The following is a 57,671-nucleotide window of genomic DNA, read 5'->3' on the forward strand; positions in this document are numbered from 1 at the left end:
CGGGCTACCGGGGGCGGGGGTGAGCCCCCGCCCCCGTGCCCGTCAATGGCCCCGCGCGATCCACTCCTCCACGTGCGGCGCCTCGTCGCCGACGGTCGTCGCGTCGCCGTGCCCCGTACGGACCACCGTCTGCGCCGGAAGGCTCAGCAGCCGGTCCCGGATGGAGTCGATGATCGTCGGGAAGTGGGAGAAGGAGCGCCCGGTCGCGCCGGGCCCACCGGCGAACAGCGTGTCGCCGGTGAAGACCGTCCCGAGCTCCGGCGCGTAGAAGCAGACCGCGCCCGGTGCATGCCCGGGCGTGTGCAGCACCGTGAGTTCGGTGCCCGCCACCGACACGACCTGGCCATCCGCCAGTTCGCCGTCCGGCGACCGCTCCGGGTGGGTTTGCTTCCACAGCGGCAGGTCGTCACCGTGGAGCAGGATCGGCGCGCCGGTCCGGTCGGCGAGCGCCGGGGCGGCGTCGATGTGGTCGTTGTGTGCATGGGTGCACACGATCGCCCGGAGGGTACGACCGCCGAGCGCGGCGGCGATCGCCTCGGCGTCGTGCGCGGCGTCGATGACGATCGCCTCGCGGTCGTCACCGATGATCCAAACGTTGTTGTCGACGTCCCACGTGCCGCCGTCCAGGCTGAACGTCCCGCTGGTGACCAGGTGTTCAATACGCACGTCGGCCATCACAGCACCACGACCGAGCGCAGCACCTCGCCGTGGTGCATCCGCTTGAAGGCCTTCTCGACCTCGTCCAGCGCGATGGTCTCGCTGACGAACGCATCCAGGTCCAGCCGACCCTGCAGGTAAAGGTCGATCAGCATGGGAAAGTCGCGACTGGGCAGGCAGTCCCCGTACCAGCTGGACTTGAGTGCGCCGCCGCGCCCGAAGACGTCGAGGAGCGGCAGCTCCAGCGTCATGTCGGGCGTCGGGACACCGACCAGCACCACCGTGCCGGCCAGGTCGCGGGCATAGAACGCCTGCCGGTACGTCTCCGGGCGGCCGACCGCCTCGATGACCACGTCCGCACCGAATCCGCCGGTCAGCCTGCGGATCACCTCGACCGGGTCCGTCTCCTGGGAATTGACGGTGTGGGTGGCTCCCAGCTTCCTCGCGGTTTCGAGCTTCCGCTGGTCGATGTCCACCGCGATGATCTTCGCGGCGCCGGCCAGCCGCGACCCGGCGATCGCAGCGTCGCCGACCCCGCCACAGCCTATGACGGCAACGCTGTCGCCACGCCCGACGCCCCCGGTGTTGATCGCGGCGCCGATGCCCGCCATCACCCCGCAGCCCAGCAGTCCGGCCACCGCCGCCGACGCGGCGGGATCTACCTTCGTGCACTGCCCGGCCGCCACCAGGGTCTTCTCGGCGAAGGCGCCGATGCCGAGAGCCGGGGACAGCTCGGTGCCGTCGAGGAGGGTCATCTTCTGCTTCGCGTTGTGGGTGTTGAAGCAGTACCAGGGGCGGCCACGCAGACAGGCCCTGCACTGGCCGCACACCGCACGCCAGTTGAGGATCACGAAGTCGCCCGGCACCACGTCCGTCACGCCCTCGCCGACCGCTTCCACGATGCCCGCGGCCTCGTGGCCGAGCAGGAAGGGGAAGTCGTCGCTGATGCCGCCGTCGCGATAGTGCAGATCCGTGTGGCAGACCCCGCAGGCCTCGACCTTCACCAGCGCCTCGCCCGGGCCGGGGTCGGGCACGTTGATCGTTTCCAGAGTGACGGGAGCACCCTTCTCCCTCGCGACAACAGCACGGACCTGGTGAGCCATGGCCACTCCTCGACTGATCTGAACCCGGAGAGATGAGTTGCTCATTACGGCACGCATCGCATGTACCGCAACATCAGCATCGTAGAGGCCCGAACGTCAGTCAAGAATCCTGCGCGTCAGACCCGGCCCGATTGTTTGGGCGACTGCATCCTCGCGGAACGACGGTCGCTGCCGCCCGCCACGAGGACCCGGCCTTCGCGAGCGAGGTCGCGCCGAAGGCCCAGCGCCCGGTGCGCAGTGGCCCGGCCGGGGACCATCCGCGGGTGGCCGGGTCGAAGCGGAGCGCGCTCGGGAAGCCCGCGTCCAGCGTTGCCGGGTCCGCTCCGCCGAGGACGAGGACCTCGCCCGAGGGCAATGGCAGCGCCCTGGGATAGCAGCGGGTCCACGGCAGCGGCGGCTCGTCACGCCAGGTTCCGGTCTTCGGGTCGTAGCATTCCACGCCGGTCGGGCCGTACGGGTCGAAGCGGGCGTCGTGGGAGCCCGAACGTCCGCCGCCCACGGCGAGAACGGTGCCGTCGGGCAGCGGGACGGCCTGGTGGCCGAACCGGGCGTCGCGCAGCGCTCCGGTCGCGCTCCAGGTACCGGTCTTCGGGTCATAGGTCTCGCAGAGGGCGAGCGCGGTCTGCACGGTGCGCCCCGTGTCCGCCACGCCGCCGACCGCGAGGAGGTGTCCGTCCGGCAGCGGCGCCGCGATGTGGTGCCAGCGGGCATCGGCCATGTCCCCGGCGGGTGACCACGTCCGGGTTTCGGGGTCGAAGAGCTCGGCGGTGGTCAGGGTGCCGGTGGTCCGGGCGTCGTGGGGGCGGTTGCCGCCCGCTACGAGCACCCGGCCATCCGCCAGCAGGGTCGCCGAATGCCCGTACCGGGCACCGGACATGGGATCGACCTCCGTCCAGGTCCCGGCCCCCGGGTCGTAGAGCTCGGTGCTCGCGAGGGTGTGCGGTGGGAAGGCCTGTGGGCCGGTGCTGCCGCCCGCGGCCAGGACCGGGCCGTCCTGGAGCACCGTCAGCGAGTGCATGCGGCGCGCCTCGCGCAGGGCGCCCGTCCCGGTCCACGTGCCCCGGGCCGGGTCGTGGAGCGCGGCGGCGGAGAGGGCGACGAGCAGGCTTCCGGCGCCGCCCGCGGCCAGGGCCCGTCCGTGGTGGAGAAACTCCCGGATTGTCGGCTCCCTGCCTGCTTTACGCAGGTCAAGGGCAGTGCTCGGAGCCTACAACGGTTCGCTTCTCCGGTCAGCTCCCCCAGGCCTTCCCTGGTCGATCGACAGGATCCGCCGTTCATTCGGCCCAGATGTCCATCAGCTGATTCGCCGCACGGAAATTGTCGGGTGAATCCACGTTGCACACGACGGTGACCGCGGTGTCGCGGTCCGGGCTCACCTTGAAGGTGCTGTGGAACCCCTCCCAGTCGCCGCGGTGCACCAGGCTCTTGTCGGGGAGAAGGAGGATTCCGGCCCCGTACCGGCCTTCCTCGATGCCGCGCGGGCGCAGGACGTCGCCCACACTCACCGCTCCCCCGGTGACTCCGGTGAGCAAGGGTGTTCCGCCTATGCGACCGGTGCGGTAATTGTCGGCCCAGCGCACGAACTCTCCGGGGGTGGTCTGGACCGAGCCGTCTCCGTACTGCTTCCAGGGGGAGGAATTGGGACTGAAGGAGCCGTCCTTCTCGTCGTACGACTTCGCCTTGCCGGGAACGTCCACCGCCGGGGACAACGTCATGCGCAGGTGCAGTGGGGCGAAGAATTCCTGTTGGAGGAAGGTCGGGAACGGCTTGCCGGTGACCCTCTCGACGACGTGCGCCAGGAGGACGTAGTTGGAGTTGGAGTAGGAGAAGCGCTCGCCCGGCGGTTCTTCCGGCTGCGAGGCGAGGATGGCCGCGATCGCTTCCTTCTGGCCGGCCGGATCCGTCACCTCGATTCCCTTGGCCTCCAGCAGATCCTGGTAGTCGGTGATGCCGCTGGTGTGACGCATCAGGTCGCCCAGCGTGACGTCCCGGGTCCAGGCGGGCGGGTCGTCGAGGTATGCGGACAGGGGGTCGTCCAGCGCGAGCTGGTGCCGTCCGGCCAGTAGAAGGACGGCGTCCGCGGTGAATTGCTTGGAGTTGGATGCCATGTCGAAGACCGTCTTCGGGGTGATGGTGCGCCCGGTCGTCAGATCGGCCTTCCCTCTCCCCGCCTCCCAGACGACGCTTCCCCGTTCGCCGACGGCTGCCGCGCAGCCGGGGCCGTCAGGAGAAGGCACCAACTCCTGGAGCACCTCTGCGCTGCGCCTCTCGCGGTCGTCGCCGGTCGCGGACGCCTGCGGGTGCGCGGCACCGGACAGCACCACCACGGCGATCATGGCGCCCCCGGCGGCGCACAAGGACACCGTCCGATTCACGGACACCACCTTCGGTCGGGGTGTCGAAGAAGGATGCGGTGACGGCTTGGGCGACCGCCGTACGCGTGGCCGTGGCATCGGCCCTCCGGTCACTTCGGGGTGATCGTGAACGGTTTCCACCCGAGGCCCGCCACGCATGTGGTGTCGGGCGCGGTGGGACGGGTGAGGAAGGACGCCAGCACCTTCTGGGCGCAGGGCGACTGCGGGACCACCCAGTGCCCGATGCCGGGGACCTGCACGGTGGTCGAACCGGGCAGCGTACGGGCGGTCTTCTGCGCCCAACTCGCCCCGGTCTTCATGTCGCCCGTGCCGTTGATGAAGAGGGTCGGCACGGAGCTGACCGGCGCCACCCGCACCGTGTCGGTGCGGTCCGGGACGTTCCAGACGCGGCACACCTGGTCCTGGAAGGCCAGTTGAGGTGCCTGGGCCAGGACCTGGTCCGGCCAGGCGGGGAACGCCCGGCGGCCCGCGTTCAGCACGTCGGACGCCGAGTGGTCCGGCACCCACTCGCTGCACACCACCGAGTTCGTCAGACCGTGGGCGCTCTGGCCGACGACCGGGACCGAGCCGGCGGCGCGGGCCCGGGCGAAGCGCTCCGGACGGCCGCGGGCGAGTTCGTCGATCGCCGCCGGGACCTCGGCGAACGGGATCGCCTTGGCCACCAGCAGGTTCACCAGCGCGCCGCCGTCGAGGACGACCTTCACCGGGTCTCCGCCCTGCGGCGGCGCGACGTTCAGCGTCAGGGGATGGGCCTCCAGCTTGCGCACCTGCTCGTTCAGGGTGCGCTCGAGGTCCGGGTAGCGGCTCTTGCAAGCCGCCTCCGCCGCGCAGGCCTTGTAGAGGTTTTCGAGGCCCTCCCGGGCGCCGGCCCAGGCGAAGGGCAGGGAGACGTCCTGCGCAGGGGCGATGGAGTCGAACGCCACCGCGCGGATCCCCTGGGGGTGCAGGCGCAGGTAGGTCAGGGCCAGGTTGCTGCCGTAGGAGTGGCCGTAGACGTTCCACTGTTTGATGCCGAGCGCGGTGCGCAGGTCGGCGAAGTCGGCGGCGTTCTCGGTGCTGTTGTAGGCACTGAGGTCGGTTCCGTCGGCCGTCAGGCGGGCCCGGCACTGCTTCACCGCGTCGAGCATGAGCTTTTCCGTCCGCGGCGCGTAGGAGGGGAGGCCGACGGACGTGGCGTAGAAGCGGTCCAGCTCCGGGCAGGCGAGGTTCGGCCGGTCGTAGAGGTTGCCGCGCTGGGCCATGACGATCAGGTCGCGGTCCCGGTTCAGGCCGGAGGAGACGAGGAACGGGATGTCGTCGAAGGTCTCGCCTCCGGGGCCGCCCGACATGAACACCACGGGGTCCTGGGCGGGCTTCGCCGAGGCGGCCGGGATGACCGCGACGGCCAGCCGGATGGTCCGCCCGCCGGGACGGGCACGGTTCTCGGGGACCTCCAGGAATCCGCACCGGGCGGTGGCCAGCGCCTCGATCGGTTCAGGCGTCGTGGGGCAAGGACCCGGCACGAAACGTGACGCGACCCCGGCGGGGCCGGTGACGGTCCCGGAATCGGCGTTCCGCGGGGCGGCGCCCGCCGAGGTCGGGCCGAATGCCGCCAGGAGGGCCAGACCGGCCCCGGCGACTGCCATCCCATCGCGGTACCTGTGCTCTGCCATGTGATCCCGTTCCTCTGCCGATCGACGGCCGGCCACCGGGCGACGCAGCGGCGGTATGGGCGGAACGCACGTATTTCGACGTTACCGGCTGGTCCGGACGCGTGCACACGGGCGGCCGCCGGCCACGCGCACCGCGCCCTTCTCCCCCAGGAGCGGTCTCACCTCGAGCACCTGCCGGCCGGGAACGAGCACCGCACCGGGGTGGGGACCGCCGCCCGCCCCCTGCGACGTCGCGACGTCGCGTGAGGTCCGCCCCGCTGCCGACAGCCCGCAGAGGTTGGAGGATGGAGTATGAGCAAAATCCGGGAGCACTCCGGCGCCGGCTGCTCGGTTCGGCCATGAGCTCCTCCGCTCGCGCTCGGTCTCCTCGTTCAGGGCACCGCCCAGAGCGCCAGGAGCACGCCCCACCCCCCGAGGGAGGGGCGGCCCGGCGGCCGCAGCGCCTTTCCTCCCTCCTGAGCGCGCGCAGCGTGGCCGGCGAGGTGTTCCTCCTCCAGCTGGCCGTCGTGGTCCTGCTCGTCGCCGCCGCGGTCGTGGCGCTCGTGGTGCAGGCCCGGAGCTCCGCGATGCTGGACGCGCGGCACCGTACCCTCGCCGCCGCCGGAACGTTCGCGGAGTCTCCGGGGATCGTCGCCGCCGTACGCAGCCCCCACCCCAGCGCGGTGCTCCAGCCGAGCGCCCAGGCGGCCGCGAAGATCGCCGGGGTCGACGGCATCAACGTGTACACGCTCGACGGGGTCACCCTCGCCCACAGCGACCTGCGGCAGATCGGCAAGCGCGTCGTCGGCCCCTTCTCCAAGGCGGCGGCCGGCACGTCCTTCACCGAGACGTTCGCCGGGTCCCTGGGGCAGTCCGTGGTCTCGGTGGTCCCCGTCAAGGACGACGACGGCAAGGTCATCGCCGTCGTCTCCTCCCCCGTCACGGTCCAGAACGTCCAGAGCATGGTGAACGGGCAGCTGCCGGTCGTCCTCGGCACCGCGGCCGGGGTGCTCGCCCTGTCCGCGGGCGGGACGGCCCTGGTGAGCCGTCGGCTGCTGCGCCGGACCCACGGCCTGGGTCCGGCCGAGATGACGAGCATGTACGAGCACCACGACGCGGTGCTGCACGCCGTACGGGAAGGCGTGCTGATCATCGGTGGCGGCGGGCGACTGCTGCTGGCCAATGACGAGGCGCGGCGGCTGCTGGACCTGCCGGCGGACGCGGAAGGGCGGCCGGTCACGGACCTGGGTCTGGAGGAGGGGATCGCCGATCCGATCGCCTCGGGCCGTTCCGCGACCGACGAGCTGCACATGGCGGCCGATCGGCTGCTGGCGGTGAACATCCGGCCCACCGCCCCCTACGGGAAGGCCGGGACCGTCGTCACGCTGCGCGACACCACGGAGCTGCGGGCACTCGCCGGCCGGGCCGAGGTGGCCCGCGAGCGGCTGAAGCTGCTGTACGACGCGGGGGTGCAGGTCGGCACGACGCTGAACGTGGAGCGCACCGCGGAGGAACTGGCGGAGGTGGCGGTCCCGCGGTTCGCCGACGTGGTCACGGTCGACCTGCTCGACCCGGTGCTGCGCGGCGAGGAGCCGCCCGAGGTGGTCACCGAGATGCGCCGCACCGCCGTCGTCGGCCTGCGGGACGACCATCCGCTCTCACCCGTCGGCGAGGTGATCCGGTTCGGGCCCACCGGCCCGATGGCCGCCGGGCTGGCCGGCGGGCGCGCGGTCCTGGAGGCGGACCTGCGCGCCTCCCACCGCTGGCGGGCCCAGCACCAGGCCAACGCCGCGCAGATCCTCGATCGCGGCATCCATTCCCTGATCGTCGTGCCCCTGCGGGCCCGGGGCGTGGTGCTGGGCATGGTCGGCTACTGGCGGGGGCAGGACTCCCCGCCGTTCGACGGGGAGGACGTCTCCTTCGTCGAGGAGCTGACCGCCCGTGCGGCGCTGTCCGTGGACAACGCCCGCCGGTACACCCGCGAGCACGACATGGCCGTGACCCTGCAGCGCAGCCTGCTGCCCCGGGGCGTACCGGAGCAGTCCGCCGTCGAGGTCGCGCACCGCTATCTGGCCGCCCAGGCCGGGGTGGGCGGTGACTGGTTCGATGTCATCCCGCTGCCGGGCACCCGGGTGGCCCTGGTGGTCGGCGATGTCGTCGGTCACGGTCTCTACGCGGCCGCCACCATGGGCCGCCTGCGGACCGCCGTGTACAACTTCTCCACCCTCGACCTGCCCCCGGACGAACTCTTGAGCCACCTGGACGAGCTGGTCACCCACATCGACACCGACGAGCAGGAGTGGCAGGGGATCACCGGGGCCACCTGCCTGTGCGCCATCTACGATCCGGTCTCGGGGCAGGTGACCGCGGCCAGCGCCGGGCATCCGGGCCCCGCTCTCGTCGGCCCCGACGGAAGCGTGTCCTTCCCCGAGATGCCGGTCTCCCCGCCGCTGGGCCTGGGTGCGGGTCTGCCCATGGAGACCATGGCGCTCACCCTGCCCGAGGGCTCCCGGCTGGCGCTCTTCACCGACGGGCTGATCGAGAGCCGCGACCGTGATCCGGACGCCGGCCTGGCAGCGCTGCGGGCCGCCCTGTCCGGGCCCGCCCGCACCCCGGACGAGACCTGTACGGCGGTGATCGAGGCGATGCTGCCCTCCAGGCCCAGCGACGACGTCGCGCTGCTGGTGGCCCGCACCCGCCTGCTGGATCCGGAGCGGATCGCCGAATGGGACGTGGAGCCCGATCCGGCGGCCGTGTCCCCGGTGCGCAACGCCTGCGCGCGCCGACTGGCGGAGTGGGGTCTGGAGGACATCTCGTTCACCACGGAGCTCATCCTCAGCGAGCTGTTGACCAACGCCATCCGCTACGGCACCGAGCCCATCCGGGTGCGACTGCTGTACGACCGCTGCCTGGTCTGCGAGGTCTCCGACGGGTCCAGCACCTCCCCGCACCTGCGCCGGGCCGCGGACACCGACGAGGGCGGCCGCGGTCTGTTCCTCGTGGCGCAGTTCGCCGAGCGCTGGGGCACCCGCTACACCGCCCGCGGCAAGATCATCTGGAGCGAGCAGGGGCTGCACGCGGGGGACGCTCCGGCCTCGATGGATCTCGGGGAGGCGCTCCTGGCCGGGTGGGACGACGAGGGGCTCTGAGACCGCGCCGCTACGGCAGCCGCAGGGAAGACGGCGGACACCACGGTCGGGGACTGCGCCGCCGAGGCTGCCGAACGTACGCTGGCCTCGATCGGTACGCGTTCCCCCGTTATGGAGCCTTTGTGCCCACACCCCGTCTCCGGACAGTCTTCGTCGCCGCCCTCCTGGCCCTCGCAGGCGCGCCCCTCGGCGCCTGCGGCGACAAGCCTGTCGCCGAGCCCAGTGCCCCCGCGGTGGCCACCTCCGCGGCGGACGCCGGCGGTATGGCGGCACTGACCGCGGCGGCGAAGAAGGAGGGCGCGCTCAACACGATCGCCCTCCCGAGCGACTGGGCCAACTACGGCGCGCTGATCGACGGCTTCGAGAAGAAGTACGGGATCAAGGTCGCTGTGGAGAACCCGGACGGCACCAGCCAGGACGAGATCAACGCCCTGAAGGAGCACAGACGCGACGGCCGCGCCCCCGACGCGATCGACGTGGGGGACTCGTTCGCCCAGTCGGCGGCCCGGCAGGGCCTGCTCGCTCCGTACGAGGTCGCGGCGTTCGACCGGATCCCCGAGGACCAGAAGGACAGGCGCGCCCGCTGGGCCAACAACTACGGCGGCTACATCTCGATCGGCTGTGACGCCAAACGGGTGAAGACCTGCCCCTCGACCTTCGCGGATCTGCGCAAGCCCGAGTACAAGGGCCAGGTCTCGCTCAACGGCGATCCCACCAAGTCCGGCTCCGCCTTCGCCGGCGTGTACGCGGCGGCCCTGGCGAACGGGGGGTCCTTCGACAACATCCAGCCCGGAATCGACTTCTTCGCCGAGCTCAGCAAGAACGGCAATTTCATCCCGATCGAGTCCTCACCGGAGACGATCGCGAAGGGCCGGACCCCGATCAGCATCGACTGGGACTTCCTCAATCTCGAATACGCCGACCAATTCCGGAAGCAGGGCGCGGACGTGGACTGGCGGACCGCGATCCCCTTCGACGGCAGCTTCGCCGAGTACTACGCGAGCGGGGTGAACAGGGACGCCCCGCACCCTGCGGCGGCCCGCCTGTGGCAGGAGTACCTCTTCAGCCCGGAGGGCCAGAACCTGCGGCTCGCCGCCTACGCGCGCCCCGTCCTCATGGAGGCCATGGCGCAGGACGGCACCCTCGACAAGGCCGCCGCGGAGAATCTGCCGACGGTCGAGGGCACACCGACCTTCCCGACGGAGGGGCAACGGGAGAAGGCCCGCGAGACGGTCAACCGCAACTGGACCAAGGACGTCACCGGCTGACCCCCGGCCGGGGCGGTCGAGGGCGGCGAGGAGCGGGGCAAGGGCCGGGCGGCGGGGGGCGCGCTGTCAGGTACGCTCCCCCGCCGCCCGGGTTCTCAGGAGGCTCGGACGCGGGTCGCGTCGGCCTGTTCGCCGCCCCACACGAGGGCGACGGGGGTGGCGGTCGGCTCCTCGGGGGTGGCGAGCCATCCCAGAAGTGCGCCGTCGCGGGTGACGAGGACGGCGGCGGAGCCCGCGGGCAGGTCCAGCGTCCAGCCACCGCCGGTGCCGGTACCGGTGACCCGGTCGGCGGCGTCGGTGGGGTTGAAGGCGCCGATGACGCGGACGCCGCCCCGGCCGGACCGGCTCAGTACGCGGGCCCTGCCGTGCGCCGCGGTCGGGCGCGGGCCGGCCGGAGCCGGGAGCGCGGCGGCGAACGCGGCGAGGAAGGCGGCGACCGTGCCGGCCGCGGGCTCGCCGGCCGGGAGCGTCAGCTCGCCGGGCCCGTCGCCGTCGGGGTGTCCGGCCCGCAGCACGGCGACGGGTACGGGGGTGCCGTCGGCGGGGGGCGGGGGGGGCTCACCGAGCCAGCCGAGCCCGATCAGCCGTCCGGAGTCGGCCAGTTGGCCGTGCACGGATTCGGCGAGTTCCGCGAGGACGGTGCGGCCGGTGCGCTGCCAGGCGCCGACCTCGGGCAGGGCCCGGTCGACGAGGACCACCGCGTCACGGTCCAGGACGGAGCCGGACAGCAGGTCGCCGTGGCGTTCGAGGAACGTGGACAGCAGCCGCAGGCCCTGGGCGTTGGCCTGGTGGGCGCCGCCCTCGGCGAGCGGTGCGCCGGGGGTGTAGGGCGGTGCGTGCAGGGCGGGATCCACCCCTTCGGCGCGCAGTCCGTCGGAGTCCATGTCCACCAGCGGGCCCCAGTTCTCCGTGGCGCAGGCGGTGTAGACGCTGACGGTGGTGGAGCCCAGAAGGAGGGCCAGCAGGGCGTTGAAGACGGGGGTCGCCGGCCGGGCGAAGGACTCGTCGGTCCAGGTGAACCCCCAGTTCGCCTCGACCACGTCGGTGCCGCCGAGGAGGATCCCGGCCAGGTGGGAGCCGAAGGCGGCGGTCTCCCTGGCCGGGTTGCCGATCCATTCGGTGTGGCCGACGAAGTACCCGGAGCCCTGGACGGCGCGCTGCCGGGCGGCCCAGGCGTCGAGGGCGGCGCGCGGTGCGGTGACCTCGGTGAGGGGGACGTTGACGAGCCGGGCCGGGCCTTCGGGGAACAGCGCGGAGATCCGGTCCCAGAGGCCGACGACGGCGTGCCCGGACCAGCGGGCCCACTGCTGCCGCGTGGCGCCGGTCCACCGGGTGACGTCCTCGGTGGCGAGGGCGGCCTCGTCGGTCAGGCCGTGCCGGGTGAGCCAGCGGGCGAAGGCCCTGCGGGCGGGCGGCGAGGCGTCCTGGGCGTCCACGGGGAGGTGGGCGTCGCCGCAGGTGCCCTCGTTGCCGAGTTGGAGGGCGACGACGGGGCCGCCGGGGGCGGCGGCCGGTGCGACGACCTCGTCGGCGACGGCCTTCAGCCAGGCCTCGGTCTCGGCCTGGACGGCCGGGTCGAGCAGGCTGGGCAGCGGCTTGCCCTGGGAGGTGAGGACGGTGCCGTCCAGCCCCTGGTAGGGGGTGTGCCCGGGGCCGCAGAGACGGTCGGGCAGCCCGCCGAGCTGGACCTCGGCGTGGATGAAGGGGCCGGGCTTGAGGAGGACGCCCAGCCCGGCGGCGGCGGCCAGTTCCAGCAGTCCGACGATGTCGCGCTGCGGGTCGGTCTTCCCGGTGAAGTCGAAGGCGCGGTCACCCTGCGTCCCGAGGAGCGGGTCGCCGGTCTCGTGGAAGCGCCACGGGAGGTAGCAGGAGACGACGTCCACGCCGAGGGCACGCAGGTCGCGCAGGTCGCCGGCCCAGTTGGTGGGGGCGGCCCGGTAGTACGGGTACTCGCCGACGACGACGGGCCGGGTGGTGCCGGGGACGAGCGCTTCGGCGAGCGAGGTGCGCGGGGCGGGGCTCATGCGACGGCCTCGTCGTGCGGGGGTACCAGGACGACCTTCAGGGCGGTGTATTCGGCGCCGGGTACGGCCGCGAGGGCCTTGAACGCCTCTTCGTGGTCGGCGAGGGCGAAGCGGTGGGTGACCACGCGCTCCAGCGGCAGCTGCCGGGCCAGTTCGACGGCCTTGGGGAAGATCATGCTGTTGTAGTCGCCGGCACCGATGATCTGCAGGCCGCGCTGGAGCAGGGTCAGCGGCCGGACGGTGGCGGAGGCGTTGCTGTTGAAGCCCATGACGACGACGCGGCCGCGTACGGCGGCGTAGCCGATGCTCTGCTCCAGGAGGTTGCCGACGGAGTCGACGACGAGGTCGCCGCGTCCGGTGAGGGCGGGGTCGTCGGGGGTGTGGACGGTGACGCGGCCGCCGAACTCGGGGGCGTCGAATATCTCCTGGCCGAGCCGGCCGCGTACCGGGTCGGGTTCGACGAGGAGAACGGTGGCGCCGTAGCGCTGGGCGGCCATGGCGGTGACCACGCCCATGGGGCCGCCACCGACGACGACGGCGGTCTCGCCGGCGGCCAGGCGGCCGGCCTCGATGTTGTTGAGCGCGCAGGCGAGGGGTTCGACGACGACGGCGCGGTCGAAGTCCATGTCGTCGGGGATCGCGTGGCAGAACAGCTCGGGGAGGCGGATGAACTCGGCGAAGGAGCCGTCGTAGTCCAGGCCGACCTCGGTCCCGGCCTTGCGGACGCAGAAGTTCCAGTGGCCTTCGAGGCAGGTGGGGCAGGTGCCGCAGTACAGGGTGGGGTTGACGATGACCCGGTCGCCGACGGCGAAGCGGGTGACGCCCGGGCCCGTGGAGTCGACGACGCCGACGGCCTCGTGGCCCATGACGACACCGATCTCGGCCGGGAACTTGCCGACGAGGACGCTGCGGTCGGTCCCGCAGATGCCGCTCTGGGTGACGCGGATGACGAGGTCGTCCGCGGCCTGCGGCTCCGGCTTGGGGTGGTCGACGAGGGTGAGCGTGCGGTCGGCGGTGAGCGTCAGGGCCTTCATGATTCCTCCCTCACGGGCACGGCGGCGGCGCGGCCCAGGTCCCAGCGGATGGTGTCGAGCAGCTGCTTGTGGAGTTCGGGGGTGGCGGCGGCGATGCAGGACTTCTGGTTCATCGGGCCGAGGTCCACCAGGGAGGTGCTGCCGAGGTCGTCGCCGTAGGCGTCGGTGATGACGACGTCGGCCTGCCGGGCGAGGTAGACGACGGCGGCGATGTCGTAGGGGAAGAGGTGCAGGATCGAGCCGCGGCCGACCCGCAGGAACGCCTCTTCGGTGTCCGGGTGGTCGCGCAGCACGCGGTTGCCGATGTCGACGTAGGCGTCGAGCTGGCCGGTGATGATGCGGGAGATGGAGAAGGTGCTGCTGTTGAAGACGAAGATGCCGCCGGTGTTGGCCGAGCTGTCGACGAGGTGGCCGTACGCCTCGGCCATCAGGTCCATCGGGTGGCCGTTGAACTCGATCGACCAGAACATGTGGGTCGGGTCGGTGTTCCGGCTCAGGCGTGGGACCGGGGTGGCGAAGCCGCCGCTGTCGAGGCCGTCGGTGTCGTCGCCGTAGAGCCAGGCGCCGCTCTTGATCTCGACCAGGCAGGCGGCGTCGACGTCGGCGAGGGTGGGTGTGCCGTCGCCGTAGGGGGCGGCGGCGATGGACACCATGCCCATTTCGAGACCGGCCGAGGTGGGGCGGGTGCCGTCGATGGGGTCGACGACGAGGAGGATCTGCGGCTCGGGGGCGAGCTCCACGTAGGAGCCGTCCTCGGTGTAAAGGGCCGCGGGGACGTGGGCGTGGGCGCGCAGATAGTCCAGTACGGCCTTCTCGGCCACCTCGTCGACGTCGAACTGGGCGTCGCCGCCGGGCGAGTCGCCGTGGACGCTGCGCGCGCGGCCGGTGGCCTCGTAGGCGAGGAGTTCGGCGCGGACGTGCTGTCCGAGGGAGGTGAGCAGTCGCTTCATCGGGTTGCCCGCGGTCATCGGGCCAGCTCCGTGAGGAAGAGGTTCTCCAGGTTGTCGCAGATCTCCTCGGCCTGGTCCATGGTGAGGATCAGCGGCGGGCGGATCTTGAGGACGTTGCCGTAGCCGTAGCGCGAGGTGCGCAGGATCAGGCCGTGGTCCATGGCCCTGGTGGCCAGGTGGTTGGTGAGTTTCACGGCGGGCTTGCCGTCGGCTTCGGCGATCTCGAAGCCGATCATCAGTCCGACGCCGCGGACGTCGACGATCTGCGGGTAGCGGCGCTTCATGTCGTTCAGGCGTTCCATGATGTAGCCGCCCGTGCGGGTGACGTTCGCCAGGAACTCGGGCTGCCGCACGATGTCGAGGGTGGCGTTGGCCGCGGCGGCGGCCAGCAGGTTGGCGCCGTAGGTGAAGGAGTGGTGGTTCGCGGGGAGGCCGGCGAGCCGCTCGTTGGTGATGATGGCGGCGACCTGCGCGCCCGATCCGCCGAGGCCCTTGGCGGTGGTGATGGCGTCGGGTTCGACGTCGAAGTACTGGGCCGCGAACATGTGGCCGGTACGGCCGATGCCCGTCTGGATCTCGTCGAATATGAGGGCGATGTTCTGCTCGTCGCAGAAGGCGCGTAATTTCTGCATGTAGCCGTCCGGCGGGACCATGTTGCCGCCGTTTCCGGAGATCGGCTCGATGAGAACGGCGGCGACCCGGCCGGAACTCGCGTAGTCGACGAAGTCCTCCAGCCGGTCCACGCACATCATTCCGCAGGAGCCCTCCTTCTGCCCGTAGAAGCAGCGGAAGCAGTACGGGTCGGGGACCTGGAGGCTCCCGGGAAAGAGGTTGGGGAACGGCTCGCGGCGGAATGCGTTGCCGGACATCGACGTCATCATCATCGTCTGTCCCACATGGCTGCGGAACAGTGTGATGACCTCGGACTTGCCGGTGGCCATCTGGGCCATCTTGATGGCGCCCTCGTTGGCGGCGGAGCCGCCCGAGACCTTGGGGTGCACCTTCGTCAGATTGTCCGGGGAGACCTCGACCAGCCGCCGGACCAGGCCGTTGACCGGGTCGCTCTGGTAGGACGAGGTGATGTGGACCACCTTGTCGAGCTGGTCCTTCATGGCGGCGACGACGGCCGGGTGGGAGTATCCCAGGCTCAGGTTGAAGGTCGCCGACGCGCAGTCGAGGTAGCTCCTGCCGTCCTCGTCGTAGAGGTAGACACCCTCACCCCGCGCCATCTTGTGGTCGCTGACGGGGTAATAGATGTGCTCGGTAACGTCCTTGGTTTCCATCGGTCCCTCTCACACGGGTCGTTCGAAACGTCAGAATCTGGACGGAGGAAAGACAACTCACACCCAAGGGAAAAGAAGTGGGAAACGGCGACTTGATGCCCGTGGGGGGGGCGGCCCGGATATTTCACCCGTTTCGGACAGGGATCTCACGGAAGCGCCTTCTCTTTCATGTGATCACATTCCAACTCGGCCTGACAAGTGGCGATTTGGAGATGTAGATCTCTTTCACTCCCCTTGCGATCCGCTTCGGGCGCCGCGGCGCCGGCGCGGTCGCGGGAAGGCGCCGCGCGTGGGGGCGCACAGGGCGGGGAGCCGCCCCGGGGATGTCACCTCGACGCCGTCCGAAGCGTGTCCCGCAGCCGTTCGGGCGAGGTGAACACATGCCCCTGGAGGCCGAGTCGCAGCGCCGCGTACACGTTCTCGGCCCGGTCGTCGACGAAGAGGATCTCCTCGGGCGGCAGTCCGAGCTCGCGGACGCACCACTCGTAGGCGGCGGGTTCGGGCTTGGCGCTGCCGATCCGACAGGAGAGGCCGCGGACCGCGAACCGCTCCAGCCACGGCTGGGTGGCCTCGTAGCGGGCGGCCAGGTCCTCGGGGATGTTGGAGAGCAGGCCGAGCACGACGCCCTGGTCCGCGAGGAGGCCGAGCAGGTCCACGGCCTCTTGGTCGATCTCGCTCCAGCTCGCGAGGTCGGCGGCGATCAGCTCCTCGGTCAGCCGCCGGTCGAGCGGGCTGCCGAGCCGCGCGAACACCGCCTGCCAGTAGCCGGGGCCGGTGACCTCGCCGCGGTCGTAGGGGGGCCGCTCGGACCAGTACGCCACCCAGAAGCGGTCGGGGTCGCCGCCGGCCGTGCGTTCCAGGAGGCTCATGGACTCGGGTGACTGGACACGCGCGATGACACCGAACATGTCGAAGAGGACGGCTTTCATCCTTCGGCTCCTCACATTCTGCGGGTTCAGAGAGGGGTGACGGCGTCGGTACGCTCGGAGTCGCGCGGACCGGACACGCCACCGGGGTCGGGGGCGTTGCGGCGCAGCCACAGGCTCAGCACGCCGCAGACGACGGCGAGCAGGAACAGCAGCAGCGGCACCGTCTTCACGTCCATCGTGTCGATGACGGCGCCCAGCAGGGGCGGGAACGCCACGCCTCCGATCATCGAGGCGGCGATCACGTAGGCACCGGCGGCCCCCACGCCGGGCACGGCGCGGTTGAGCCAGGGCAGGCAGGTCGGGAAGATCGGCGCGATCATCAGGCCGACGCCGAAGTACGCGTACGGGGCGAGGGCCGGGACCGTGGCCAGGAGGAGGAAGCCGGCCATGCCGACGCAGCAGACGAGGAGGATCGACGGCGCGGACCAGCGCAGGCTGATCGGCGCGGCGACGAACCGGCCGACGGTCATGGCGGCCCAGTAGGCGGAGGTGGCGGTCGCGGCGGTGGCGGCGCCGTATCCGACGGCTTCGAGGTGGGTGGGTTCCCAGCCGCCGACGCCGGTCTCGATGGCGACGTGCAGGACGTAGACGCCGATGAACACCGCGATGATCGGAAGCACCCGGGCGCCGCCGGCCGGTGCGCCTTCCGCCGGGGCGGGGGCGGGCTCCCGGGCGACGACCCCGCCGAGGGTGACGAGGATCAGCAGGCTGATCACGCCCGTGCCGAGGAAGATCTCCGGGTAGCTGTCCGCCCCGAGCCAGCCGATCAGGGCGGGGCCGGCGATCGCGCCGATGCCGAAGTGCCCGTTCAGCAGGTTGAGCATGGCGGTGCTGCGGTGGCCGAAGCCGACGGCGAAGAGCTGGTTGAGGCCGTAGTCGATGCCGCCGAAGCCCAGGCCGATGACGAAGGTACCGGCGAGGGCGAGGGCCCAGCTCGGGGAGAAGGCGAAGGCGGCCGCGCCGGCGGCCATCAGCACGTAGGAGCCGCCGAGCAGCACCCGGTTGTTCAGGCGGCCCCGCAGGAGGTGGTAGATCAGCACGCCGAGGAGGGCGCCGATGAAGTGGGCGCTGAGGCTGAGCCCGGCCACGGCCGGACTGATGCCGAACTCGTCGCGCAGGGCCGGGATCGCCGGGCCGTAGAGCGCCTGGAGGGCGCCGATCACGACGAACGCCAGGCAGGAGGCGCCGATCGCGACGGTGGTGAGGAGGGGCTTCCCCCCTTCCGGCAGTTCGGCCTCATGGGTGGCGGTCATGGTTCTCCTCATCGATCACGGCCGAATGAACACGATCAACGTTCACAGCGGCAGGAAGTTCCCACCGTTCCACACAAGCTACACATCGCAGATGTTCGTTTCAACACATGCAATGTTCGAAACGCACATCTCAGCCATCCGTCGCCTCCATCTGTGCTAAAAGCAGACACATGAACGTGATGGAGAGGCACAAGTTCGTCGTGGAGCTGCTCATGCGGCAGAACCGCGCGACGGTGGCCGAGCTGGCCCAGGCCACCGGGGCGTCCGAGATGACCGTCCGCCGGGACCTGGAGGTACTGGAGTCCCGGGGAGCCCTGCGCCGCGTGCGCGGCGGCGCGGTGAGCAGCCTGCCCGGCGGCGTCGAGCCTCCCTACGCGATCCGGGCCATGTCCGAATCGCAGGCCAAGGAGCGGCTCGCGCGCGCCGTGGTCGAACTGCTCACCGACGGCGAGACCGTGGCGCTGGACACGGGTACCACCGCCGTGGCCGTAGCCAAGGCCATGGCGCACCGCCAACTCACCGTCGCCCCCCTCTCACTGCACGCGGCCTTCACCCTGTCCGCGCACCCCGGCATCCAACTGGTGATGCCGGGCGGGCAGGTGCGCCCCGAGGAGCTGTCCTTCTACGGCTCCACACCCGTACAGACCTTCAAGGACCTGTGCTTCGACACGTTCGTCCTGGGGTGTTGCGGGGTCGATCCCGTCCAGGGCGCCACCGCCTACAACCTCGACGACGTCCAGGTGAAGCGGGCGGCGGTCGCCTCGGCGCAGCGCGTGATCCTCGTCGCGACCGCCGACAAGATCGGCCGGGCGGCGCTGGGCCGCATCTGCGCCATGGAGGAGATCGCCCTCGTGGTCACGGACGCCCCCGCGGACTCCCCCGTGATCGAGGTGCTGCGCGACCAGGGGGTCGAGGTGGTCCATCCGGCGGACGACTGAGCCCGGCAACCGGCCCGGGCGGCCCCGGCGCGCGGGGCCGGCCGGTCGTCTGGGATCCATGCGTGGGCACCTTTCCTGCGCGGAGCGCATCCCCGATCGGCGCGCCCCGATCAGCATCGAGGGGCTGACGACCACCCGCCAATGGGCCGCGACCGTCGTCTTACCGCCTGTCAGGAAGACGACAGCAAGGACTTGCTGCAATTTCCAGGTGGGCCCCTACGCGTTCCGGCCATCCCGTCGGGGTGCGCCGTCCGGCGCCGTCCGACCGCCCGGTTCGCCCCGTCCGGCGAATTCCGCACCGGATCAAGGATCTTGCACGGCCCTCCCCTCAAGTCCCGCCCACAAGAAGCATGTCTGATACACGTTCCTGGGGCGGCGGGGCCGCCTCGGAGTCTCCTAGCATCGCGATCGCGACGGATGCGAACGAGAGGGCAGCGAAATGAAACCAGGCGCGCCGAAACGCCCGCAGGACCGTGCTCGACCCCGCGAGCTCACGTCCGAGGAGATGGCCCTCTACCGAGAGTTCGCAGAACACGGGCCCCTCCAGGGCAGCCGGGTGCGCGCCCGGGCGGAACCGGGCGCCATGGCCCGTACCCTCGACGCCCTCGTCTCCAGCGGCCTGGTCCGACAGATCGGCCCCGACTGCTTTGCAGCCACCAACCCCACCGACGTGTCCGCGCGCTTGCTCAAGCGGTGGGAGGAACGCGTCCAGGGCGCCCAGCTCGACCTGCTGCGCATGCGGGGGCAGCTCGCGGAGCTGGCCATCGTGCACGCCGCGCGCCAACGGACCCTGGAGGGGCCGCCGCTGGAGCGGATCGAGTCGGCGGCCGAACTGCGGCGCGTCCTCGACCGGCAGTCCGCCGCGTGCACGCAGGAGGTGCTCTGCGCACAGCCGGGCGGCCCCCTGCCCGAGGACGAGCTGCGCCGTGCCCGCCTCCGGCACCGGGACCTGCTCGCCCGTGGAGTCCCCGTGCGCACGCTGTACCAGCACTCGGCCCGCTTCGACCCGCCGACCGTGCGGTACGAGACGGAACTGGCGGCTCTCGGTGCCGAGGCGAGGACGGTGTCCGGCGGCCTGGCCCGGTGCCTGGTCTTCGACCGCTCCCTGCTCGCCCTCCCGCTCCCGGAAACGGCGGGCGGGGCCCTGCTCGTCCGTAGCCCCGACCTGGTCGCCTTCGTCGCCGAGATGTTCGACCTGCTGTGGGCGACGGGCGAGCCCATCGGCAAACCGCGCGAGAAGGCCTTCATCCAGGACGTCGCCGACCAGGCGAAACGATCCATCCTGCAGCACCTGATGCAGGGCGACGACGACCGCGCCACGGCCCGCGCCCTCGGCATCTCGGTGCGCACCTGCCAGCGCCATGTCTCCGCCATCATGCGTCAGCTCGGCGCGACGAGCCGCTTCCAGCTCGGCTACCTGGCCCACCGGCACGGGCTGCTCGCACCCGACGGCCCGGAGAGCGCCGATGCCGGCGCCCACACCCGCGAGCATGCCCGCGCCGACGCCTCGACATCGATGTCAGGATCCGTGCCCGCACCACCGGCCCCACCCGGCTTGTCGGGGTGCGCCGTGGACCGGAGCACCTGGATCCACCTGTCACGGGATCGCGGTACCGAGGATTTCTCCGAGCGGATCGGGCGTCGTCAAGAGGCGTATTAGTGGGACTTTCGGGACCGTCCGGCTGTCGCGGACAGTGACCTCACGTCGTCGTTGATCGACCGATCCGACTGAGGAGACTGACCACCGCATGGCCACTCACGACCGCGGGCCGCTGCCCCTGACCCCGCCGCAGAACGGCGTCTGGTTCGCACAGCAGCTCGACCCCACCCGTCTCGACTACACCATCGCCGAGTACCTGGAGATCCGCGGGGCGGTGGATCCTGAGCTGCTCGCCGAGGCGGTGCGCACGACGGTGGCCGGAACCGAGACGCTGTGCGTCCGCTTCGCCGAGGTGGACGCGGTGGTGCACCAGATACCCGCCGGTCCGCCTCCGCTGCGGATGGAGACGGTCGACGTCAGCGACCACCCGGACCCGGACGCCGAGTCCGAGCGGCTGATGCGCGCCGAGCTGGCCCGGCCGACGGACCTGGCGTCCGGGGACGTGTGCCGGCACCTCCTGGTGCGGACCGGGCATGCGACGTACCGCTGGATGCAGGGCTACCACCACCTCGTCGCGGACGGGGTCACCGGCTCGATCCTCGCGCGGCGGACCGCGCAGGTGTACTCGGCGCTGGTCGCGGGCGAGCCCGTACCGGTCGCCGACAGCGCGCCGTGGCAGCGGATCGTGGCCGAGCAGGAGGAGTACGCGGGCTCCGAACGATGCGCGGCCGACCGGGAGTTCTGGCGGGCCCGACTGGACGGCGCCCCCGAGCCCGTCTCCTTCACCGGCAGCGTCCCGGCGCCCGCCTCGGGTACGACGGTGCGGGTGAGCGGCGACCTCGACCCCGCCGACGCCCGTACCCTGCGCGAGGCCGCGCGCCGGCACGGCACGCGCTGGTCGGCGCTGGTGATGGCGGCGGCAGCCGCCCATCTGCACCGCGCGGGCGGCACCGAGGACGTGGTCCTGGGTCTGCCGGTCACCGGCCGCACCACCCCGGACGCCCGCCGGACCCCCGGCATGTTCTCCAAGGTGCTGCCGCTGCGGCTCACGGTCACCACGGACACCACGGTCGGCGAACTGCTGCGGAGCACCTCGGTCGGCATCAAGGAGGCCCTGCGCCACCAGCGGTACCGGATCGAGGAGTTCACCGGTACCGGACCCCGGCTGTGGGACGCCGCCGTCAACCTCATGTCCTTCGACTACGAGTTGTCCTTCGCCGGGGCTCCCGCCTCCGCGCACAACCTCTCGGTCGGCCCCGTCGAGCACGTCTCCCTCAACGTCTACGACCGGGGCGGCGACAGCCCGCTGACCGTGCAGGCCGAGGGTGACGCCGCCGACCTCGGTCGGGCCGAACTCGACGCGCTGCGGGTGCGGTTCACCCGCTTCCTGGTCGCGCTCGCCTCGGCCGAGGACGAGGCCCCGGTCGGTTCGCTGCCCTTCCTGACCGCCGAGGACGAGGAGCGGCTCGCCGCCTTCGCCGAGGGCGGCGTCGACGCCGTGCCCGGGGACGCCCCGCTGCACACGCTCTTCGAGCGGGCGGCGGCACGCACCCCCGGGAAGGCCGCCGTGATCTGCGCCGGCCAGGAGGTCACCTACGGGGAACTCGACGCCTGGGCCGAGGACATCGCGGACCGGCTGCGGCCGGCCGTGACACCGGGCACGCCGGTCGGTGTGTGCGTGGAGCGCTCGCCGTCGATGGTCGCGGCCCTGCTCGGCGTCCTGAAGGCGGGCGGCTGCTACGTACCGCTCGACCCCGGCCTGCCGCCCGAGCGCATCGCGTACATCGTGCGCGACGCGGGGCTGCGCACGGTCGTCGCCGGGCCGGGCGGCCGTGACCGGCTGCCGCACGACCTCCCGTCCGTGGTCGACGCGGGCGCGCCGACCGACGCGATCCATGACGTCCGGACGTCCGTACCGGTGCCGGCGGCGTCCGCCGCGTACCTGCTGTACACCTCGGGCAGTACGGGTGAGCCGAAGGGCGTCGTCGTCCCGCACGCGGCGGCCGTCGACTTCGTCCGCGGCCACCTCGCGCTGTGCGGCGCGGGCGACGGCATCGGGACCGGAGGGTCCGGCGGCTCCGGCGGCTCCGGCGGGTCCGGGCGCACGGAGCGGTTCCTCGGGTTCGCCTCGCTGTCCTTCGACGTGTCGGTCCTGGACGTGTTCGGCTCCCTGCTGAGCGGTTCCACCCTGGTCCTCGCCACCGACGCCGAGCGGGTCGACGTCGACCGGCTCCAAGCCCTGCTCGCCGAGCAGGCGGTCACGGTCGCCGACCTGCCGCCGGCGCTCCTGCCGCTGCTGGACCCGGCCGGACTGCCCGCGCTGCGGTTCCTGTCCACGGGCGGCGAGGCCCCGTCGGGGGACGCCGTCGACCGCTGGGCGACGGACGGCCGCGAGGTCTGGAACGCGTACGGGCCCACCGAGGCGGCCGTGTCCGTGACCATGCACCGGGTGGTTCCGCCCTCGCACGGCCGGATCCCGCCGATCGGGCGCCCGATGGTCAACCACCGGGCGTACGTGGTCGACCGGGGGCTGCGGCTGCTGCCGCCGGGAGCGACCGGTGAGCTGTGCGTGGCCGGTGCGGGTCTCGCCCAGGGGTACGCGGGGCGCGCGGCCATGACGGCCGACCGCTTCGTGCCGGACCCCTTCTCCGGGGTGCCCGGCGCCCGGATGTACCGGACGGGTGACCTCGTGCGCTGGTCGGCGCGGGGCGAACTGGAGTTCCTCGGCCGGGTGGACCGCCAGGTCAAGATCAACGGGCACCGGATCGAACTGGGCGAGATCGAGGCGGTGCTCGGCCGGCAGCCCTCGGTGGGGCAGGCCGCGGTCGTGGTGCACGCCCCCGCGGGCGGATCCCGCCGGCTCGTCGCCTTCGTGGCGCCGCCCGGCGACGGCGGCCCGGCGCCCGAACCGGAACTACTGGCTACGGAGTTGGGCCGGGTCCTGCCGGGCTACATGGTGCCCCGCACCTTCGTGGCGGTGGACCGGCTGCCCCTCACCCCGGGCGGCAAGGTCGACCGTGCGCGGCTCCACGTACCCGAGACCGCGACCCGTCCGCAGCACCCCGAGCGGGCGTACGGCGCCACCGAGCAGGCCCTGGCGGAGCTGTTCTCCGAGGCCCTCGGTGTCCCGGCGACCCCGGACGACAACTTCTTCGAGCTCGGCGGCGACAGCATCGCCGCCCTCAGCCTGACCAGCCGGGCGCGGGCGCGGGGCTTTTCCTTCACCCTGCGTGAGGTGTTCGCCCACAAGACCGCGGCCGCCCTCGCCACGGCCGTCGGCGAGCCCGGCCACGTGGCCTCCCCGGCCGCCGGTCCGGCCGTCCCGGAGTGCGGTCCGCTCCCGGCGACGCCGGTCATGCGCTGGCTGTTGGACGGGCCGGGCCCCATCGGCCGGTTCAGCCAGTCCATGGTGCTGACCCTGCCCGAGGGCACGGACGACGCGACGCTCGTACGGGTCCTGCAGTCGGTCGTGGACCGGCACGGGGCGCTGCGGCTCGGCGTGACCGCCGGCCCGGAGGGTCGGCCGTGCACGGTCGGCGAGCCCGGTTCGGTCGACGTGTCCCGGCTGTACCGCAACGTCGACGTGGCCGGATCGGACGGGCCCGCCCGTGCCGCGATCATGGCGGAGGCGGCCCGGGAGGCGGCCGGTCGACTGGACCCCGCGGCCTCGGCGATGCTGCGGGCGGTCCGCTTCGACACCGGTGGGGCGGCGCCGGACCGGCTGCTGCTGTGCGTGCACCACCTGGCCGTGGACGGGGTGTCCTGGCGGATCCTGACGGCCGACCTGGCCGCGGCCTGGGAGGCCGCCGTCGCCGGGCGTCCGCTGCCGGCCGCGGACGGGGAGGTCTCGTTCCGCGCGTGGGCCCACCACCTCGAACTCCAGGCGCGTTCCCCGGAGGTGCAGGCCGAGCTCCCCTTCTGGCGCTCGACGCTGGAGACCCCCGCGGACGTCCCGGACGCGCGGGAGCCGTGGCAGCGGATCCCCGACCCCGTGCGGGACACCGCCGGCACCACGCGCACGCTGACGCTCGGCCTGCCCGCCGAGGTCGCCGGCCCGCTGCTGGCCGGGGTGCCCGGCGCGCTGCGCACCGGCCCGGCCGAGGTGCTGCTCGCGGGGCTGGTCCTCGCGGCGCACCGGCTGCGCTCCCCCGGCACCGTCCCGGGGTCGCTGCTGGTCGACCTGGAGGGCCACGGCCGCGTCGACCGCACCGGCCGTCACGACCTGGCGCGCACCGTGGGCTGGTTCACCACCCAGTACCCGGTCCGGTTCGACCTGGACGGCCTCGACCTGGACGCGGCGGCCCGGGGCGGCGACGCCCTCGCCGAGCTGGTCGGGCGGATCCACACGACGGTCGCCTCCGTACCCGACCACGGCACGGGCTTCGGCCTGCTGAGCCGGCTCGATCCGCGGACCGCCGCGGAACTGTCCGGGCTCCCGCGCCCCCGGATCCTGTTCAACTACCTGGGCAGGTTCGCCGGCGGCGCCGAAACGCCGTGGAACCCCGCCCCCGAGGCGGGCGGGCTGCGGGCCGACGTGGATCCGGCGATGCCCGTCGAACACGCCCTGCAGATCGACGCCATGGCCGTGGACGGCGCCGACGGCCCCGCCTTCACCGCGGTCGTCACCCATCCCGCGGCCCTGCTGACCGACGCCGAGGCGGACGCCCTGGTGGCGGCCTGGGGCGAGGCGCTGCGCCTGCTGGCCGCCTGGACGGGCACCCCCCGACCGCGCCGCCTCACCCCCCGTGACCTGCCGCTGGTCCGGCTGACGCAGCCGGAGACGGACGCCCTGGCCGCCCGCCACGCCGGGCTCTGCGACGTGCTGCCGCTCTCGCCGCTCCAGGAGGGGCTCTTCTTCCACTCCGCCTTCGACACGGGCGCGATGGACGCCTACACCGGTCAGATCGTCCTCACCCTGGACGGCCGCCTGGACGAGGACACCCTGCGGATGTCCTGCGACCGGCTGCTGCGCCGCCACACCGCGCTGCGCTCCGGCTTCACCGACCAGGGTCTGGACCGGCCGGTGCAGATCGTCGTCGAGTCCGTCGCGGCGCCGTGGGAGGCCGTGGACCTCGGCGGGCTCGGGTCCGCGGAGCGCCTGCGGGAGTGGGAGCGGCTGCTCGCGGCCGACCGGGCCCGCCGCTTCGACCTGGAGCGGCCGCCGCTGGTGCGCTTCACCCTGGTCCGGTTCGGCGCGGGCGAGCACCGGCTGGTCATGACCAACCACCACATCGTCTGGGACGGCTGGTCCTCGGCGGTGCTGCTGCGCGAACTGCTGACCGGATACGCCGAGCACGCCGCACACGCCGGGTCCGGCGGTCCGGGCGAGCCCGGCCCGGTCGCGGAAGGGGTCCCGTACCGCTCGCACCTGGACTGGATGGCCCGCCAGGACGACGGCGCCGCCGAGGCCGCGTGGAGCGCTGCGCTGGCCGGGCTGGAGGAGCCGACCCTGCTGGGCGCGGCCGACCCGAACCGGATCGACGCGCTGCCCGAGCGGGCCCCGGTGGAGCTGTCGGCGGAGCTGACGGCTCGGCTCACCGCGCGGGCCCGTACCGCGGGCGTGACCCTCAACAGCGTGGTCCAGGGCGTCTGGGCGGTCCTGCTGGGTCGGGTGACCGGGCGGGACGACGTGGTGTTCGGCGGGACCGTCTCCGGGCGGACCGCTGACGTCGCGGGCATCGAGGACATGGTCGGACTGCTGATCAACACCCTGCCCGTGCGGTTCCGGATCCGGGAGGACGAGCCGCTGCTGGCCGCGCTCGCCCGGTTCCAGGACGAGCAGGCGGAGCTGATGGACCACCAGCACGTCGGGCTCGCCGGCATCCAGCGGGCGGCCGGGTTGGGCGCCCTCTTCGACACCACGGTCGTCGTCGAGAACTATCCGCTCGACCTGGAGTCGATGCGGGACCTGGCCGGCGGACCGCGGCTGACCGGGGTGGAGGGCTCGGACGCCACCCACTACACCGTCAACCTCATCGTGCTGCCCGGGGAGCGGCTGCGGCTGCACCTCGACCACCGTACGGACGTCCTCGACACGCGGACGGCGCGCAGCCTGGGCGAGGCGCTGGAGCGGCTGCTGACGGCCGTCGCCGACGCCCCCGACACCCCGGTCGGGGAGGTGGACCTGCTGTCCGCGGAGCAGCACCGGCTGATCCGGGAGTGGAACGCCACCGCCGTACCCGTCCCCGACACCACGCTGGTGGAGCTGTTCGAGCGGCAGGTGGCCCGGACGCCGGGCGCCCCGGCGACCGTCTTCCGGGGCGAGTGCCTCTCGTACGCCGAACTCGACGCCCGTGCCGAGCGGCTGGCCGGGGCCCTGCGCGCCCGGGGCGCCGGTCCGGAGGAGATCGTCGCGGTCGCCCTGCACCGCTCCACCGAGATGGTGGTCTCGCTGCTGGCCGTGCTGAAGTCGGGGGCGGCCTACCTTCCGGTGGACCCCTCGCTGCCGGCGGACCGGATCGCGTACCTGCTGTCCGACGCCGGGCCGGTCCTGCTGCTCGCGGACGACGAGGTGGCGGCGGCGCTGCCCGCCGCGGCGGACCTGCCCCGGCTGGATCCGGGGGCCGTCCACGACGGGGACACCGCCACGGTGGGGCAGGCACCGCTGCCCGCGCACCCCGCGTACGTGATCTACACGTCCGGTTCGACGGGGCGGCCCAAGGCCGTGGTCGTGGAGCACTCGGCCATCGTCAACCGGCTGCTGTGGATGCAGGACCGGTACCGGCTGGGCGCGGACGACCGGGTGCTCCAGAAGACCCCGTTCGGCTTCGACGTGTCGGTGTGGGAGTTCTTCTGGCCGCTGATCACCGGCGCGGCCCTGGTGGTCGCCGAGCCCGGCGGGCACAAGGATCCCGCCTACCTCACCCGGGTGATCCAGGAGGAGGCGGTGACCACCGTCCACTTCGTCCCGTCCATGCTGGCGGCGTTCGTGGAGGACCCCGGGGCGGGCCGCTGCCGGTCGCTGCGGCGGGTCGTGTGCAGTGGCGAGGCCCTGCCCGAGGAGCTGAAGAACCGGTTCCTCGATGTGCTCGACGTGCCCCTGCACAATCTGTACGGGCCCACGGAGGCGGCCGTCGACGTCACGCACTGGGACTGCCGCCGCGAGGACACCGGCCCCGTGCCGATCGGCCGGCCCATCTGGAACACCGCGCTGTACGTGCTCGACCCGCGGGGCCGGCCCGTCCCGGTGGGGGTCGCGGGCGAGCTGTTCCTGGCGGGCGCGGGCCTGGCCCGCGGGTACCTGCGGCGCCCGGCGCTGACCGCGGAACGCTTCCCGTCGGCCCCGTTCGGCCCGCCGGGCTCGCGCATGTACCGCACCGGTGACCTGGCCCGCCATCGGGCCGACGGCTCGGTGGAGTACCTGGGCCGCACCGACGACCAGGTCAAGATCCACGGCTTCCGGATCGAACTCGGCGAGATCGAGACGGCGCTGGGCCGCCTCGACGGCGTCGGCCGGGCCGCGGTCGTCGTCCGCGAGGACGTCCCTGGCGAGCGCAGGCTCGTCGGGTACGTCGTCCCGGAGGCCGGGACGGACCCGGCCCCGGACACCGAGCCGATGCGCGCCGAACTGGCCCGCTCCCTGCCGGAGTACATGGTGCCGGTGCTGGTCGTCGTGGACGGGCTGCCCGTCACGCCGAACGGCAAGCTCGACCGCAGGGCGCTCCCGGCGCCCGCCGCGGCGGCCGCCGCCACCGCGTACGAACCGCCGGCCGGGGAGACCGAGGAACTGGTCGCCATGGTGTGGGCCTCCGTACTGGACGCACCGCGGATCGGCCGCCACGACGACTTCTTCGCCCTCGGGGGGCACTCGCTGAGCGCCACCCGGGTGGCGGCCCGGCTGCGCCAGTCCCTCGGCCTGGACCTGCCCCTGCACACCCTCTTCGAACAGCGGACCGTCGCCGCGCTCGCCATCGCCGTCGAGACGGTGCTGCTGGCCGAACTGGAGGCCGAACCGGCCCCGTTCACCGCCACCGACGACACCGTTCCTTCACTCGTACTTCAGGGAGAGACCTCGTGACCACCCAGGAGAGCCTGCCGGCCGCCGGCACGGACAGCCGCCTGGCCGCCGCCCGCGAACTGCTGCGCCGCCGTGTGCGCGCCGCGCTGGACGACACGGCGGCCGGTCCGGCCACCGTGACGGCACCGGTCCCCGCTCCGGCCGCCGACGGGCCGGACACCGAGCCCGTCGCCTCGTTCGCTCAGGAGCGGATGTGGCTGGTGGACCGGATGACGGACGGCACCCCCGGCTACGCGATCCCCGAGGTCGTGCGGCTGCGCGGCCCCGTCCACCCGGAGCCGCTGCGCCGCGCCCTGACCGCCGTCGTGGCCCGTCACGCACCGCTGCGCACCGTCTTCGAGGAGCGCGACGGCGCCCCGCACCCGGTGGTCCTGCCCGCCCCGGCGGCCGTTCCGCTGCCGCTGCTGGACCTGGGCGGCGCCCCCCTCGCCGAACTGGAGGAGCGGGCCCACGCCCTGGCCCGGGAGGAGGTCCGCAGACCCTTCGACCTCGCGTCCGGCCCGCTGCTGCGCGCCCTGCTGATCCGCCTCGGCGCCGAGGACCACCTGCTGGTGCTGGTGGTCCACCACATCGCCACCGACGGCTGGTCCATGGGCCTGCTCTGGCAGGAACTGTCCGAGGGCTACGCGGCCCTGCTCGCACGGCGGCCCCTCCCCCGGGCCCCGCTCCCCCTGGACTACCAGGCGTACGCCCGTACCCAGCGCGACCGGTTCGCGAGCGGCGCGATGAACGGCCCGCTGCGCTGGTGGGAGGAGCGCCTCGCGGGGCTGGAACCCCTCGAACTGCCCGCGGACCGACCCCGGCCCACCCGTCGCAGCGGCGACGGCGCGAGCCTGGAGTTCACCCTCGACACACAGCTCACCACGCGGCTGCGCCGGATCGCCGAGGGCGCGGGCGCCACCCTCTTCATGACGCTCCTGGCCGGCTTCCAGGCCGCCCTGGCCCGCTACGCCGGCACCACGGACATCGCCGTCGGCACCCCGGTCGCCGGACGCGACCGGGTGGAACTGGAGCCCCTCATCGGGTTCTTCGTCAACACGGTGGTGCTGCGCGCCGACCTGTCCGGCGAGGTCGGGTTCCGTGAGCTGCTCGGCCGGGTCCGCCGGGCGACGGTGGACGCCTACGACCACCAGGAGGTGCCCTTCGACCGGCTGGTGGAGCACCTGAATCCCGAGCGGGTCGGCGACCGCAACCCCCTCGTGCAGGTGATGTTCGCGTCGGCCCAGGACGAGACGGCGGGGCTGCGGCTGCCGGGCCTGGACGCGCGGGCCGTGCGGACCGACTTCGGCGGCTCGCTCTTCGACCTGAGCGTCTTCGTTTCCGAGGGCGCCGAGACCTGCTCCGGCTCGCTCGTCTTCGACACCGACCTGTTCGACCGGGCCACGGCCGAACTCGTCCTCGGCCACTACCTGGAGCTGCTGGCCTCCGCCGCCGAGGAGCCCGACCGTCCCGTGGCCGAGCTGCTGCCCTGCGCCCCGACCGCGGCCCGGCTCGCGGCCGAGGGCCACGGCACGGTCCGCCCGGACCTGGCCCCGGCCTCCCTGGTGGAGCTGTTCGCCGAGCAGGTCCGGCGCACCCCCGGCGCCGAGGCCGTGGTCTGCGGCGGCGACCGCCTCAGCTTCGCCGAACTCGACTCCCGCTCCGACCTGCTGGCGGCCCGGCTGACCGCCGCCGGGGTGGAGCGCGAGTCCCCGGTCGCCCTGCTGATGGAGCGCTCGGTCCACCTCCCCGTGGCGATCCTGGCCGTCCTGAAGGCCGGCGGTCTCTACGTCCCGCTCGGCGAGGGGTTCCCGGTCGCCCGGCTGCACTGGATGCTGGAGCGGACCGGCGCCCGCCTGCTGCTCGCCGATCCGGCGACGGCCGGCCACGAGGCGGCCCGTACCTCGCCGGTGCCGGTGCTCGACGTGACGGCCCCGGCGGACGGGGCTCCGGCCGCCGCGGCGGTCGCGTACCCGCCGTGCTCGCCGGACCAGTTGGCGTACGTGATGTACACCTCCGGTTCCACGGGAGAGCCGAAGGGCATCGGCGTCACCCACGCCAATGTCGCGGCGCTCGCCCGTGACACCGCCTTCGGCGCCGCGCACCGGCGGGTGCTGGCCCACTCCCCGCTGTCGTTCGACGCCTCGACGTACGAGCTGTGGGCGCCGCTGCTGTCCGGCGGGCTGGTGGTCATGGCGCCGCCCGGCCGGGTGGACACCGCCGCCCTGGCCCGGCTGGTGGAGGAGCACCGGATCACCTCGATGTTCCTCACGGCCGCCCTGTTCAACCTGGTGGTCGAGGAGTGCGTGGAGCTGCTGACGCGGGTGCGGGAGGTATGGACGGGCGGCGAGGCCGCCTCCCCGCACTCCTTCGCCCGGGCCCTGGAGCAGGCCCCGGACACCGTGCTGGTCAACGTCTACGGGCCCACCGAGACCACCACCTTCGCCACGCGACACCGGCTGGACCCCCGCGCCGGCGCCGTCGTGGACGGCCGGGTCCCCATCGGCACCGCCCTGGACGACACCCGCCTCTACGTGCTGGACGAGCGCGGCCGCCCGGTGCCGCAGGGCGCCGTCGGCGAACTGTGCGTCGGTGGTACCGGCGTGGCCCGCGGCTACCTGGGCCGGCCCGGCCTCACCGCGCGGCAGTTCACCCCCGACCCCTACGGAGCGCCGGGCGCCCGGATGTACCGGACGGGCGACCTGGCCCGGCGGCGCCCCGACGGCACCGTCGACTACCTGGGCCGCGGCGACCAGCAGGTCAAGATCCGCGGCCACCGGATCGAGCCGGGCGAGATCGAGGCCGAGCTGGCCCGCAGTCCGCGGGTCGGGCACGCCGCGGTGGTGGTCCGCGAGGACACCCCCGGTGAGCAGCGTCTGGTCGCCTACGTGGTGCCCTCGGAGGGCCGGGTGGCGGAGCCGGCCGAGCTGCAACGGGCGCTCGCCGCACGGTTGCCCGCGTACATGCTGCCCTCGGCGATCGTCCCGCTCGTGGCGCTGCCGGTGACGCCGAACGGCAAGCTGGACCGGCGCGCGCTGCCCGCGCCCCCCGAGGAGGGGGTGCTCCGGGCCGAGTTCGCGGCGCCGGCGACCGCGACCGAGGAGCTCGCCGCGGCCGTGTGGGGCGAGGTGCTGAGCACCGGACGGATCGGCCGCCACGACGACTTCTTCGCCCTCGGCGGCCACTCCCTGCGAGCCACCCGCGTCGTGTCGCGGCTCGGCGCCCGCCTGGGTACGGGCGTGCCGCTGCGGCTGCTGTTCGAGCACCCGACGCTGGAACGGTTCGCGTCGGCGCTGGACGCCCTGCGCGGCGACGGCCCCGGCACCACCGCGCCGGCGACCCCCGTCACCGCGATCGGCGCCCGGCCGGCCGGGGAGCCCGCGCCGCTGTCGTTCGCGCAGCAGCGGCTGTGGTTCCTGGACCAGCTCCAGCCCGGCCGGCCCGACTACAACATCCCCGTCGCGGCCCGGCTGCGGGGCGCGCTGGACGCGGACGCGTTGGCCGCCGCGCTGTGCGCGGTGGTGACCCGGCACGAGGTGCTGCGCTCGCGGATCGCCGAGGGTCCGGGAGGCCCCGTACAGGTCGTGGAGGCGCCGGAGGTCTTCGTACCCGTCCGCACCGACCTGGGGGACCTGCCGCGCGAGGAGGCCCGTTCGCGGGCGCTGGGCCTGGCCCACGCGGATGCCGCCGCCCCCTTCGACCTGGGCTCGGCGCCCCTGTTGCGGGCGCGCGTGGTGCGGGTCGCCGACGACGAACACCTCCTCGTCCTGGTCCTGCACCACACCGTCGGCGACGGCTGGTCGATGCCGGTGCTGTGGCGGGAGCTGTCCGCGTCCTACGCGGCCCTGCGCCGCGGCGAGCGTCCCGTGCTGCCGGAACTGCCCGTCCAGTACGGGGACTTCGCGTACTGGCAGCAGCGCCGGCTGGCGGACGGCGAGGCCGACGCGGGCATCGCCCACTGGCGGGCGGCCCTCGGCGGACTCCCGGCCCTGGAGCTGCCCACCGACCGGCCGCGGCCGCAGGTGCGTTCCGGCGCGGGCGACGCCTTCGTCTTCGAGGTCCCGGCCGAGCTCGCCGAGCGGCTCGGCGCGCTGGCCCGGGAGCGCGGCGCCACCCTGTTCATGGTGTTGCTGGCCGGTTTCCAGGCGCTGCTGGCCCGGTACACGGGCCAGGCCGACATCGCGGTGGGCTCGCCCATCGCGGGCCGCGACCGCACCGAACTGGAGCCGCTCGTCGGCTTCTTCGTCAACACCCTCGTGCTGCGCACCGACCTGTCCGGCGACCCGGCCTTCGGCGAGCTGCTGGGCCGGGTGCGCCGGACCGCGCTGGCCGCGTACGAGCACCAGGACGTGCCCTTCGACCGGCTGGTGGAGGAGCTGCGGCCGGAGCGCGACCTCAGCCGCAACCCGCTCTTCGACGTGCTGTTCCAGCTCCATCCCGAGCAGCTCGACGCCCTGCCGCTGGACGGGGTGGAGGTCGAGAGCCTCGACACCTCCAACGGGACGGCCAAGTTCGACCTCAGTCTCGCGATGACCGAGCACCCCGGCGGTCTGACCGGCACCGTCCAGTACGCGACGGACCTCTTCGACCGGGCCACCGTCGAGCGGTTCGGCGCGCATTACCTGCGGCTGCTGGCCGGGGCCGTCGAGACCCCCGAGGCGCCGCTGTCCCGGCTGGACGTCCTGTCCCCGCAGGAGCACGCCGCCCTGCTCGGGGAGGATCCGGGCCCGCGGACGGACGGGCCGGCGGCCCGGACCCTGCCCTCCCTGGTGGCGGAACAGGCCCGGCTGCGGCCGGACGCCCCGGCCGTGACCTGCGAGGACCGCACCATCAGTTACGGCGAGCTCGACGCGGCCGCCAACCGGCTGGCCCATCGTCTGCGCGAGCTCGGCACCGGCCCCGAGACCCGGGTGGCCGTGCTGGCCGGCCGCGACCCGCGCATGCTCGTGTGCGTCCTCGCGGTGCTGAAGGCCGGCGGCGCCTACGTGCCGCTCGACGCGGGACACCCGGCCGAGCGGGTCCGTACGGTCCTCGCCGACAGCGGCGCCCACCTGGTGCTGACCGCGGGCCTGCCCGCCGGACCGGCCGCGGACCTGACCGGCGACGTACCGGTCCTGGACCTGGACGCCGAACAGCACCTGGTCGACGCGCTGCCCGCGACGGAACCGGACGCGCCCGCCGCCCCCGCGCACCTCGCCTATCTGCTGTACACCTCCGGCTCCACCGGCCGGCCCAAGGGCGTGGCCGTCACGCACGCGGCGATCACCGGCTACCTGGCGGCGCTGACCGCCACCTTCGGGCTCGGCCCCGAGGACGCGGTGCTCGCCCGTACCGCGCTGACCTTCGACCCGTCGGTACGTGACCTGTTCGCCCCGCTGACCACCGGCGGGCGGATCGTGCTGGCCTCGCAGGACGAGGCCGGGGACCCGGACGCGCTGGCCCGACTGCTGCACGGCGAGGGTGTGACGGCGCTGCTGTCGATCGTCCCGTCGATGCTGGAGCCGCTGGTCGCCGCCGTCGGCGAACCCGCGGCGGCGCTGCGGCTGGTCATGACCACCGGTGAGGCGCTGACGCCCGGACTGGCCCGCGCGGCGCACACCCTGGGCGTGCCCGGCAGGCTGCGGCTGGTCAACCAGTACGGTCCGACGGAGTGCACCAACACCACCACGTACCACGTGGTGACGGACGCCGACATCGAGGCGGGCCGCATCCCCATCGGGCGGCCGCTGCCCGGCGCCCGGGTCCTCGTGCTCGGCGAGCACCTCGAACCGCTGCCCCGGGGCGCGATCGGAGAGCTGTTCATCGCCGGACGCGGGGTGGCCCGCGGCTACCTCGGCGACCCGGCCCGCACCGCCGAGGCCTACCCGCCGGACCCGTACGGGCCGCCCGGCGCGCGCATGTACCGCACCGGTGACCTGGCGCGGCTGCGGGCCGACGGGGTGCTGGAGTTCCACGGCCGTCGCGACAACCAGGTCAAGGTCCGGGGCCACCGGATCGAACTCGGCGAGGTCGAGGCCGCGTTGCTGCGTCACCCGGACGTGGCCCGGGCGGTGGCCGCCGCGCACGGCGAGGGCGCCGACCGGCTGCTCGCCGGGTACGTGGTGTGGCGGGACGGCGGCGGTGATCCGGCCGCCGTGCTGGACTTCGTCCGCGCGTCCCTGCCGGCCGCGATGGTGCCGTCCGCGCTGGTGGTGCTGGACGCGCTGCCGCTGACCCCGAACGGGAAGACCGACCGCAGGGCGCTGCCCGCGCCGGAGCCCGGCTCGGGCGGCGGGCAGCGGGCGCACGTCGCCCCGCGCACCCCGCTGGAGCGGACGGTCGTCGAGGTCTGGGAGGAGGTGCTCCGCGAGGGCCCGATCGGGGTCCGTGACCACTTCTTCGAGCGCGGCGGGCACTCCCTGCGCGCCACCCGGGTCATCTCCCGGCTGCGCGCCCTGCTGGACCGGGACATCCCGATGCAGCTGATCTTCCGCCACCCGGTGGCCGAGGACCTGGCCCGGGCGCTGGCCTCCCCCGTCGCGGCGGACGCGACGGGAGCGGCGATCCCCGCGCTGCCCGAGGGGCCCGGCCCGCTGTCCTTCGGGCAGCAGCGGCTGTGGCTGCTGGACCGGCTCCAGCCGGGCCGACCCGACTACAACATGCCCGGTGCCGTACGGCTGACCGGCGAGCTCGACACCGCCGCCGCCCTGGGGGCGCTGACGGACGTCGTCGCCCGGCACGCGGTGCTGCGCTCCCGGATCGAGGAGACCGGGGAAGGCGGCGCCGAGGGGGCCTTCGGGGCCCGCGTCGTGCCCGGTCCGGCCTCGATGTTCGCCCCCGACCTCACCGACCTGTCGGAGCTGGGCGCGGCGGCCGAGGAACGGGCGCGGGAGCTGGCGGGGCACGACGCCGCGCTGCCCTTCGACCTGACGGCCGCGGGCCCGCTGCGGGCCCGGCTGGTGCGGATCGCGGCGCGGGAGCACCTGCTGGTGATCGTCGCCCACCACATCGCCTTCGACGGCTGGTCGGTGGGGGTGTTCTGGCGGGAGTTCTTCGCCGCCTACCGGGCCCGCACCGTCGCAGGCGCCGAACCGCTGCCGGAACTCGCCGTCTCCTACCGGGACTTCGCCTCCTGGCAGCGCGACCGCCTCGGCGACGACGCCCTGGCGGACACGCTGGGCTACTGGCGCGGGCGGCTCGGCGGGCTCGCCCCGCTGGACCTGCCCACCGACCGGCCCCGGCCGGCCGCCCCGGCCGGGCGCGGCGAGCAGTTCCCCTTCGTCCTGCCCGAACCGCTGCTGCGGGGGCTGCGCGCCCTCGGGCGGCGGCACGACGCCACCCTGTTCATGGTGTTGCTGGCGGGCTTCCAGGCCCTGCTGGCCCGCTGGTCGGGCGGTGAGGACGTGGCGGTGGGCTCCCCCATCGCCGGCCGCGACCGCACCGAACTGGAGCCTCTCATCGGCTTCTTCGTCAACAACCTGGTGCTGCGCACCGACCTGTCCGGCGACCCGGCCTTCGGCGAACTGCTGGACCGGGCCAGGGAGACGGCCTTGGGGGCGTACGCCCACCAGGAGGTGCCGTTCGAGCGTCTGGTGGAGGAGGTGCGGCCGGAGCGCGACCTGAGCCGCAACCCGTTGTTCCAGGTGATGCTGGTGCTCGACGAGGAGGCCGCCGCGCCGCCCGCGCCGGCCGGCCTGGACGTCGAGCCGCTCTCGCTGGCCAGCGGTGCCTCGAAGTTCGACCTGTCCCTGTACTTCGTCGAGGAGGAAGGCGTGCTGCGCGGCGAGGCCGTGTTCGCCACCGACCTCTTCGACCGGGCGACCGTCGAGCGCATGACCTCGGCGCTGACCGAGCTGCTCTCGGCCGCGGTGGCCGACCCCACCACCCCGCTGGGCGCCCTGCCCCTGATGGGTCCGGCCGAGGAACGCCGGATCCTGGGTGAGGGCATCGGCTCCGCCGAGCCGGCCGCCGACCGGCCGCTGCCCGTGCTCGTCGGCGAGCAGGCCTGCCGTACGCCGGAGGCCGTCGCGGTGGACGACGGCGAACGGAGCCTGACGTACGCCGGGTTGTGGGAGGTCTCGGGCCGGCTGGCCCGGGAGCTGGCCCGCCTCGGTGTCGGCCCGGAGGCCGCGGTGGCGGTCTGTGCGGAGCGCTCCGTGCTGCTGCCCGCGGCGCTGCTGGGCGTGCTGCGCTCCGGCGGCATGTACGTGCCCGTGGACCCCGGCTATCCGGCCGACCGGATCGGCTACATGCTCGCGGACAGCGGCGCCCGGGTGCTGGTGGTGTCGGGGCTGTCCGACGCCGCGCAGACCCCGGACGGGGTCGCCGTGGTGGATCTCGACGCCCTGGCCGGGGAGGACGGGAGCGCGCCGGCCGACCTCGGGTCCGTGTCACCGGATCCGGAGGCGGAGCCGGAGCAGTCGGCGTACGCCCTGTACACGTCGGGCTCGACGGGACGCCCGAAGGGGGTGACCGTCCCGCATCGGGCGCTGGCCAACTTCACCCGGGACATGGTGCGCAGGCTGGAGCTGACGGCCGGGGACACGGTCGCGGCCGTCACCACGGCCTCCTTCGACATCGCCGTGCTGGAGCTGCTGGTCCCGCTGGTGTGCGGGGCGACCGTACGGGTCGTGGACCGCGAGACCGCCCGGGACGGCACCCTGCTCGCCAAGGAGCTGGACGCGGCGCCGGTCACGGTCGTCCAGGCCACCCCGGCCACCTGGCACCAGCTGATGGAGTCGGGCTGGCAGGCGCCGCACGTACGGGCGCTGTGCGGCGGCGAGGCGCTGCCGTCGGCCCTGGCCGAGCGGATGCGCACGGCGCTGGGCACCGTCTGGAACGTGTACGGGCCGACGGAGACCACCGTCTGGTCCACGGCGCACCGGCTGTCCGGTCCCGTCGGCGAGCGGCCGGTGCCGATCGGCACGGCGCTCGCCAACACCCGGCTGCACGTGCTGGACGCGACCCTGCGCCCGGTGCCGGTGGGCGTGTTCGGCGAGCTCTACATCGGCGGTGCCGGGGTGGCCCGCGGCTACCACGGCCGGCCGGGGCTCACGGCGGACCGGTTCGTGCCCGATCCGTACGCGGCGGGCGGCCGGCTGTACCGCACCGGTGACCTCGTACGCCGGCTCGCGGACGGCACCTTGGAGTACCGGGGCCGGGCGGACGGCCAGGTGAAGGTGCGCGGCCACCGCATGGAGCTCGGCGAGATCGAGTCCGCGCTGGCCCGCCACCCGCGGGTGCTGGCGGCGGCGGTGGCCGTCCACGGCACGGGGGTGGACGCCGTCCTGGCCGGTTACGTGACCTGGCGGGACGAGGCGGGCGACGTGCGGGAACTCGGCGAGTTCCTGCGCCAGGACCTCCCCGAGTACATGGTCCCGGCCGTCCTCACCGCGCTGGACCGGCTGCCTCTCACCCCGAACGGCAAGCTCGACCGCAAGGCGCTGCCCGCGCCTTCGGTGGACGCGGTACGCGGCGACGGCGCGGGGCGGATCGCCCCGCGCGACACGACCGAGCTGCGGATGGCGCGGCTGTGGGAGCAGACGCTGGGGACGGCCCCGATCGGCGTGCGCGACGACTTCTTCGCGCTCGGCGGCCACTCGCTCAAGGCGTTCGCCCTGATGGCGGCCGTGCGCCGGGAGTTCGGGGTGGAGCTGCCGCTTAACCTGGTGTTCCGTCGGCGCACGGTGGAGCTTTTGTGCGAGGCGCTGCCGGACGCGGGGGCGGCCGCGGCCAACCTGCTGGTCCCGCTGGCCGACGGGGACCCGTCCCGGCCGCCGCTGGTCCTCGTCCACCCGCGGGGCGGCGACGTCGTCTGCTACCGGGACCTGGTGCGGGACCTGTCCGCCCGCCCCGGGGGCGACCGGCGGATCCTCGGCCTGGAGTCGGTGGGCTACAACACCGGTGAGACGCCGCTGGAGCGGGTGCCCGAGATGGCCGAGCGCTACCTGGCCGCCCTGCGCGAGGAGCAGCCGCACGGCCCGTACCTGCTGGCCGGCTGGTCGTTCGGCGGGACGGTGGCCTACGAGATGGCCGCCCGGCTGGAGGCCGCCGGCGAGGAGGTCGCCTTCCTCGGCCTGATCGACGCGGCCGCGCCGGGGACGACCCCCGGGAGCCGGTCCGCCACGGCGGCCGGGCCGGGCGATCCGGACCTGCTGCGGTACGGCATCGCCGCCGGGATCGACGCCGGCTCGGCGCGCGAACTGGACGAGGAGGAACTGCTCGACGTCCTGGTGCGCCGGGGCCGCGAGGAGGGCACCCTCCCCCGTACCTCCCCCACGGAGGCCCTGCGCAGACTGCTGCGGGTCGCCGAGGCGAACGGAGCGGCCTCCGCCGCCTACCGCACCGACGCCGTCGTCACCGTCGGCCTGCACCTCTTCACGGTCGACGAACGGCACCCGGAGCTCGCGACCCCGCTGGTGGACCCGGCGGCCTGGCGGCCGCGCACCGCGGGCGCCGTCCTGCGGGCCGCGGTCCCGGGCAACCACCACGACCTGGTGGACCCCCCGCACTGCGCCGCCCTGGCGGAGCTGCTGGCCGCCGCCCTGCCCTCCTGACCCGCTCCACCCCACACCCCCTTCCGCATCCCTGATCCATCGAGGAGAACACCGTGAACGACGCGTCCCCGCAGCAGTACCTGGTCGTGGCCAACGACGAGGAGCAGTACTCCCTCTGGGAGGCCGGCCGGCCCGTCCCGCTCGGCTGGCACGACCAGGACGTACGCGGAACCAAGGAGGAGTGCCTCGCGCACATCGAGCGGGTGTGGACGGACATGCGCCCGCTCAGCCTCCGCGTGAGCATGGCCGGCTGACCCGACGATCCCCGGGCACCACGCCGCCCGGCAGACCCCACCGTGGGCTGCCGGGTGGCGCGGCGGTGCCGGAAGGAACCCCGTATGACCAGCTCGTACCCCGGCGGCGCCGCGTCATCGCGCCGCCGCAGCCCGCTGGCCGCCCTGGTGGCGGCCTCCGGGATCTCCTCGCTCGGCATGGCGGCGACCCTGGTCGCCGTGCCCTGGTTCGTCCTGCACAGCACCGGCAGCGGCACCCGGACGGGGCTCGTCGCCACCGCGGAGGTGTTGGGCCTGCTGTGTTCCGCCGTGCTCGCGGGTCCGGTGGTCGACCGACTGCCCGTACGAGCGACCGGCATCGGCGCGGACCTGCTGACGGCCGCGGCGATCAGCCTGATCCCGCTCCTGCACGCCTGGGGCGCCCTGCCGCTGCCCGTCCTGATCGTCCTGGTCTTCCTGGTGGGGGCCGCCCGCGGGCCGTCCGACACCTCCAAGCAGCTGCTCCTGCCCGGCGCGATGGAACGCGCGGGCGTCACGGCGGAGCGGGCCACCGGAGCGGTCGAGGGAGCCCGCCGGATCGGCATGATGGCGGGCGCGCCGCTGGCCGGTCTGCTCATCTCGACCGTCGGCCCCGTGCGCACCCTGTACGCGGACATGGCGGCGATGGCGTTGTGCGCCCTCCTCGTGGCGACCCTGGTGCCGGCGGCGGCCCGCCCGCGCCCGTCCGACAGCGGACAGCCGCGTGGTTCCTACGCCCGGGAACTGCGCTTCGGGCTCGGCCAGTTGCGTAGGGATCGACTCCTGGGCGCGATGGTGGGAGTCCTGATGCTGACCAACGCCTTGGACGGGGCACTGAACGGGGTGCTCTACCCGGCGTACGGCACCCAGGTGCTGCGCAGCAGCGCCCTGTTCGGGGCGATGGTGACCGCCATGGGGGCCGGCGCGCTGCTCGGGGCGGCCCTGTTCGGCTGGGCGGGGCACCGGATGCCGCGGCGCGCGGTGTTCGTCGGGGCCTTCGTCCTGGTCGGGGCGGTGCGGTGTGCCGCACTGGCCGCCGAGCCCCGGGTGCCGGTGCTGTTGGCGGTACTGGCCCTGTCCGGCATCGGGTCGGGGATCGTCGGCCCGCTGATGATGTCGGTCGCCTACGAGCGGGTGCCCGAGGCGGTACGGGGGCGGGTGTTCGGCCTGCTGGTCGCCGCCGCGCTGGCGGCGACGCCGCTGGGCATGCTGGGTGCGGGGCTGGCCCTGGACGCCGCGGGGCTGGTGCCGGCGCTGCTGGGTACGGGGGCGCTGTACCTCGCGGTCACCCTGCCCCCGCTGGTCTTCCCGGTGTGGCGGGAGTTGGACACCCGGGGCCAAGCGGAGCACGTGGAGCCGCCGGCCCGGCGGGAGCAGGGCTCTCCGGCCGCCGTAGGCGCGGGAATCGTGACCGAATAGGCAGGATTTATGGAATTTTGCGGCCCCTCACCATCGCGCCAGGCAGCTTGATGAGCAGTCTGATCGATCACCGAAGGGCCCGGGGCACGGCAAGGTTGTTCCTGCACCGACCGGCGCGGACGGCCCACGAAGTGGTTCGCGCCCGGACCAGACCGCTCGCACTCCTGGGGATCCCATGCTCAAGCGTTACGTCATCGCCCTGTCCGTGGCCGCGTCCGCGCTGCTGCTGCCCGCCGCCGGCGCCGCTCAGGCCGCCGACGGCGACACGGCCGCGACCACCGTGACGACCACCACCGGGGGCGAGGGCAGCACCACCACGCAGACGCCGCGTCAGATCGTCACGTCCAACGGCCGGGTGGTGACGGTCGGCACCACGCTGGGCGGCCGGAACCGCGACACGGCCGACAGCTCCTGGGGCGGCTGATCGCACCGGCCCGTCAGGGCAGTCGGAACGGGGGGAGGGAGGATCGCATCGCGATCCTCCCTCCCCCCGTTCCACCTCCGACGCCGTCAATCCCGCTCGTCGCCGAGACAGATGACGGCATACCGGGCCTCGGGTGCGCCGACGCAGCGGCGCGACCAGCGGGCCGGTACGTACAGCAGCTCGCCGGGCAGCAGCCGGCACTGGAAGGACTCCGACCGGCCGCTCTCGCCGGTCCCGGTCAGCTGCCAGGTCACGGCGCCGGCGATCTGCTGGATCAGCAGGTGCTCCCGGCCCCCGGCCTGCCCGGTCCAGGCGGCGTCCACGCCGACGCCCGGGACGGTCCCGGCCGTCTCCACCCGGTCCAGCCGGACCGACAGGCCGGTGAGCGAGGCCAGTTCGGCGGTGAACCGGTCCACCTGGGCCGGGCACACACCGCCACCCGTCGGCCCCGCCCCGGCGATGTCGGATTCGTCGGCGTCGTCACCGTCGCCGGTGCCATCGCCGTCGCCGGTGTCGTCGACGTCACCGAACGCCGGGTTGTCGTACTCGGGCCACAGCACACCCGGCGCCCGGTCCAGGTGGACCGAGAGGAACAGGACGATCTCCCGCAGGTGCGGGGCCTCCCGCTCCCAGGCTTCCTCCGGCATGTCCATCACGTGCCCCTCTTGTTCGGCGGCTCCACAGCTCCCATCCCAGCAGCATGCGACACGCCCGCCGACCGCGACAGACACGAGAACACGTGACACCAGGTCAGGAAGGCTGTACGGACTCGCCGTCCGACCCGTCCGACCCGTCCGACCCGTCCTCCAGGTCCAGCAGTCCGCGCGCGGCGGCGGCCACACCGGCCTGGAAGCGGCTGCCCGCACCCAGCTCCTGCATGATGTCGGCGATGTGGCGCCGGGCGGTGCGCAGCGACATGCCCAGGCGCCGGGCGATGGCCTCGTCCTTCAGCCCGGCCGCGAGCAGCCGGATGATCGTCTCGTGGATCTCGCGGGCCACCTCCTCGAGCCCCTGACCCGCGGCGGCCGAGAACGGCGAGGCCAGGTCCCAGGTCTGGTCGAAGATGTTGCACAGGTACGCGACGGTCGACGGCTCGCGTATCACCACGGCGCCCCAACTGCCGTCGGAGACCGGTACGAAGGCCAGTTCCCGGTCGAAGGCGATGAGCCGGCCGAACAGTTCGTGCGCGGTGCGGTACTGCGCCCCCAGCACGGAGGTGGCCGCGACGTAGGCCTGGCTCGGCCCGTTGAAGCGGGCCGTGTGGTGGTAGAGGGTCCGGATCGAGATCCCCCGCTGGAGCATCGTCTCGTCCCGCCGCAGCGCCTCCTGCATCGCCTCCGGCACCCTGCTGCCGCCCCCGGGCTGCGAACTGAGCATTTCGGTGGTGCAGTTGAGGGAGGCCCGGTTGAGCGCCCCGCGCACGTCCTCCAGGCTCTCCAGGACCTCCAGCGACTCCCCCGTGGAGCGGCGGCCCAGATAGTGCGGCAGGAAACGCCCCAGGTCCTCGCGGATCCCGCTGATCGCCCGCTGCTGCTCGCGGATCCGCGCCTCCAGGGGCGCCACGAGCTGCTCGGCGGCGGTGTCCGGGGCCACCGCGAAGGCGACCGTCGGATCGATCGGACTCACGTGCAGCAGACGGGAGGAGCGCAGGCGTGTCACGCTGCGCCGGACCTCGTCCGCATCACGCCCCGTTCCGGCGGCCACCGCGTCCACGTCCACCGTGCGGTGTTCGAGCACCCAGCCGTAGACATCGATGTCAACATCGGCGTTGTTCGAATCCGGCACCACGTCAGATGTTTGCATTGCCCCACTTTGCCTTTTTCGCCCCTGGTCGCTTTACTGCCAGGCACTTTGGTGAGGTGCCCGCCCCCTGGCGCCAGGATATGCAGGACGAAAGGCTGTACCCCACGAACAGCAGCGGGTGTCCGGCCACTTCAGGCCCCGGACGTCCGAAACGGTGCGATCGCACCCAAAGCGATCGCACCGTCACCGGGGGTGCCGAGCCCCGCCGCTCCCCCTTCACCTTCGATCCGGAATCCGGAGCCCCACATGCTGCACACCACGCTCACCGCCCGCGCACCGGAGCTGCCCGCCCTGACCCCCCGCGAGCAGGAGGTGCTCGCCTACCTCGCGCAGGGGGACACGTACCGGATGATCGCGTGCCGGATGGGGCTGAGCCCGCACACGGTCGACACCTACCTGCGCCGGCTGCGCAGCAAGACCGGCGCGGTGAACCGGACCCAGCTCACCCACATCGCCTTCCGGATGGGCTACTGAGCCGACCGCGCGGTCGTGGCACCGGACTCGGCCCCGACCACCGGGGCATCGTCCTCGAACGTGCGCATCCGCCGCAGCGGGGAGCAGAGCAGGACCAGCGGGGCCGCCGACAGGGCGGCGGCGCACACCCACAGCGCGTCCCGCACGCCCAGGAGTTCACCGAGGAGTCCCGCGAGCAGGCCGCTCAGCGGCAGTACGCCCCACACCAGGAAGCGCATGGTCGCGGTCATCCGGCCGAGCAGGTGCGGCGGGCAGACCGTCTGCCGGTAGGTGACCTGGCAGATGTTGTACAGGGTGACGCCGGCCGACTGGACGAGCGACCCGAGCACGAACAGGCCGATCCGCCAGTCCTTGTCGGCCAGCGGGAGCAGCAGCCCGAAGGGCATGGTCACCAGCAGGGACAGCCACGTGAGCCGGGCCGCGCCGACGGCCCGGGTCACCCGGTCCGCGACGGTGGCCGCCAGCACCGAGCCGATCGTGGCCGTCGTCAGCACCCAGCCGAGGGCCGCGGGCGGCAGCCCGACGGTCCGGGTCAGGAAGAGCACCTCGATGGCCATCACCGCGCTGAGGAACAGGTTCACGGCAGCCGTGTTCAGGGCGATGAGCCGCAGGATCCGGTGGCTCAGGACATAGCTCAGCCCCTCGCGGATGTCGCGCAGCAGGTGCCGGCGGGGGGCTGGTTCCGGCTTCTCCTCCCGGGCCCCGATCCGCCCCAGCAGGACCACGGAGACCAGCGAGGTGACGGCCTGGCCGGCCAGCGTCCCGGCCGCGCCCAGCAGTTGCACCAGGAAGCCGGCGATGCCGGGGCCGGCGAACTCGGCCCCCGAACGCACCGTCTCCAGCTTCGAGTTGCCCGCGATCAGGGTGTCCTTGCCGATGAGGGTCGGCAGGTAGCTCTGATCGGCGACGTCACCGAACAGCCGGGCGCAGCCCAGCAGCAGGGCGACCCCGTACAGCAGCGGCATCGAGTGCAGGTCCAGCAGGTAGGCCACCGGCAGCGCGGTCAGCAGGACGGCGCGCGCCAGGTCGGCGGCCATCATCACGCGGCGCTTGCGCATCCGGTCCACCCAGGCCCCGGCGGGCAGACCCAGCAGCAGGAACGCCGCGTGTTCCGCGGCGGACAGCAGGCCCGCCTGCATCGCCGAGGCGTCGAGCGTGAGCACCGCCATCAGCGGCAGGGCCACGTACGTGATGCTGCCGCCCAGCTCGTTGCAGATGTGCGAGGACATGAAGAGACGGAAGTCCCTGCGCCGTCGGCGCTCCACGGCCTGGCCGGACGCGGTGGACTCGTCGGCGGACTCGTCGGTGGTGACGGACACGGGTGCGTTCCTTGTCTGGTCGCGGACGGGGTCCGCGGGGTGCGGGTTCATCGGGGGGCGGGCGCGGGCAGCGCCCTGGGGTCGAGCTTGCCGCCCGGGGTCCGGGGCAGGCGCTCCATCAGTGTCACCACGGCCGGTACGAGGTACCCGGGCACCTTGGCCAGAAGGTGCCGGCGCAGCTCGTCCGGGGTGAGGGGGCTGCCGGGGGTGACGGCGGCCCAGGCGGCGAGCTGCGGGCCGTCGGCCGCCGCGACGGCGCGGGCGACCACGTCGACGACGTCGGGGTGGGCGGCCACGGCCGCCTCCACCTCCTTGAGTTCGACGCGGTGGCCGCGGATCTTGACCTGGTCGTCGGCGCGCCCGAGGAAGACGAGCGGCCCACCGGGGGCGCGGGTGACGCGGTCACCCGTCCGGTACATGCGCTCGCCCGGGGCATCGGCGAAGGGGTCGGCGACGAACCGCTCGGAGGTCAGGCCCGGCCGGCCGTGGTAGCCGCGCGCCAGGCAGGAACCCGCCAGGTACAGCTCGCCCGCGGCGCCGGGGGGTGCCTCGCGCAGCTCCTCGTCGAGGACGTACGCCCTTACGCCGGCCAGGGGTTCGCCGAGCGGGATCAGCTCGTCGCCCGCGAAGCCGGCCGGTTCGGCCGGTCCCGGCTCGTAGGAGGTGGCGGTGATGGTGGACTCGGTGAGGCCGTAGCAGCTGATCACGGGGGGATGGCCGGCGGTCGTCCAGCGCGTCAGGTCCGCGGTGCGGCCCGCGTCGCTGCCGATCACCACGCGACGCAGTGCGGACGGCAGCGGCCGTGGGGCGCGCGCCAGGTCCTTGGCCCACTGCGACCAGTACGGGGTGGGGAGGTTGACGACGCTGATCCGCTCCGCCGCGAGGAACGGCTCCAGTTCGGCGGGCGAGAGCACGTTGTCCTTGACGAAGACGGCGGCGCCGCCCGTGCACCAGGTGGGCAGGGCCTCCTCCAGGCTGACGTCGAAGGCGGGGGCCGCGAACTGCAGGACCCGGTCCCGGTCCGTCAGCCCGTAGCGTTCGGCCAGGGTGGCGACCTGGGCGGTGAGTCCGGCGTGGCCGACCGCCACGGGCTTGGGCTGCCCGGTGGATCCGGAGGTGAAGAGCACGTAGGCGAGGGACCCCGGAGCCACGTCGACGGGCCGGACCGCCGAGGTGGGGGCCGCGGTCGTGGTGGACGCCCAGAACAACTCGCTCCCGGTACGGCGTTGCAGCATCGCGGCGGCGTAGGTGTCCTGTGCGACCGCGTGCCGGGTGCCGGCGGCCCGCAGCAGGGTACGCAGCCGCTCGTCGGGGGCGTCGAGGTCCACCAGGAGGGGGGCCGCGCCGGCGTACCAGATGCCCAGCAGCCCCACCGCCCAGTGGACGCCCCGGCGCACCCCCAGGAGCACGGTGTCCTCCGGTCCGGCGCCCGCCGCGCGCAGCTCCTCGGCCACCGCGCGTGCCCGCCGGTCGAACTGGCGGTACGTCAGCTCCCCCTCGGGGGCGCGGACCGCGGTGGCCTCGGGTGTGAGCCCGGCCCGGTGCGCGATGCGCAGGGGCACGGGGGTGGTCTGGGTCGGACTCATGGTGGCGGTGTCTCCTGGGGGTGCGGTCGGGGCTCTTCGCGGCGCGGTCAGGCCTGGTCAGGCGTGATCAGGCCTGATCACGGGAGCGGGGGCGCAGCGCGGGGCGGGCGGGTGCGGCGGCGGCCTCGGTGAGACGGGCGGGGACGCCCGCGGGGGGGGGCGTCTCGAAGAGGTCGCGGATGTTCAGCCGTACGCCGAGTTCGGTGCCGATGCGGCCGGCCAGTCGGGTGGCGAGGAGCGAGTGGCCGCCGTGGGCGAAGAAGTCGTCGTCCATGCCGGCCTCCTGGAGGCCGAGGACGGAGGCGAAGATCTCGCAGACCGTCTTCTCGGCGGGGGTGGTGGGCAGCCGTCCGGCCGGACGGTGCACGGTGGCCGGGTCGGGGAGCGCCTTGCGGTCGAGCTTGCCGTTGACGGTGAGGGGGAACTGCGGCAGGTGCAGGAACAGCGACGGGACCATGTAGTTGGGGAGGTTCCGGCCCAGCTCCGTGCGGACCTCCTCGGCGGTGGGCGTCCCGATGAAGTAGCAGATGAGCCGCTGCTGGCCCGCGTGGTCCCGGTCGACGGCGACGACGGCCTCGCCGACGCCCGGCACGGCGCGCAGCGCGGTCTCCACCTCGCCGAGTTCGATGCGGTTGCCGCGGACCTTGACCTGGTGGTCCTGGCGACCGAGGAAGTCGAGCTGGCCGTCGGCCCGCATCCGGGCGAGGTCTCCGGTGCGGTACATCCGGCTGCCGGGGACGGCGGAGAACGGGTCGGGGACGTAGCGCTCGCTGGAGCGGCGCGGGTCGCGCAGGTAGCCGGGGCCCACACCGGTGCCGCCGATGAAGAGTTCGCCCGGCACGCCGGGCGGTACGGGGGCGAGCGCGGCGTCCAGCAGGTAGAGGGTGTTGTTGCGCAGCGGGCGTCCGACGGGCAGCCGGCCGTGTTCCAGCTGGGCGTGCACGTCCGGGCCGATGAAGGCGTGGGTGTTGTCGTCGGAGCACTCGGTGAGGCCGTAGGCGTTGACGATCGCGGCCTGCGGGTGGCGCGCGTACCAGCGGGTGCACAGTTCGGGCGGCAGGACCTCGCCGTTGACGATGAACCAGCGCAGCTCGGGCAGGGCCGGCGGCTGCACGCCGGTGTCCCACAGGTCGACGGCGGCGCGGACGAAGGAGGGCACGGTCTCCAGGACGGTGATCCCCCGGCGTGCGGCGTCGTCGAAGAGGGCGTTCGGGTCGCGGGCGGTGTCCCGGGTGACCAGGTGGACCTGTCCGCCGGTGATCAGTGGGGCGAGCATCTGCCACACGGAGATGTCGAAGGTGAGCGGGGCGTTCATCACCACGCGGTCGCCGTCGCCGAGACCGAGGTCCTCGACCTTGGCCAGGAGGTGGTTGTTCATGCCCCGGCGGTGGACCATGGCGCCCTTGGGCTTGCCGGTGGAGCCCGAGGTGAAGCAGACGTAGGCGAGGGCGTCGGGTCCGCCGGCCGGCGCCGGGCGCTCGCCCGGGGCCGCGGCGGCCGCGTCGTCGATCACGAGGACGGGCAGGCCGCCGGGGACGGCGGCGGCGATCTCCTCGGCGCGGGCGCGCTGTTCGGGGGCGGCCAGCAGGCGGGCGATCCCGCCGCTTGCGAGGAGGTCGGCGGTCCGGGTGACGGGCCCCTCGGGGTCCAGCGGGACGTAGGCCGCACCGGAGCCGAGGATGCCGAGCATCGCGACGGGGACGCGGGCGGTGGGCTCGCTGAGTACGGCGACCAGGTCGCCGGGGCGTACCCCGTCGGCGAGCAGGGCCATGGAGAGCGCGTCGGCGCGGGCCACGAGGTCCGCGTAGCTCAGCGTGCGGCCGGTGTCGTCGGTGGTGGCGACGGCGTCGGGGCGGCGCCCGGCCTGCTTCCGTACGCGCTCCACGACCTCCGCGTAGTCCTCGTCGCGGGCGGTGTCGTTCCACTCGACCAGGACGCGGTGGCGTTCGGCCGGGGAGAGCAGGTCCACGGTGCCCACCGGGCACGAGGGGTCCTCGGCGACGGCTTCCAGGAGCCGGGCGAGGCGTTCCAGCAGGGCCTGGGCGGTGTCGCGGTCGAAGACGTCCGGCCGGTGGTCGATCTGCAGGCGCAGCCGGTCGCCGGGGATGGCGGTCAGCGAGAGCGGGTAGTGGGCGGCGTCGTACGGGTCCACTCCGGTGACCCGGAGCCCGCCCGCGCCGAGGGCGGCGAGGCCGGCCGCGTCGACCGGGTAGTTCTGGAAGGCCACGCAGGAGTCGAAGAGTTCGCCCGCTCCCGCGAGCCGCTGGATCTCGACCAGACCGAGGTGGTGGTGATCGATCAGGCGCGCCTGCTCGTCCTGGAGCCGCTCGAACAGCGCGACGAGGGACTCCGTCGGGTCGATGCGGACCCGGACCGGCACGGTGTTGATGCACAGGCCCACGATGTCGGCGACTCCGGGCAGTTCGGGGTCGCGGCCGCTGACGATGGCGCCGAAGACCACGTCCTCGGAGCGGATCTGCCGGCCGAGCAGGAGGGCCCACGCGCCCTGGAGCAGGGTTCCGGAGGTGATCCGGTGGCCACGGGCGAGGGCGCCGAGCCGTTCGGTCAGGGACTCGGGGAGGTACGTCTCCACGCGGTCGGGCAGGACCGAGCCGGGCGGCGGGGACACCGGCGCGGTGCGGGTTCCGCCCGGCAGGCCGTCCAGGGCGCGGGTCCAGGCGTCCTGGGCGGCGGCCGTGTCGCGGCTGTGGAGCCGGCTCAGGAAGGCGGAGTAGGGGGTGACGGGGCCCAGCGGGGCGTCGTCGGCGTGGTGCAGGGCGAGGAGTTCGCGTACCAGGACCGGCCAGGACCAGCCGTCCATCACGATGTGGTGGTAGGTCAGCAGCAGCCGGTGGGACAGCGGGCCGGTGCGGACGAGGGTGAAGCGCAGCAGCGGCGGCCGGGCGAGGTCGAAGCGGGTGGCCCGGTCCTCGGCGAGGAGGGTGTCGACGGCCGCGGTGCGCTCGGTCTCGTCGAGCCCGGACAGGTCCACCTCCTGCCAGGGGGCCCGTACACCGCGCTGGACGACCTGGGCGGGTTCGCCCGTGGCGCGGCGCAGGAAACCGGCGCGGAGGTTGGCGTGCCGTTCCAGGACGGTGTCGGCGGCGGCGCGCAGCCGGTCCGCGTCGAGGGGGCCGTCGAGGTCGAGGAGCAACTGGGCGACGTAGACGTCGCGTTCCTCCTCGTCGAAGAGGGCGTGGAAGAGGATGCCGTCCTGGAGCGGGGAGAGCGGCAGGACGTCCTCGACCAGGGAGCGGGCCGCCGGGGCGGCGGCGGAAGTGGCGGGGGTGGACGGCGGGTGGTTCACGGTGGTGTTCCTTCGGTGGTCAGGCGGTCTGGGTGCGGCGGGCCCGGCGGACGATCGGCGGGTCCTCGGCGCCGGCGCCGGCGGCCGCGGCGGCGGGCAGGGCGGCGGCCAGTTCGGCGACGGTGGGACCGGTGAAGAACTGGCGGATGCCGACGGCGCCGCCGAACCGGTCCCGGACCTCGGCGAGCAGCTGCGTGGCGAGCAGGGAGTGCCCGCCGAGGTCGAAGAAGCTGTCGTGGACGCCGATGTCCGGTACGCCCAGGACCTGCTCCCAGATCGCGCACAGGGCGCGCTCGTCGTCGGTGCGCGGTTCCTGGCGGGCGCCCGCGCTGCCGGCCGTCGCCGGGCCCGGCACGGGCAGGGCCGCCAGGTCGGTCTTGCCGTTGGCGGTCACGGGGAAGGCGTCGAGCAGGGTGAGGGTGGCGGGCACCATGTAGTCGGGCAGTCGGGCGCGCAGGTGCTCGCGCAACTCCCGCGGGTCGGGTGCGGGGGTTCCCTCGGCGGGGACGGCGTAGCCCGCGAGCGCGGGACCGGCGGGCGTGTCCACGACGGTGACGGCGGCCTGGCCCACCGCCGGGTGGCCGGCCAGGGTGTGCTCGATCTCGGCGGGTTCGATGCGCAGTCCGCGGATCTTGACCTGCCGGTCGGCGCGGCCGAGGTACTCGACCTGGCCGTCGGTGGTCCAGCGGGCCAGGTCGCCGGTGCGGTACATGCGGGTGCCCGGAGGGCCGTACGGGCAGGCCACGAAGCGTTCGGCGGTCAGCGCGGCCCGGCCGAGGTAGCCCTGGGCGAGTCCGGCGCCCGCGATGTAGAGCTCGCCGATGACGCCGGGCGCCACGAGGCCGAGCCGCTCGTCCAGGACGTGGAGCTGCGTGCCGTCGAGGGGGCGGCCGATCGGGACCTGCCCGTCGGGGGCCTCCTGGCCCGGGCCCACGGCGAAGGTCGCGGCGAAGGTGGTGGTCTCGGTGGGGCCGTAGGCGTTGGTGACGGTGGTGCGGGGGCAGGCCTCGCGGACCCGGCGGACCATGGACGGCGAGGCGGCCTCGCCACCGGTCATCACCTCGTGCAGCGTGCCGAGCGCGGGCAGGCAGCGGTCGGCGAGGACGTTGAAGAGAGTGGCGGTGAGGAAGGTCCCGGTGACCTTCTCCTCGGCCATCAGCCGGGCCAGCGCGTCGACGTCGAGCTCGCCGGGCGGCGCGACGACGACCAGGCCGCCGTTCAGGAGCGGCACCCACAGTTCGTAGGTGGAGGCGTCGAAGGCGTGCGGGGAGCGGAACAGGACCCGCTCGTGCGCGCCGCCGCGCCAGCGCCGGTCGGTGGCGAGGGCGACGACCTCGCGGTGGGGGACGGCCACGCCCTTGGGGGTGCCGGTGGAGCCGGAGGTGTACATCAGGTAGGCGAGCGCGTCGGCGTGCCCGCTCGGCACACCCGTCCCGGCCGTCCCGGCCTCCGCGGCGGGCCGGTCGTCCGGACGCACTACGTGGCGCGGACCCGCCGGTAGGGGTCCGCCGTCCGGGACGTCGGTGACGAGGACGGCGACCCCGGCCGCGGTGAGCACGGTCCCGGTCCGGGCGCGCGGGGCCCGCGCGTCCAGCGGCAGGTAGGCGGCGCCCGCCTTGAGGATGCCCAGGCAGGCGGCGACGAGGTCGGCCGAGCGGTCCATCAGGACGGCTACGGCTTCGCCCGGCCGGACGCCGAGGGCGCGTAGCCGTGCGGCGATCCGGTCGGCCCGCGCGTCGAGTTCGCCGTACGTGGTCTCCCGGCCGGCGCAGCGCACGGCGGGGCGGCCGGGGTGGGCGGCGGCCCGCTCCGCGAAGGCCCCGTGGACGGTACGGGCGTCAGGGACCACGGGTGCGCCCTGCCAGTGCTCCAGGAGGTCGGCGCGCTCCCCGGGCAGCAGGACGTCGAGTGCGGAGAGCGGGACCGCAGGGGCGCGGACGACAGCGCCGATGAGGTGGACGAGGCGGTCCAGCAGGCGCCGGGCCGTGGCGTCGTCGAACAGGTCGCTCGCGTACTCCAGGCCGAGGGCCAGGCCCAAGGGCTGCCCGGTGGCCGGGTCGTGGAGCTCCTCGACCTCCAGGGTGAGATCGAACTTGGCGGTGTCGGTGCGTACCGCCTCCACCCGCGCCCGCAGGCCCGCGAAGGCGGGGGACTGCGGCTCGGTGCGCTGGGCGGAGACGGCGACCTGGAAGAGCGGGTGACGGGCGGGCGAGCGGGCCGGGTTGAGGCGTTCGACCAGCGATTCGAAGGGCAGTTCCTGGTGGGCGTACGTCTCCAGGGCGGCGGTGCGCACCCGGCCCAGCAGCTCCGTGAAGGTGGGGTCGCCGGAGGTGTCGGCTCGCACGATCAGGGTGTTGACGAAGAGGCCCACGAGGTCGGTGAGGGCTTCGTCCTCCCGGCCGTCGACGGGGCAGCCGAGCGGCAGGTCGGTGCCGGCGCCGAGGCGGGTGAGCAGGACCGCGAAGGCGGCCTGGACGGCCATGAACGGGGTGGCGCGGACCTCCCGGGCCAGCGCGGCCAGTCCCGCGTGGGCGGCGGCGTCGGTCCGCGCCTCGACCAGTGCGCCCCGGTGGCCGGCCACGGCCGGGCGCGGGCGGTCGGCGGGCAGGGCCAGTTCTTCGGGCAGGCCGTCGAGGACGGCCGCCCAGTGGGTGAGCAGCCGGCCGTGCAGGGAGTCGGGGTCCTGGGCCGGGCCGAGGAGTTCGCGCTGCCACAGCGCGTAGTCCGGGTACTGGACGGGCAGTTCGGGCCACTCGGGCGGCCGGCCGACGCACCGGGCGGTGTAGGCGGCGGCGAGGTCGCGGACGAGGACGTTCACGGAGTGGCCGTCACCCGCGATGTGGTGCAGGACCAGGAGCAGGTAGTGGTCCTCGGCGCCGTCGGTGAACAGGTGGGCGCGCAGCGGCGGTTCGGTGCCGAGGTCGAAGGGCCGGGACGAGGCCTCCTCGGCCCGCCGGGCGCGTTCGGCGGGCGGGCAGTCGGTGACGGTGAGCACCGGGGCGGCGTCCGCGGGGCCCAGGACCCGCTGGTGGGGGCGGCCCGCCTCGTCGGGGAAGACGGTGCGCAGCGCCTCGTGGCGGCCGCTCACGTCCGCGAGCGCGGCCCGCAGGGCCGGGCGGTCGAGGGTGCCGCGCAGCCGCAGGCCGACGGGAATGTGGTACAGCGCGCCGTCGGCGCCGTCCCGGGCGTGGAACCACAGCCGCTGCTGGGCGTGGGACAGAGGGATCACAGCAGGGCTCCGAGCTGGGATTCGAAGGTGTCGAGGTCGGCCTGGCTGACCTGGGCGAGGGATACGTCGGAGGGGGTCAGCCCGCCGGCGTCGGGGCGGGCCGCGTGGGTGACGACGGCGCGCAGCATGGTGAACCACTCCTGCGCGAGGTCGTGGACCCACTGCCTGGGGAAGACGTTGCCCGCCCAGGTCCAGGTGGCGCTGAGGGTGAGGCCGTCCGGGCCCTCGTGGGCGGCCGCGTTGACCTCCACGGCGTGGGCCATCGGAAGGCCTTCGTCGGCGTCGTCGAGGGCGAAGTCGTGCCCGGGGGCGGCGTCCCACGGGGCGTCGCCGCCCATCGGGAACCGGCCGAGGTAGTTGAAGCCGATCTCGGGGATGCCGCGCGCGGCGAGATCCGGCCCGGTACGGGAGTTGAGGTGGCGCAGCAGCCCGAAGCCGATGCCCTTGTCGGGTACGGCGCGCAGTTCCTCCTTGACCAGGCGTAGGGCGGCGCCGACCGCGGGTCCGCCCGCGCGGGCCTCGTCGAGGTCCGGGCGGCCGAGGGCGAGGCGGACGGGGAACACGGTGGTGAACCAGCCGACGGTGCGGGACAGGTCGGTGCCGTCGGCGACGTCCTCCCGGCCGTGGCCCTCGACGTCGACCAGGACGGCGCCCTCCTCGCCCTCCTCGCCCTCCTCGTCGGTGTCGCGCCGGCCGAGCACGGCGAGAGCCAGGGCGGTCAGCAGTACGTCGTTGACGGTGCCGTTGACGAGGCCGGGCGCGGTGGTGAGCAGGGGGCCCGTCACGTCCGGCCCGAGGGTCAGGGTGAGGGTGTTCTCCGGGCTCTCGGGGTCGAGGCCGCCGGGCGCCCGGACCCCGGCCAGGGGCTGCGGGGCCTCACGCAGGGCTGCGGCCCAGCGGTCGGCCTCGGTGGTCCGCCGGCCGGAGGTGGCCTCCGCGCGCAGCAGGTCGGCCCAGTGCGCGAAGGGGGTAGCCGCCGGTTCCAGGGCGGGCTCGCGGCCCTCGGCGAGGGCCGTCCAGCAGCTGCGCAGGTCGTCCTGGAGGATGCGCCAGGAGACGCCGTCGACCACGAGGTGGTGGACGACGAGCGCGAGCCGTCCCTGCTGTCCGGCTCCCCGGTCCAGGAGTACGGCGCGCAGCATGTGGCCCTCGCGGGGCGAGAGCAGCCGCCGCGCGGCCCGCATCCGCTCCCGGGTCAGGGCGGGGAGTTCCGCCTCGCCCGTCCCGCGGGCGTCCACGAGCTCCAGCAGCTCCGCCGCGGTGACGGAGCCCGCGGGCGGTACGAGCGGCTCGGCGCCGGCGGCCCCGATCCCTTCGGGCAGGCGCAGCCGGAGCATCTCGTGGGTGTCCAGGAGGGCCTGGACGGTGCGTTCGGCGGCGGCCGCCCCGAAGCCGGGCGGGGTGCGCAGCACGAGCGACTGGTTGTACGTGTCGACGGGACCGCCGAGTTCGGCGAGCCAGCCCATGATGGGGGTGGGCGCCAGCGGGCCCAACCGGCGCGGGGGCACGGCCGGTCCGGCGTCCTCGCCCGCCCGGCCCTGGGCGCGGGCGGTGGCGGCGAGCGCGCTCACGCTCTCCGCGCGGAGCACGTCGCGGGTGCTGACGACCAGGCCGGCCGCGCGGGCCCGGCTGACGACCTGGATCGCCTGGATGCTGTCCCCGCCCAGCCCGGTGAAGCTGTGGCCGGCGTCGACCTCGGCGCGGCCGAGGACCTCGGCGAAGAGGGTGCGCAGGGTCCGTACGGGGTCGGGCCCGGACGGGTGCTCGGTGCGGTGGACGGGCTCAGCCACGGGCTGCGTTCCCGGCGAGGGCGGCCACCAGGGAAGCGGGACGCATGTCGGTCCAGACCCGCTCGACGTGGTCCAGGCAGGCCTGCCGGCCGTCGGGGCCGTGCACCACGGTCCAGCCGGCCGGAACGGGGTTGCCGGCGGGCCACAGGGAGTGCTGGAGCTCGTCGTTGCGGACCACGACGTAGGAGGCGTTGTCGTTCTCGAAGGGGTTGCTCATGGCGGTTCGCCTTTCGGGTCGGGTGCGGCCGTACGGGTCGTACGGCGCGTCGTCGGTACGGGTGTGACGGACGGTCAGGAGCGCGGCGCGGCCTCGATGTCCAGGCGGATCAGGGCGCGCGCCGCGTCGAGGGCGGCGTGCACGCCTTCGGGCTCCCCGTGGCGGGCGATCACGTGCCCGAGCCGGTCGGAGGCGCTACGGGGCCTGCGGACGGGGGCGCCGGGGGCGGCGGTGACCAGCACGGACTCGACTCCCTCGACGGCTGCCGCGGCCTCGGCGCCGTGGGCGGCGGTCAGGGTGCCGTCGGTGTCGGCGAGGAGGAACTGGATCCCGGCGTGGCCGGCCTCCTCCGCCTTGAGGTGCGGGGGCAGGCCGAGGGCGGCGCGGAGCTGCGCGTCGAGGAGGTCGACGCCGGTGGCGAGCCGGATCAGTTCGGGGATCATGCCGCCGGCCGGGCGCGGGTTGATCTCTATGAGGGCGGGCCCGTCGGCGGTCAGTTTGACCTCGGTGTGGGTGGCGCCCAGCCGGATCCCGGCCGCGTCCAGGGCCGCCGTCACCGTGTCGATGACGAGCTGGGCGGTGCCGGCGGGCAGCGGGGCGGGGAAGAGGTGGCGGTGCTCGACGAAGTGCGGGCCGGCGGTCACGGACTTGGCGGTGATGCCGACGCACACGGCCTGCCCGTCCCCGCCGAACATCTCGACGCTGTACTCCGGCGCGTCCAGGTACTCCTCGACGAGGACCGTGCGGGCGGTGGGCATGCCCCGCACGTTGGTGTCGATCGCGAGGATCCGCTCGATCTGGGCCCGGACCTCCGCCTCGTCGGCGCAGAGCAGGACGTTGGTGGAGCCCGAGTCGTCGGCCGGCTTGACCACGCAGGGCAGTCCGGTGCGGGCGACGGCGGCCGCGGCCCCGGCCGGCCCGCGGACCAGGGCGTAGCGGGGCTGGCGGACGCCCGCGGTCCGCAGGCGCTCGCGCAGGGCCGACTTGTCGCGGCAGACGGCCACCGCCTCGGGCGCGTTGCCGGGCAGACCGAGCCATTGGGCGATCCGGGCGGCGGCCGGTACGTAGAAGTCGCTGGTGGTGGTGACCCCGGCGATCTCCTCGCGGCGGAACCGCTCCTGTACGGCGGCGCGCAGGGCGGCGTCGGAGTTGGTGTCGCAGCGCAGCACCTCGGCGCCGGTCTCCGCGAGGCCCCGATAGCGGTCGGGGTCGCCGGTCAGCAGGACGGGTACGGTGCCCAGTTCGCGCGCCCGGTCCAGCGCGAGCATGCCGGTGCCGGTGGTGTTGGACTCCACGAACAGCAGGTGCTGGCCGATCCCGGCGGGCGGGCTGTAGGCGAGGGTGGACCAGGTGCGGGCGGTCCCGTCGGGTCCGAGGGTGGCCGGCGCGGTGGCGGTGGGCACCTCGCGCAGCCGGTTCGCGTCCCAGTGCTCGTCGTTGTAGACGGTGTCGGCGTAGCGGTCGCCACGGTCGGGCAGGATGCCGACGATCCGGGTCCCGGGCTCGGCGCGGTCGGCGAGGCCGGTGAGGACCCGGTAGACGGAGCCCGAGGTGTTGCCGCCGAAGATCTGCTGCTCGCGGGCGAGGTCCCAGGTCGCGGCGAAGGCCTCGTGGTCGTTGAGCCAGTGGACCTCGTCGACGAGGGTGCGGTCCAGGTTCTTCGGCAGCAGGCTGTTGCCCAGCCCGCTCTGCAGCCGCTGCGGCACGTCGGGCTGGCCGAAGAGGGCGCTGCCCACGCAGTCGACGCCGACGACGTGCAGGGCGGGCAGTTGCTCGCGCAGCGCCCGGGCGGTGCCGCACAGGGAGCCGCCGCTGCCGACGGCTCCGACGAGGGTGTCGAACCGCCCCAGGTCCGCGAGGAGTTCACCGGCGAGGGTGCGGTAGGCGCCGGGGTTGTCGGGGTTGGTGTACTGCTGCGGCCAGAAGGCCCCGGGCAGTTCGCCCCGCAGCTCCGCGAGCCGCTCCAGGCGGGCGCTCTGCCAGCCGTGGCTGGTCATGGCCTCGACGACGTGCACCCGGCAGCCCAGGGCGCGGAGTTTGGCGAGGGTGACGGGGTCGATGCGCGGGTCGGTGACGATGTGCACCTCGTGACCCAGGGAGCGGCCGACGAGGGCGACGCCGAGGGCCATGGTCCCCGAGGAGCTCTCGATGACGGGCGCGCCGGGCTTCAGGGTGCCCAGCCGCCGGGCCTCCAGCAGGATGTTGCGGGCGACGCGGTCCTTCATCGCGAAGAGGTTCTGCAGTTCCAGCTTGGCGTAGACCTCCACGCCGCGGGCCTCGCCCAGGCGCAGCCGGACCAGCGGGGTCCCGCCGATCGCGTCCGTCACGGTGTCGAACAGCATGCTCAGATCTCCAGCTCGGTGGGGTGGGCGGGCGCGGCCTGCGGACTCCAGCTGTCGTCGGCGCCGAGGGAGCGGTGTACGGACACCTCTCCGCCGAGGGCGGCGCAACCGGCCCGGATGTGCTCGGTCTTGCTGGCGAGGGCGGGGTCGTTCGCCTCCAGGAGGACGCCGAGCATGGTGCCGCTGTGGGCGAGGACCAGGCCCAGCCCGTCGACCTCGCGGCACAGGGCGTGCAGTTCCGCGAATCCGGCGCGCCGGCGGCGGTGGGCGTTCATCTCGGCGCTGCGGGTGGCGACTGCGCCGACCTCGGCGAGGTCGCCGCGGGCCACGGCGTCGGTGAGCCGGTCCAGCAGGCGTGCGTACTCCTCCCGGTCGGCGGCGTCGATGGCCCGGGCGCCGCGGTTGTGCGCGACGGTGTCGACCTGGCCGCCCTCGTCGTGGGCGACGACGGTGAGCGGGGGCAGCACTCCGAGGCGGCGGCCGAGGCGCACCTCCCGGTGGTGGAAGGCGACGATCTCGTCGTACATCACCCCGTCGGCCGGTTCGATGTCGCGCAGGAAGTCCTCCGTCTCGGCCGGGGTGAAGGCACGCCCGTGGGCGGCCCCGACGGCCCGTACGGTGGCCACCAGGTCGGCGGAGGAACTGGCGAGGCCCTTGCCCTCGGGCAGGTCCCCGGCGACCTCCAGGAGGCCGCCGTCCGCCGTGCCGAGGGCGGCCAGGACCGCCTCGGCGACCCGACGGGACTTGGCCTTGTGGGCCGGGCTGACCTGGACGTCGCGGCGGCC

At 73.9% G+C, this 57,671-nt stretch carries 31 protein-coding genes (1 of these 31 only partly in view); 10 read left to right on the forward strand and 21 right to left on the reverse strand.

What is annotated here, in order from left to right; genetic code table 11:
* Window positions 1-42: 42 nt before the first annotated feature.
* The 5 genes from AB8A24_RS07865 to AB8A24_RS07885 all read right to left on the reverse strand — a co-directional run bounded on the left by AB8A24_RS07865 (window position 43) and on the right by AB8A24_RS07885 (window position 5,760).
* A complete protein-coding gene (locus AB8A24_RS07865; protein WP_369475212.1) occupies window positions 43-675 on the reverse strand; it encodes an MBL fold metallo-hydrolase in 633 nt (210 codons plus the stop codon).
* On the reverse strand, window positions 675-1,760 hold the full coding sequence (locus tag AB8A24_RS07870; RefSeq protein ID WP_328960640.1) for an S-(hydroxymethyl)mycothiol dehydrogenase: 1,086 nt from the start codon (window positions 1,758-1,760) through the stop codon (window positions 675-677). Before AB8A24_RS07870 ends, AB8A24_RS07865 begins: the two co-directional genes overlap by 1 nt.
* A 100-nt stretch (window positions 1,761-1,860) precedes the next feature.
* On the reverse strand, window positions 1,861-2,778 hold the full coding sequence (locus AB8A24_RS07875; RefSeq protein WP_369475213.1) for a Kelch repeat-containing protein: 918 nt from the start codon (window positions 2,776-2,778) through the stop codon (window positions 1,861-1,863).
* A 256-nt stretch (window positions 2,779-3,034) separates the two neighbouring features.
* On the reverse strand, window positions 3,035-4,135 hold the full coding sequence (locus AB8A24_RS07880) for a serine hydrolase domain-containing protein (protein ID WP_369475214.1): 1,101 nt from the start codon (window positions 4,133-4,135) through the stop codon (window positions 3,035-3,037).
* A gap of 89 nt (window positions 4,136-4,224) precedes the next feature.
* Window positions 4,225-5,760 (reverse strand): alpha/beta fold hydrolase, encoded by a 1,536-nt coding sequence (locus AB8A24_RS07885; RefSeq protein WP_369475215.1) that lies wholly within the window; start codon window positions 5,758-5,760, stop codon window positions 4,225-4,227.
* Between the two features lie 350 nt (window positions 5,761-6,110).
* Between AB8A24_RS07885 and AB8A24_RS07890 the strand changes: the two genes are divergently transcribed.
* Window positions 6,111-8,915: a SpoIIE family protein phosphatase gene (locus AB8A24_RS07890; RefSeq protein ID WP_369475240.1), complete on the forward strand. Its 2,805-nt coding sequence runs from the start codon at window positions 6,111-6,113 to the stop codon at window positions 8,913-8,915.
* A gap of 122 nt (window positions 8,916-9,037) precedes the next feature.
* Window positions 9,038-10,183, forward strand: coding sequence for an extracellular solute-binding protein (locus AB8A24_RS07895; protein ID WP_328960644.1), 1,146 nt, complete (start codon window positions 9,038-9,040; stop codon window positions 10,181-10,183).
* A 95-nt stretch (window positions 10,184-10,278) separates the two neighbouring features.
* Here the strand turns inward: AB8A24_RS07895 and AB8A24_RS07900 are convergent, their stop codons facing one another.
* The 6 genes from AB8A24_RS07900 to AB8A24_RS07925 form a co-directional block, all read right to left on the reverse strand.
* Window positions 10,279-12,207, reverse strand: a complete 1,929-nt coding sequence (locus AB8A24_RS07900; RefSeq protein WP_369475216.1) for a beta-galactosidase — start codon at window positions 12,205-12,207, stop codon at window positions 10,279-10,281.
* Window positions 12,204-13,241 carry a zinc-binding dehydrogenase gene (locus AB8A24_RS07905; RefSeq protein WP_369475217.1) on the reverse strand — a complete coding sequence of 346 codons (1,038 nt, stop codon included), beginning with the start codon at window positions 13,239-13,241 and terminating at the stop codon, window positions 12,204-12,206. The genes AB8A24_RS07900 and AB8A24_RS07905 overlap by 4 nt, the downstream gene beginning before the upstream one ends.
* Window positions 13,238-14,209: an inositol monophosphatase family protein gene (locus AB8A24_RS07910; RefSeq protein ID WP_328960647.1), complete on the reverse strand. Its 972-nt coding sequence runs from the start codon at window positions 14,207-14,209 to the stop codon at window positions 13,238-13,240. The genes AB8A24_RS07905 and AB8A24_RS07910 overlap by 4 nt, the downstream gene beginning before the upstream one ends.
* The gene (locus AB8A24_RS07915) at window positions 14,206-15,474 is read right to left on the reverse strand and encodes an aspartate aminotransferase family protein (RefSeq protein WP_369475218.1); all 1,269 of its coding nucleotides are present in this window, start codon (window positions 15,472-15,474) and stop codon (window positions 14,206-14,208) included. The genes AB8A24_RS07910 and AB8A24_RS07915 overlap by 4 nt, the downstream gene beginning before the upstream one ends.
* Window positions 15,475-15,800: 326 nt before the next feature.
* Entirely contained in the window at window positions 15,801-16,403 is a 603-nt protein-coding gene (locus AB8A24_RS07920; RefSeq protein WP_369475219.1) for an HAD family hydrolase, read from the reverse strand.
* A gap of 26 nt (window positions 16,404-16,429) precedes the next feature.
* On the reverse strand, window positions 16,430-17,656 hold the full coding sequence (locus AB8A24_RS07925) for a sugar MFS transporter (RefSeq protein ID WP_369475220.1): 1,227 nt from the start codon (window positions 17,654-17,656) through the stop codon (window positions 16,430-16,432).
* Window positions 17,657-17,826: 170 nt separating this feature from the next.
* Between AB8A24_RS07925 and AB8A24_RS07930 the strand changes: the two genes are divergently transcribed.
* The 7 genes from AB8A24_RS07930 to AB8A24_RS07960 all read left to right on the forward strand — a co-directional run bounded on the left by AB8A24_RS07930 (window position 17,827) and on the right by AB8A24_RS07960 (window position 40,819).
* The gene (locus AB8A24_RS07930) at window positions 17,827-18,594 is read left to right on the forward strand and encodes a DeoR/GlpR family DNA-binding transcription regulator (protein WP_369475221.1); all 768 of its coding nucleotides are present in this window, start codon (window positions 17,827-17,829) and stop codon (window positions 18,592-18,594) included.
* A 505-nt stretch (window positions 18,595-19,099) separates the two neighbouring features.
* Window positions 19,100-20,254: a LuxR C-terminal-related transcriptional regulator gene (locus tag AB8A24_RS07935; RefSeq protein WP_369475222.1), complete on the forward strand. Its 1,155-nt coding sequence runs from the start codon at window positions 19,100-19,102 to the stop codon at window positions 20,252-20,254.
* Between the two features lie 88 nt (window positions 20,255-20,342).
* Complete coding sequence (locus AB8A24_RS07940) at window positions 20,343-28,211, forward strand: amino acid adenylation domain-containing protein (RefSeq protein ID WP_369475223.1); 7,869 nt, start codon at window positions 20,343-20,345, stop codon at window positions 28,209-28,211.
* Window positions 28,208-38,725: an amino acid adenylation domain-containing protein gene (locus AB8A24_RS07945; RefSeq protein WP_369475224.1), complete on the forward strand. Its 10,518-nt coding sequence runs from the start codon at window positions 28,208-28,210 to the stop codon at window positions 38,723-38,725. The genes AB8A24_RS07940 and AB8A24_RS07945 overlap by 4 nt, the downstream gene beginning before the upstream one ends.
* 53 nt (window positions 38,726-38,778) lie before the next feature.
* A complete protein-coding gene (locus tag AB8A24_RS07950; protein ID WP_030756641.1) occupies window positions 38,779-38,979 on the forward strand; it encodes an MbtH family NRPS accessory protein in 201 nt (66 codons plus the stop codon).
* Between the two features lie 84 nt (window positions 38,980-39,063).
* Window positions 39,064-40,395, forward strand: coding sequence for an MFS transporter (locus AB8A24_RS07955; RefSeq protein WP_328960654.1), 1,332 nt, complete (start codon window positions 39,064-39,066; stop codon window positions 40,393-40,395).
* A 175-nt stretch (window positions 40,396-40,570) separates the two neighbouring features.
* Window positions 40,571-40,819, forward strand: a complete 249-nt coding sequence (locus AB8A24_RS07960) for a hypothetical protein (protein ID WP_328960655.1) — start codon at window positions 40,571-40,573, stop codon at window positions 40,817-40,819.
* A gap of 86 nt (window positions 40,820-40,905) precedes the next feature.
* Here the strand turns inward: AB8A24_RS07960 and AB8A24_RS07965 are convergent, their stop codons facing one another.
* Window positions 40,906-41,472 carry a hypothetical protein gene (locus AB8A24_RS07965; RefSeq protein ID WP_328960656.1) on the reverse strand — a complete coding sequence of 189 codons (567 nt, stop codon included), beginning with the start codon at window positions 41,470-41,472 and terminating at the stop codon, window positions 40,906-40,908.
* Between the two features lie 97 nt (window positions 41,473-41,569).
* Window positions 41,570-42,622, reverse strand: a complete 1,053-nt coding sequence (locus AB8A24_RS07970) for a response regulator transcription factor (protein WP_369475225.1) — start codon at window positions 42,620-42,622, stop codon at window positions 41,570-41,572.
* A 246-nt stretch (window positions 42,623-42,868) separates the two neighbouring features.
* On the opposite strand from AB8A24_RS07970, the gene AB8A24_RS07975 reads away from it, so the two are divergent.
* The gene (locus AB8A24_RS07975; protein ID WP_030716619.1) at window positions 42,869-43,096 is read left to right on the forward strand and encodes a response regulator transcription factor; all 228 of its coding nucleotides are present in this window, start codon (window positions 42,869-42,871) and stop codon (window positions 43,094-43,096) included.
* On the opposite strand, the gene AB8A24_RS07980 is transcribed toward AB8A24_RS07975, so the two are convergent.
* The 8 genes from AB8A24_RS07980 to AB8A24_RS08015 all read right to left on the reverse strand — a co-directional run.
* Window positions 43,090-44,415: an MFS transporter gene (locus AB8A24_RS07980; RefSeq protein ID WP_328960658.1), complete on the reverse strand. Its 1,326-nt coding sequence runs from the start codon at window positions 44,413-44,415 to the stop codon at window positions 43,090-43,092. The genes AB8A24_RS07975 and AB8A24_RS07980 overlap by 7 nt on opposite strands.
* A 47-nt stretch (window positions 44,416-44,462) precedes the next feature.
* Window positions 44,463-46,001: an amino acid adenylation domain-containing protein gene (locus AB8A24_RS07985; RefSeq protein WP_369475226.1), complete on the reverse strand. Its 1,539-nt coding sequence runs from the start codon at window positions 45,999-46,001 to the stop codon at window positions 44,463-44,465.
* A 67-nt stretch (window positions 46,002-46,068) separates the two neighbouring features.
* The gene (locus AB8A24_RS07990; protein ID WP_369475227.1) at window positions 46,069-49,308 is read right to left on the reverse strand and encodes an amino acid adenylation domain-containing protein; all 3,240 of its coding nucleotides are present in this window, start codon (window positions 49,306-49,308) and stop codon (window positions 46,069-46,071) included.
* Window positions 49,309-49,327: 19 nt separating this feature from the next.
* Window positions 49,328-52,537, reverse strand: a complete 3,210-nt coding sequence (locus AB8A24_RS07995; protein ID WP_369475228.1) for an amino acid adenylation domain-containing protein — start codon at window positions 52,535-52,537, stop codon at window positions 49,328-49,330.
* Entirely contained in the window at window positions 52,534-54,327 is a 1,794-nt protein-coding gene (locus tag AB8A24_RS08000; RefSeq protein WP_369475229.1) for a condensation domain-containing protein, read from the reverse strand. Before AB8A24_RS08000 ends, AB8A24_RS07995 begins: the two co-directional genes overlap by 4 nt.
* The gene (locus AB8A24_RS08005) at window positions 54,320-54,544 is read right to left on the reverse strand and encodes an MbtH family protein (RefSeq protein ID WP_030716628.1); all 225 of its coding nucleotides are present in this window, start codon (window positions 54,542-54,544) and stop codon (window positions 54,320-54,322) included. Before AB8A24_RS08005 ends, AB8A24_RS08000 begins: the two co-directional genes overlap by 8 nt.
* A gap of 74 nt (window positions 54,545-54,618) precedes the next feature.
* A complete protein-coding gene (locus AB8A24_RS08010; protein WP_369475230.1) occupies window positions 54,619-56,886 on the reverse strand; it encodes a pyridoxal-phosphate dependent enzyme in 2,268 nt (755 codons plus the stop codon).
* 2 nt (window positions 56,887-56,888) lie between these two features.
* A protein-coding gene (locus AB8A24_RS08015; protein ID WP_369475231.1) for a kinase crosses the window boundary here: on the reverse strand, window positions 56,889-57,671 show its 3' portion. It continues 228 nt past the right edge of the window; only the last 783 of its 1,011 coding nucleotides appear in the window; its start codon lies off the right edge, out of view; the stop codon is at window positions 56,889-56,891.

Origin of the sequence: Streptomyces sp. BF23-19 (assembly GCF_041106355.1) — a bacterium.
GTDB lineage: Bacteria > Actinomycetota > Actinomycetes > Streptomycetales > Streptomycetaceae > Streptomyces > Streptomyces virginiae_A.

Bases quoted from the DNA above. Each gene is read 5' to 3' on its own strand.
- AB8A24_RS07935 (WP_369475222.1), top strand. From the start codon at position 19,100: ATGGCCCTCTACCGAGAGTTCGCAGAACACGGGCCCCTCCAGGGCAGC.
- AB8A24_RS07965 (WP_328960656.1), bottom strand. From the start codon at position 41,472: ATGGACATGCCGGAGGAAGCCTGGGAGCGGGAGGCCCCGCACCTGCGG.
- AB8A24_RS07875 (WP_369475213.1), bottom strand. From the start codon at position 2,778: ATGCACTCGCTGACGGTGCTCCAGGACGGCCCGGTCCTGGCCGCGGGC.
- AB8A24_RS07910 (WP_328960647.1), bottom strand. From the start codon at position 14,209: ATGACCGCGGGCAACCCGATGAAGCGACTGCTCACCTCCCTCGGACAG.
- AB8A24_RS07870 (WP_328960640.1), bottom strand. From the start codon at position 1,760: ATGGCTCACCAGGTCCGTGCTGTTGTCGCGAGGGAGAAGGGTGCTCCC.
- AB8A24_RS07940 (WP_369475223.1), top strand. From the start codon at position 20,343: ATGGCCACTCACGACCGCGGGCCGCTGCCCCTGACCCCGCCGCAGAAC.
- AB8A24_RS07970 (WP_369475225.1), bottom strand. From the start codon at position 42,622: ATGCAAACATCTGACGTGGTGCCGGATTCGAACAACGCCGATGTTGAC.
- AB8A24_RS07915 (WP_369475218.1), bottom strand. From the start codon at position 15,474: ATGGAAACCAAGGACGTTACCGAGCACATCTATTACCCCGTCAGCGAC.
- AB8A24_RS07955 (WP_328960654.1), top strand. From the start codon at position 39,064: ATGACCAGCTCGTACCCCGGCGGCGCCGCGTCATCGCGCCGCCGCAGC.
- AB8A24_RS07920 (WP_369475219.1), bottom strand. From the start codon at position 16,403: ATGAAAGCCGTCCTCTTCGACATGTTCGGTGTCATCGCGCGTGTCCAG.
- AB8A24_RS07865 (WP_369475212.1), bottom strand. From the start codon at position 675: ATGGCCGACGTGCGTATTGAACACCTGGTCACCAGCGGGACGTTCAGC.
- AB8A24_RS07975 (WP_030716619.1), top strand. From the start codon at position 42,869: ATGCTGCACACCACGCTCACCGCCCGCGCACCGGAGCTGCCCGCCCTG.
- AB8A24_RS08010 (WP_369475230.1), bottom strand. From the start codon at position 56,886: ATGCTGTTCGACACCGTGACGGACGCGATCGGCGGGACCCCGCTGGTC.
- AB8A24_RS07905 (WP_369475217.1), bottom strand. From the start codon at position 13,241: ATGAAGGCCCTGACGCTCACCGCCGACCGCACGCTCACCCTCGTCGAC.
- AB8A24_RS07985 (WP_369475226.1), bottom strand. From the start codon at position 46,001: ATGAGTCCGACCCAGACCACCCCCGTGCCCCTGCGCATCGCGCACCGG.
- AB8A24_RS07900 (WP_369475216.1), bottom strand. From the start codon at position 12,207: ATGAGCCCCGCCCCGCGCACCTCGCTCGCCGAAGCGCTCGTCCCCGGC.
- AB8A24_RS07925 (WP_369475220.1), bottom strand. From the start codon at position 17,656: ATGACCGCCACCCATGAGGCCGAACTGCCGGAAGGGGGGAAGCCCCTC.
- AB8A24_RS08005 (WP_030716628.1), bottom strand. From the start codon at position 54,544: ATGAGCAACCCCTTCGAGAACGACAACGCCTCCTACGTCGTGGTCCGC.
- AB8A24_RS07885 (WP_369475215.1), bottom strand. From the start codon at position 5,760: ATGGCAGTCGCCGGGGCCGGTCTGGCCCTCCTGGCGGCATTCGGCCCG.
- AB8A24_RS07960 (WP_328960655.1), top strand. From the start codon at position 40,571: ATGCTCAAGCGTTACGTCATCGCCCTGTCCGTGGCCGCGTCCGCGCTG.
- AB8A24_RS07930 (WP_369475221.1), top strand. From the start codon at position 17,827: ATGAACGTGATGGAGAGGCACAAGTTCGTCGTGGAGCTGCTCATGCGG.